Annotated in this window: 36 protein-coding genes and 1 tRNA gene; 10 read left to right on the top strand and 27 right to left on the bottom strand. The window is 69.3% G+C overall.

Features of this window, described 5'->3' with window-relative positions:
* Positions 1-584: carbonic anhydrase (locus YU1_RS0122370; RefSeq protein ID WP_029005980.1), on the bottom strand; the 584-nt coding region annotated here is incomplete at its 3' end.
* A 171-nt stretch (positions 585-755) separates the two neighbouring features.
* Between YU1_RS0122370 and YU1_RS30745 the strand changes: the two genes are divergently transcribed.
* Entirely contained in the window at positions 756-1,646 is an 891-nt protein-coding gene (locus tag YU1_RS30745) for a hypothetical protein (protein ID WP_035716374.1), read from the top strand.
* A gap of 40 nt (positions 1,647-1,686) precedes the next feature.
* Here the strand turns inward: YU1_RS30745 and YU1_RS0122380 are convergent, their stop codons facing one another.
* From YU1_RS0122380 to YU1_RS32190, 3 genes are all read right to left on the bottom strand, one after another.
* Complete coding sequence (locus YU1_RS0122380; RefSeq protein WP_156922372.1) at positions 1,687-2,577, bottom strand: dienelactone hydrolase family protein; 891 nt, start codon at positions 2,575-2,577, stop codon at positions 1,687-1,689.
* 205 nt (positions 2,578-2,782) lie between these two features.
* A complete protein-coding gene (locus tag YU1_RS0122385; RefSeq protein WP_245263417.1) occupies positions 2,783-5,344 on the bottom strand; it encodes an HWE histidine kinase domain-containing protein in 2,562 nt (853 codons plus the stop codon).
* The gene (locus YU1_RS32190) at positions 5,304-5,900 is read right to left on the bottom strand and encodes a biliverdin-producing heme oxygenase (RefSeq protein WP_051357199.1); all 597 of its coding nucleotides are present in this window, start codon (positions 5,898-5,900) and stop codon (positions 5,304-5,306) included. The genes YU1_RS0122385 and YU1_RS32190 overlap by 41 nt, the downstream gene beginning before the upstream one ends.
* A 146-nt stretch (positions 5,901-6,046) precedes the next feature.
* Here YU1_RS32190 and YU1_RS0122395 point away from each other — a divergent pair, with 146 nt between their 5' ends.
* On the top strand, positions 6,047-7,744 hold the full coding sequence (locus tag YU1_RS0122395) for an NAD+ synthase (RefSeq protein ID WP_029005983.1): 1,698 nt from the start codon (positions 6,047-6,049) through the stop codon (positions 7,742-7,744).
* Positions 7,745-7,798: 54 nt separating this feature from the next.
* Here the strand turns inward: YU1_RS0122395 and YU1_RS0122400 are convergent, their stop codons facing one another.
* Both YU1_RS0122400 and YU1_RS0122405 read right to left on the bottom strand, forming a co-directional pair.
* On the bottom strand, positions 7,799-8,740 hold the full coding sequence (locus tag YU1_RS0122400) for a LysR family transcriptional regulator (protein ID WP_029005984.1): 942 nt from the start codon (positions 8,738-8,740) through the stop codon (positions 7,799-7,801).
* Positions 8,741-8,873: 133 nt separating this feature from the next.
* On the bottom strand, positions 8,874-10,604 hold the full coding sequence (locus tag YU1_RS0122405; protein ID WP_029005985.1) for a tetratricopeptide repeat protein: 1,731 nt from the start codon (positions 10,602-10,604) through the stop codon (positions 8,874-8,876).
* Positions 10,605-10,758: 154 nt separating this feature from the next.
* Between YU1_RS0122405 and YU1_RS0122410 the strand changes: the two genes are divergently transcribed.
* The gene (locus YU1_RS0122410) at positions 10,759-11,625 is read left to right on the top strand and encodes a 4-(cytidine 5'-diphospho)-2-C-methyl-D-erythritol kinase (protein ID WP_029005986.1); all 867 of its coding nucleotides are present in this window, start codon (positions 10,759-10,761) and stop codon (positions 11,623-11,625) included.
* A gap of 10 nt (positions 11,626-11,635) precedes the next feature.
* Positions 11,636-11,956 carry a YnfA family protein gene (locus YU1_RS0122415; protein WP_029005987.1) on the top strand — a complete coding sequence of 107 codons (321 nt, stop codon included), beginning with the start codon at positions 11,636-11,638 and terminating at the stop codon, positions 11,954-11,956.
* A gap of 19 nt (positions 11,957-11,975) precedes the next feature.
* Here the strand turns inward: YU1_RS0122415 and YU1_RS0122420 are convergent, their stop codons facing one another.
* A complete protein-coding gene (locus YU1_RS0122420; RefSeq protein ID WP_029005988.1) occupies positions 11,976-12,983 on the bottom strand; it encodes a polyprenyl synthetase family protein in 1,008 nt (335 codons plus the stop codon).
* 136 nt (positions 12,984-13,119) lie between these two features.
* On the opposite strand from YU1_RS0122420, the gene YU1_RS0122425 reads away from it, so the two are divergent.
* Genes YU1_RS0122425 through YU1_RS0122435 form a run of 3 tightly spaced genes read left to right on the top strand, consistent with a single transcriptional unit; the run spans position 13,120 to position 15,077 of the window.
* Positions 13,120-13,347, top strand: a complete 228-nt coding sequence (locus YU1_RS0122425) for a putative signal transducing protein (RefSeq protein WP_029005989.1) — start codon at positions 13,120-13,122, stop codon at positions 13,345-13,347.
* Between the two features lie 7 nt (positions 13,348-13,354).
* The gene (locus YU1_RS0122430; protein WP_245263418.1) at positions 13,355-14,119 is read left to right on the top strand and encodes a tRNA1(Val) (adenine(37)-N6)-methyltransferase; all 765 of its coding nucleotides are present in this window, start codon (positions 13,355-13,357) and stop codon (positions 14,117-14,119) included.
* A 49-nt stretch (positions 14,120-14,168) separates the two neighbouring features.
* Positions 14,169-15,077: a S49 family peptidase gene (locus YU1_RS0122435; RefSeq protein WP_029005991.1), complete on the top strand. Its 909-nt coding sequence runs from the start codon at positions 14,169-14,171 to the stop codon at positions 15,075-15,077.
* Between the two features lie 379 nt (positions 15,078-15,456).
* Here YU1_RS0122435 and YU1_RS0122445 read toward each other — a convergent pair whose 3' ends face one another.
* A complete protein-coding gene (locus YU1_RS0122445; protein WP_084540055.1) occupies positions 15,457-16,422 on the bottom strand; it encodes a DMT family transporter in 966 nt (321 codons plus the stop codon).
* Between the two features lie 201 nt (positions 16,423-16,623).
* Positions 16,624-17,670: a GTP 3',8-cyclase MoaA gene (gene moaA / locus YU1_RS0122450; protein ID WP_035716386.1), complete on the bottom strand. Its 1,047-nt coding sequence runs from the start codon at positions 17,668-17,670 to the stop codon at positions 16,624-16,626.
* Between the two features lie 179 nt (positions 17,671-17,849).
* Here moaA and YU1_RS0122455 point away from each other — a divergent pair, with 179 nt between their 5' ends.
* The gene (locus tag YU1_RS0122455; RefSeq protein WP_029005995.1) at positions 17,850-18,227 is read left to right on the top strand and encodes a gamma-butyrobetaine hydroxylase family protein; all 378 of its coding nucleotides are present in this window, start codon (positions 17,850-17,852) and stop codon (positions 18,225-18,227) included.
* A gap of 16 nt (positions 18,228-18,243) precedes the next feature.
* Here the strand turns inward: YU1_RS0122455 and YU1_RS0122460 are convergent, their stop codons facing one another.
* The 6 genes from YU1_RS0122460 to YU1_RS0122485 all read right to left on the bottom strand — a co-directional run bounded on the left by YU1_RS0122460 (position 18,244) and on the right by YU1_RS0122485 (position 25,865).
* Positions 18,244-19,941 carry a formate--tetrahydrofolate ligase gene (locus tag YU1_RS0122460; RefSeq protein ID WP_029005996.1) on the bottom strand — a complete coding sequence of 566 codons (1,698 nt, stop codon included), beginning with the start codon at positions 19,939-19,941 and terminating at the stop codon, positions 18,244-18,246.
* A gap of 134 nt (positions 19,942-20,075) precedes the next feature.
* The gene (locus tag YU1_RS0122465) at positions 20,076-22,016 is read right to left on the bottom strand and encodes a glycoside hydrolase family 99-like domain-containing protein (RefSeq protein ID WP_029005997.1); all 1,941 of its coding nucleotides are present in this window, start codon (positions 22,014-22,016) and stop codon (positions 20,076-20,078) included.
* A 72-nt stretch (positions 22,017-22,088) separates the two neighbouring features.
* Complete coding sequence (locus YU1_RS0122470) at positions 22,089-22,556, bottom strand: hypothetical protein (protein WP_029005998.1); 468 nt, start codon at positions 22,554-22,556, stop codon at positions 22,089-22,091.
* Positions 22,557-22,691: 135 nt separating this feature from the next.
* Positions 22,692-23,936, bottom strand: coding sequence for an MFS transporter (locus YU1_RS0122475; protein ID WP_029005999.1), 1,245 nt, complete (start codon positions 23,934-23,936; stop codon positions 22,692-22,694).
* A 295-nt stretch (positions 23,937-24,231) separates the two neighbouring features.
* Entirely contained in the window at positions 24,232-24,786 is a 555-nt protein-coding gene (locus YU1_RS30755) for a Spy/CpxP family protein refolding chaperone (protein ID WP_051357201.1), read from the bottom strand.
* A 152-nt stretch (positions 24,787-24,938) separates the two neighbouring features.
* The gene (locus YU1_RS0122485; RefSeq protein WP_029006000.1) at positions 24,939-25,865 is read right to left on the bottom strand and encodes a metallophosphoesterase family protein; all 927 of its coding nucleotides are present in this window, start codon (positions 25,863-25,865) and stop codon (positions 24,939-24,941) included.
* A 301-nt stretch (positions 25,866-26,166) separates the two neighbouring features.
* Here YU1_RS0122485 and YU1_RS0122490 point away from each other — a divergent pair, with 301 nt between their 5' ends.
* Positions 26,167-27,489, top strand: a complete 1,323-nt coding sequence (locus YU1_RS0122490; RefSeq protein WP_245263419.1) for a glycoside hydrolase family 2 TIM barrel-domain containing protein — start codon at positions 26,167-26,169, stop codon at positions 27,487-27,489.
* Between the two features lie 97 nt (positions 27,490-27,586).
* Positions 27,587-28,090, top strand: a complete 504-nt coding sequence (fae, locus tag YU1_RS0122495) for a formaldehyde-activating enzyme (RefSeq protein ID WP_029006002.1) — start codon at positions 27,587-27,589, stop codon at positions 28,088-28,090.
* Between the two features lie 15 nt (positions 28,091-28,105).
* Here fae and YU1_RS30760 read toward each other — a convergent pair whose 3' ends face one another.
* The 12 genes from YU1_RS30760 to YU1_RS0122560 all read right to left on the bottom strand — a co-directional run.
* On the bottom strand, positions 28,106-29,218 hold the full coding sequence (locus YU1_RS30760; protein WP_051357203.1) for a helix-turn-helix transcriptional regulator: 1,113 nt from the start codon (positions 29,216-29,218) through the stop codon (positions 28,106-28,108).
* 172 nt (positions 29,219-29,390) lie between these two features.
* Positions 29,391-33,569: a DNA-directed RNA polymerase subunit beta' gene (gene rpoC / locus YU1_RS0122505; protein WP_029006003.1), complete on the bottom strand. Its 4,179-nt coding sequence runs from the start codon at positions 33,567-33,569 to the stop codon at positions 29,391-29,393.
* A 121-nt stretch (positions 33,570-33,690) separates the two neighbouring features.
* Entirely contained in the window at positions 33,691-37,821 is a 4,131-nt protein-coding gene (gene rpoB / locus YU1_RS0122510) for a DNA-directed RNA polymerase subunit beta (RefSeq protein WP_029006004.1), read from the bottom strand.
* A gap of 248 nt (positions 37,822-38,069) precedes the next feature.
* Complete coding sequence (rplL, locus tag YU1_RS0122515; protein WP_029006005.1) at positions 38,070-38,444, bottom strand: 50S ribosomal protein L7/L12; 375 nt, start codon at positions 38,442-38,444, stop codon at positions 38,070-38,072.
* Positions 38,445-38,495: 51 nt separating this feature from the next.
* Positions 38,496-39,014, bottom strand: coding sequence for a 50S ribosomal protein L10 (gene rplJ / locus YU1_RS0122520; protein WP_029006006.1), 519 nt, complete (start codon positions 39,012-39,014; stop codon positions 38,496-38,498).
* Positions 39,015-39,612: 598 nt separating this feature from the next.
* A complete protein-coding gene (gene rplA / locus YU1_RS0122525; protein WP_029006007.1) occupies positions 39,613-40,311 on the bottom strand; it encodes a 50S ribosomal protein L1 in 699 nt (232 codons plus the stop codon).
* A gap of 5 nt (positions 40,312-40,316) precedes the next feature.
* Positions 40,317-40,766, bottom strand: a complete 450-nt coding sequence (gene rplK, locus YU1_RS0122530) for a 50S ribosomal protein L11 (protein WP_029006008.1) — start codon at positions 40,764-40,766, stop codon at positions 40,317-40,319.
* A gap of 263 nt (positions 40,767-41,029) precedes the next feature.
* On the bottom strand, positions 41,030-41,560 hold the full coding sequence (nusG, locus tag YU1_RS0122540; protein ID WP_029006009.1) for a transcription termination/antitermination protein NusG: 531 nt from the start codon (positions 41,558-41,560) through the stop codon (positions 41,030-41,032).
* Positions 41,561-41,568: 8 nt separating this feature from the next.
* A complete protein-coding gene (gene secE, locus YU1_RS0122545) occupies positions 41,569-41,766 on the bottom strand; it encodes a preprotein translocase subunit SecE (protein ID WP_029006010.1) in 198 nt (65 codons plus the stop codon).
* A gap of 337 nt (positions 41,767-42,103) precedes the next feature.
* Positions 42,104-42,180, bottom strand: a tRNA-Trp gene (locus tag YU1_RS0122550).
* Between the two features lie 159 nt (positions 42,181-42,339).
* Complete coding sequence (locus YU1_RS0122555; RefSeq protein WP_245263420.1) at positions 42,340-42,645, bottom strand: hypothetical protein; 306 nt, start codon at positions 42,643-42,645, stop codon at positions 42,340-42,342.
* Between the two features lie 83 nt (positions 42,646-42,728).
* Positions 42,729-43,217: EF-Tu C-terminal domain-related protein (locus YU1_RS0122560; protein WP_029006012.1), on the bottom strand; the 489-nt coding region annotated here is incomplete at its 5' end.

Raw genomic sequence — 43,217 nt, forward strand, 5'->3', positions numbered from 1 at the left:
TCCTTCGGCTTCTTGGCGATCGCCGCCTCGATGCCCGGCTTCAGGGCATTCACCAGCCCCGGCAGATGGCCGGGCAGGGAGATGTTCTCCTGCACCACCTTGATGGTGGCGCCGATCGCGCCGCAATTGGAATGGCCGAGCACCATGATCAGCGGCACGCCCAGGAACTGGACGCCGTATTCCAGGCTGGCCAGCCCGTCCTCGTTGACGAAATTGCCCGCCACCCGGCAGACGAACAGCTCGCCCGGCCCCTGGTCAAAGACCAGCTCCGGGGCGACGCGGGAATCCGCGCAGCTGACGATGGCGGCGAAGGGATACTGCGCCTTGGCGCGGCCGGCGCGGCCGGCGGAGAAATCATGCTGCCGCGGCTTGTTGGCGGCATCGCGCCCGTTGCCGGCGGTCAGCCGCTTCAACGCCTCATCGGGGCTGATGGCGTTGGGGCGGGCGGGAGNCTCGGCGAAGGCCTGGCCCGGCAGGGCGAGGCCGCCCAGCAGGCCGGCCGTGGCAAGGCCCGCNGCTGCNAGGCCCGAGCCCAGCAGGCGGCGGCGCGAGAGGCCAGTTTTCGGCGTGCACAGCTCACACATGGAGGTTCTCCCCGTTCGTCGGTTCGCCTGGAAAAGGCCCACCTCACGTCCGCGACCAAATCTGCGGGACACGCCTGTATGGCCAGGATCAAGACGTTCCGAAACGCCTGTTTCGAATTTGGTCAAAATTTGTCAGAGTCGCGCCGTTCCAGTATAGCCGGCGCAGATTACATGACCGACCCGAATACCGAACTCAATTCTTTTCTGGAGACCGCCGAACGCCTGCGGTCCCGGCCGGAGTTTCAGGATGCCTTGCGCAAATATGCAGTCGGCATGGTACGGCTTTATCGCGCCAGTCCTATCCTCAACAAGCTGGTCAACGAGCAGGGCCGGTTTCTGATCTCCAGCCTGGCGCTTCAACTTCACCTTCACCGTGATCCGGCCGATCCGTTCGACGGCCTCACCCTCAGCCGGCTGCGGGAGGTCTGCTCGGCCCATGGGGTCGCCAGTCCCGGCCGGGTCATGGCGTTTCTCGCGCTGATGCGGATGGCGGGGTTCGTCGAGCCGAGCGCCGCGGCGGGGGACCGGCGGACCAAGGTGCTGGTTCCCACCGCCCGGATGATGGACCATGTGCGCCTGTTCACGGTCATTCACCTGAAGGCCATCGACACACTGTTCCCCGGTACGGACACCGTGTCGCATCTGGACCGCGACCCCGGCTTCCTCGACGCCTTCCACCGCGCGGCGGGGGGCTATTTCCTGCGCGGCGTCCGCCTGCCGGACGGCTTCCCGGAGATCGCCGTCTTCACCGAGGCGGACGCCGGCTACATGGTCCTGCTGACCCTCTTCCTGCAATTGCCGACGCAGGACCGCCGGGCGGTGCCGAGCATGGTCGACCTGCCGCTGGCGGCGGCGGCGAAGCGCTTCGGCGTCTCGCGCAGCCACATGGCCAACCTGTTCCGGGCGGCGCAGGCGAAGGGCTTCCTCGATGCGCAGGGCAGCGGCGGGCGCGGGCTGCATATCCAGCCGGCGCTGATCTCATTGGTGGAGCGCTGGTTCGCCGCCAACATGGCGCTGATGGCACAGTCGGCGGCGGAGGCCGCCCTGCCCACCGCCGCCTGAGGACGGCGGGGCCCGCCCCCGCTCGGGGGCGGGCGGGGCGTCAGACGCCGTACTGCTTGAACCAGGCGAGCATGCGCTTCCAGCCGTCCTCCGCCGCCTCCTTGCGGTAGCTCGGCCGGTAGTCCGCATGGAAGGCGTGCGGGGTGTCGGGATAGAGCACGATCTCCACCGTCTTGCCCGCCGCCTTGGCGGCGTCGCGCTGCTTCTCCACGTCGGCCACCGGGATGCCGGTGTCGGCCGCGCCATAGAGGCCGAGCACCGGCGCCTTGAGGTCGCCCACCAGATCGGCGGCGGTCTTGGGCTGGATGTCGGTGCGCTGGCCACCCAGCGGGCCGTACCAGGCGACCGCCGCCTTCACCTTGGGATTGTGCGCCGCATAGAGCCAGGTGGCCCGCCCGCCGCGGCAGAAGCCGGTGACGGCGAGGCGGCTCTCGTCGCCCTTGGAGCTCTTCACCGCCCAGGCCACCGCTGCGTCCAGGTCGGACAGCAGCTCGGCGTCGGGCTTCTTGGAGATGACCTGGCTGACGATCTGCTGCACGTCGGTCATCTTGGTCAGGTCGCCCTGGCGGGCGTAGAGCTCGGGTGCCACCGCGCAATAGCCCTGCTTGGCGAGGCGGCGGCAGATGTCCTTGATGTATTCGTGGACGCCGAAGATCTCCTCGATGACCACCACCAGCGGGAACGGCCCGTTGCCCTCCGGCATGGCGCGGTAGCCGGGCATGTTGCCGTCGGCGGTGGGGATCTGCACGTCCCCGGCGACGAGGCCGGCGGGGTCGGTGTGGATCGCCTGGGCCATCACCGTGGTGGTGGCGAGGGTGAAGCCGGTGATCAGCGACGTCATCACGAAACCCCGGCGCGAGAAGGGTTCACGCACCAGCCCGTCGAGCCCTTCCAGGGCGGGAGCGGGCGGCGTGGCGAGGGGAGAAGTCATGGAAAACCTCCAGCGGGCGGAAGGCGAAGGGAGCGCCCTGTCCGGCGTCGGGAGGAGCACCCGGCCCCTCATGGACCGACGCGCCCGAACCCCGGCGGAAGAGCGCGCGAGAGTGACACGCTCCCCCGCCGCGGGCGAGGGGCGGGGCCGCCGGTTCACCCCACATTCCCGTGAGGCAGTCGGCGAAGTCGGCAAGGACGCCGCCTCATGCCGTCGCGTCCTGCCGGCTGAGGGCACGCGCTTCCAGGATCGCCAGCGCCAGGACCTCCGCGTCATAGGGCTTGCGGGCCATGGGCACGTCGGCGAGCTCGGCGGGAATCATGGTCAGGTCCGCATAGCCGGAGGCGAACACGAAGGGGATGCCCCGCCGGCGCAGGTCGCGCGCCACCGGCACCGACGTGCCGCCGCCGAGGTTGACGTCGAGCACCGCCACATCGGGCTGAAAGTGCGCCAGCCGGCGCAGGCCGTCGGCGGCCGAGCCCGAGGTCTCCACCACCGCCGCCCCCTGGGCCAGCAGCATGGTCTCCACCTCCATGGCGATGAGCAACTGGTCCTCCACCAGCAGGACGCGCAGCCCCTCCAGCAGGACCATGCCGCCCGGCCCGGCCGGATCGGCTTCGACGGCCCGCTCCACCGGCGCGCCGGAGAGCCAGGACACATGCCGGCCGGGCACGAGGAAGCGCGCGTTCAGCCCGCTCAGCAGATAGCTCACGGTGCTTTCGCCGTTGAGGTCATAGGGCACGCTCCGGTCGACCATGACCGATCCGAAGCCGCGCCGCTCCGGCGGCAGCACCGGCGGCCCGCCGCTCTCCACCCACAGGATCTCGCAGCCGCCGGCCGCCGCCGTCCACCGCACTTCCAGCCTCCCCTCCCCGGCCGAGAGCGCGCCATATTTGGCGGCATTGGTCGCGAGTTCGTGGAATACCAGCGCCATCACCGAGAAGGCCCGCGCATCCAGCAGCACCGGCGGCCCGTCGAGAACCACCGTCGAGGCCTCGCGATACGGCGACAGCTCCGCCGCCAGCAGGTCGCCCATGCTGCCGCCGCCGTCGCCCCGCACCACCTGGTCATGGGCATGGGCCAGCGCCCTGATGCGCCCGGCCAGGGTGTGGACATAGGCGTCGATGCCGGTCCCCGGCGCCACCGGATGGGAGACCAGCGACTTGATGAGGGCGAGGATGTTCTTGACGCGGTGGTTGAGTTCCTCGTTCAGCAGCCGCTGCCGCACCTCCGCCTTCGCCCGCTCGTCCGCCAGCAGCTCATTGTGCCGCAGCACGATCTCCACCAGGGCCGTGCGGGCGGCTTCCGCGATCTCGCGGTCGGCGACCGTCCAGGGCTGGGCCTGAAGCTCCACGGTCTCTTTCCAGATGGCGAAGCTCTTGCGCGGGGTCAGGCGGTCGCCGTGGATGCCGGTCTGGTACTGCTTGTCCGGATTGCCGGCCCATTCCAGCGTCTGCACCACCTCCTTGCGGAAGAAGAACAGATAGTCCCGCTGGCGCTGCGACAGCGAGACGGCCAGGACGCCGGAGGCTTCCGCGCCGTAGCCCGCCGCCGCCGGCAGGGCCTGGCTGAGGGCGTGCGTCGCCCACACCCGGCCATCGCTGACCGTGCTGATGAAACGCGCCAGCGCCGGCACCGCCGCCGCTGGCGGGGTGGCGCCGTGCCCGGTCCAGGCGCCTTCGATCCACAGCCCGATGCCGTCGCACGGCATCAAGGCGCTGAACTCCTGCAACGTGCCGCGCAGCAGTCCGGCGAGGTCGGCATAGCGCGTGGCGTGGCGCAGCAGGCGGTCGAGCGTGGCGCGCGCACGGGTCGCGATCTCCAGCTTGGCCCTCTGGTTCACCGCCTCCAGGTGCAGGGAAAAGAACTCGCCGAAGATCTCCGCGCCGATGCGCTCGGCCATGGACAGGACGCGCGGCGCATAATGGTGGCAGGCGATCAGCCCCCACAATTGCCCGCCCACGATGATGGACAGCGACATGGAGGCGCTGACGCCCATGTTGCGCAGATATTCGCAATGGATGGGCGAGACGCTGCGCAGATGGGCGAACGACAGGTCCAGCGGCTCGCCCGAGGCATCGAGCGCGGGCTGGATCGGCGTGAAGCGGCCGGAAGTGTCCGAGACGGTGCGGATGATGTTCTTGAGGTAAAGCTCGCGCGCCTGCCTCGGAATGTCGGAGGCCGGAAAATACTGCCCGAGGAAGCTCTCCAGGTCCGGCGTCTTGGCTTCGCTCACCACCTTGCCGGAGCCGTCATGCTCGAAGCGGTAGATCATCACCCGGTGATAGCCGAGCAGCGCCTGCACCAGCCGCGAGGCGCGGCGGAGCAGCGCGCTCTCGTCCTGGAGGCGGCTGACCTGGCTGATCAGCGCCCGGCCCAGTTCCACCGGCGACACCGGCTTGCCGGACGGCGCCGGCTCGAACTCGATGATCGCCGAGCCCTTGTAGCTGTGGACCGCCACGTCGAAGCGCCGCTCGCCCACCTCGACGCCCAGCAGCAGCGCCGGCCGCGCGGGGTCGGAGACCGTGGTCAAAGCGTTGCGGATGTCATGGGCGAGCCGCGCGCCGACCAGCCCGTCCAGCCGGGCGCCGTTGATCTGGGCCGACCCGAGCCGCAGCAGGTCGGGGGTATTGGCGGAATGGCGCCGGACGACGGCGGCGTCCGGGGTGCAGGCGATCAGACAGCCATGGGGCTGGATACTGCCTGGAATATGGATGGGCTCGCGATCACAGTTCGTCAGGTCCACGGTTTGAGTATTCGGCATCATCCTGTCTCGCGAGGGCCCGCTCCGCTGCGCCGAAGACGGCATTGGCCGCGACCACGGCCTCGTCCATGTTCAGGTCGTCGGCCGCATCGAGCACGCCGACGAACTGCTTCCAAGTCTCGGGCGAGGAGATTTGTTCCGCGAGATGGCGCGCGCCGTGCGCTGCGCCAAGGCCGAGCTGGCCGGCCTGCTTGTGCAGCAGGCGCGCGCCCAGCGTCGATCCCTCCAGCACGTAGAACACGCCGAACAGGGCGGACGGGCTGAGCGAGAGGCTCGCGGTCTCCTCCCAGACGGGCACATGGTCGCCGAGATCGGCGCGGTCCTGCACCACCAGTTCCGCCAGGGGAATCGGCCGCACCGGGGACAAGGCGGGCGGGATGGCCACGGCCGCGAGCTGCCGTTCGAGCGGGGTGCGGAACGCCTGGAGGCCGCGCAGGTAGCGCGTGTAGGCCGGCAGGGAATTCAGCGGGCCCACCGCCGCTTCCAGGGCGAGATGCTGCTCCATGGTGCCCGCGCGCAGCACAAAGCGATGCGACTGATGACCCGAATGAAAGCCCATGACCGCAATGTCCCTTCCGACCAATGCGGCCGATCATAGGAAGCGCATTCTGTAAGGTAAACCGGGCGCGCGGGGGCATTCACCGGAGCATTGCCCCCGGCGGGCCGCGCCGTTACACCTCACGGGGTCACCAGATGCCGAGTGCCATGACCTCCTCCTCCGCTCCCCAGACCAGCCCCGCGACGCCCGTCGATACGCTGCGGATCGCCGTCGCGCAGTTGAACCCCACCGTCGGCGACGTGGCGGGCAATGCGGACAAGGTCCGCGCCGCGCGCGACGAGGCCGCCGGGCAAGGCGCGGACCTGGTGGTGTTCTCCGAACTGTTCCTCTCCGGCTATCCGCCGGAGGACTTGGTGCTGAAGCCCGCCTTCCAGGCCGCCTGCCGGGCGGCGCTGGAGGCACTGGCGGCCGAGAGCGCCGCCGGCCCGGCGCTACTGGTGGGCGCGCCCTGGGTGGAGGACGGGCACCTGCACAACGGCGTCTTCCTGCTGGAGGGCGGGCGCATCGCCGCGCGCCGCTTCAAGGTGGACCTGCCCAATTACGGCGTGTTCGACGAGAAGCGCGTGTTCCTGCCCGGCCCGCTGCCCGGCCCCATCCCATTCAAGGGCGTGCGCCTCGGCGTGCCGGTGTGCGAGGACATCTGGGGGCCGGACGTGGTGGAATGCCTCGCCGAGACCGGCGCGGAACTGCTGATCGTCCCCAACGGCTCGCCCTATCGCCGCTCGGTCTATGACGAGCGCATGAACATCGGCGTCGCGCGCGTGGTGGAGAGCGGCCTGCCGCTGCTCTATGTCAACCAGGTGGGCGGGCAGGACGAGTTGGTGTTCGACGGCGCCTCCTTCGCGCTCAATGCCGACCGCAGCCTCGCCATGCAGTTCCCCGGCTTCGCCGAGCGGGTGCGCACCACGGAATGGGTGCGGTTCGAGAATGGCTGGAAATGCCTGGAGGCGCCCTTCGCCGACCGCCTGGAGGGCGACCGGGCGGACTATGCGGCCTGCGTGCTGGGCCTCAAGGACTATGTGAACAAGAACCGCTTCCCCGGCGTGGTGCTCGGCCTGTCCGGCGGCATCGACAGCGCGCTGTGCGCGGCCATGGCGGTGGATGCGCTGGGGGCGGATCGCGTCCACTGCATCATGCTGCCCTATCGCTACACCTCGCCGGACAGCATCGCGGACGCCGCCGACGTGGCCGAGCGGCTGGGCGTGCGCTACGACACCTTGCCCATCGGCCCCGCCGTGGAGGCGCTGGAGGGCGTGCTGGCGCCGCTGTTCGCCGGCCGCAACCGCGACGTGACGGAGGAGAATCTCCAGTCCCGCGTGCGCGGCACGCTGCTCATGTCGGTGTCCAACAAGTTCGGCGCCATGGTGGTGACCACCGGCAACAAGTCGGAGATGTCCACCGGCTACGCCACGCTCTATGGCGACATGAACGGCGGCTACAATCCCATCAAGGACCTCTACAAGACCGAGGTGTTCCGCCTCTCGCGGCTGCGCAACGGCTGGAAGCCGACGGGCGCGCTCGGCCCCGACGGGATCGCCATTCCCGACCGGCTGATCGACAAGCCGCCTACCGCCGAATTGCGCGAGAACCAGACCGACCAGGATTCGCTGCCGCCCTATGAGATGCTCGACGCCATCCTGGCGCGGCTGGTGGAGGCGGAGACCTCCGTCGCCCAACTGGTGGACGAGGGCTTCGACGCGGCCACGGTGAAGCGGGTGGAGCGCATGCTCAACCTGGCCGAATACAAGCGCCGGCAGGCGGCCCCCGGCGTGAAGGTGACGACGCGCAACTTCGGCCGCGACCGGCGCTATCCCATCACCAACGGCTTCCGCGACCAGGGCTGAGACCAGGGCTAACGCCTGGGCTGAGACCTGGGCTGACCTGTCCGGCCGGCGGAATCAGGCGACCGAGACCGCCGCCTCGTCCGGCCAGGCCGCGCGGGCAGGATCGGTGGCCTTGCCCTCGATCACCGCCCGCCGCTTCACCAGCTCGCGGCCCACGTGGTCCATGAAGCTGCGCACCCGCGCGGTCTGCTTGATGTCGGGATGGGTGAGCAGCCAGAGGCTCGCCTCCATCTCCGCCTGCGGCCCGGCGAGGCGCGTGAGGCCCGGCGTGGCGGCGCCGATGAAGCAGGGCAGCACCGCCAGCCCGATGCCCGCGGCCGCGGCCTCGGCGAGGCCGAGCATGGTGTTGACCCGGTAGACGATGCGCTCCTCGCCCACCCGCTCGCGCAGCCACTTGGCCGCGCGGATGCCGGCGATGGGCTCGGCGAAGCCGACCCAGGCGTGGCGGCGCATGTCGACGAGGTCGAACGGGCGGCCGCCCAGCGCGTCCAGCCGGCCGTAGACGCCCCAGGCGATGGAGGCGATGCGGCGACCGACCAGCGTGTCGCCCGGCCGCTCGCTGGCGCGGATCGCCACGTCGGCGTCGCGCTTGGAGAGGCTGAGCGACTGGTTGGACACCATCACCTCCAGGCGGATCTCCGGGCAGGCCTCGCGGAAGCGCGCGAACACCGGCGTCAGCAGGTGCAGCAGCAGGGTGTCGTTGGTGGTGACGCGCAATTCGCCGGAGGGGCGCAGGTCCTGGCCGGTGATCCGCCGCTCCATGGCGGCGATGTCCTCGCCCATGCGCTCGGCGAGCCGCACCACCTCCTCGCCGGTGGCGGTGGGCACGTAGCCGCTGCGCGCGCGCTCGAACAGGCGCGCCCCGAGCGCGTGCTCCAGCGTGCCGAGGCGCCGGAAGACGGTGGAATGGTTGACCGCCAGCGCCTCTGCGGCGCCGGCGAGGGATCGCGTTTCGGCGATGGCCTTGACCAGCCGGAGATCGTCCCAGGCAATCATCTCATCGGGCCGCCTTGCAACCGAGGGTGGCTGATGACAATGGTATCGCGCTAAGTCACCAAATCCAGCCCGAACCCTTCCGATACGGAAGAAATACGGGCCTGGATGAGGGCCGAGCCGCGAGCGCGGGCGCTCAGCCCTTCTGCTCCTCGGCCTTCTTCACCGGCGCCGGATCGTCTTCGAGCCCGCTCTGGAGCTTCTTCTCGATCTTCGGCAGGTCTTCCGGCTCGGGCTTCATGTCGCGGGCATGGGCCCACTGGAAGGTCGCCTCCAGCTTGCGCCCCACCTTCCAATAGGCATCGCCCAGGTGGTCGTTGATCACCGGGTCCTGCGGCTTCAGCTCGACCGCGCGCTCCAGCTCGGTGACCGCGTCGTCATAGCGGCCGAGGCGGTAATAGGCCCAGCCGAGGCTGTCGACGATGTAGCCGTCGTCGGGCCGCAGCGACACGGCCTTGCGGATCATGTCCATGGCCGGATCGAGGTTCTTGCCCTGGTCGACCCAGGAATAGCCCAGGTAGTTCAGCACGTGCGGCTGGTCGGGATAGAGCTTGAGCGCCATCTTCAGGTCGGCCTCGGCGGCCGGCCAGTCCTTGTTCCGCTCGTTGCAGATGCCGCGGAAATAGAACAGCGTCCAATTGCTGCGGCCGGGCTCCTTGATCTGCGAGATCACCTTGCCGTAGGTCGCGGCGCACTCGCCATAGAGCTTGTGGGTCCGGTAGAGGCCCGCCAGCGCCACCAGCGCGTCGGTATCCTTGGGGTCGGCGGTGACCAGCGCGGTGAGATGCTTGCGCGCCTCGTCGAACTTGCCGACCGTGTCGAGGTTGATGGCCATCTGCACTTCGGCATTGCGCTTCAGCGGCGAGCTGGACGGCACCTTCTCGTAGACGGTGATGGCCTTCTCCGGCTGCTTCATCTGCTCGTAGAGGTCGGCCAGCGTCAGGCCGGCGAGCGGATGGTCCGGCTCCAGCCACAAAGAGAGCTGGAGATAGACCAGCGCGAGGTCTTCCCCGCCCTGCCGACCCAGCGCCGCGCCCAGCCCGTAGAGCACCTCGGCGGCGCCTTCCTGCGGCGTGCGGATGAGCGGCGGCAGGGTCTTGCCGGCCTCCAGCTCGGCCACGGCGGCGGTCACCAGCGGATGGCGCGGCAGCAGCTTGTCGAAGCCGGCATAGGTGGCGAGCGCGGCGTCCTTGTCCATGTTGCGCGACTGCCAGCGGGCATAGGCGTCCACCGCCCGCAGCGTGGCCGGGTCCATCTTGGCGGCCTTCTCCAGCCGCTTGCCCGCGTCCTTCTTGACGCCGGCGGCGTCCAGGATCAGGCCCGCGTTCAGGTCCTTGAACGCCGCGTACCAGTCCGGCCCCTGCAGCCGGTCGATCATCTCGACACCGGACTTCGGATTGCCCGAGCCGAGCATGGTCCAGGCCGCCAGCAGCGTGGCGGTGAGGTCGCCGATGGGGCCGCGCACCGAGAGCGACAGGTTGGTCCGGGCGGTCTGGTACTGGCTGCGCTTGATGGCCCGCGTGGCGAGCGCGAGGCGCGCGATGCGGTGCGAGCGGTCCACCTTCACCAGCCGCTCGGCCAGCGGCATGGCCTCTTCCACCTCGCCGGCCACCAGCATGGCGAAGAAGGCCCGCTCCACCAGCTCGTCGTTGCGCGGGTCGGCCTTCATCAGGGCGCGCAGATAGGTCACCGCCGCGTCGGTATCACGCTCCGACCCCGCAAGCCGCGCCGACAGGAAGCTGCCGGCCACGGAAGGGTCGTTGATCAGGGGGCTGTCCTCTCGGGCGAAGGCGGGTGCCGTCGTGGCCAGAGCTGCACAGAAAGAGAAGGCAATGGCCAGAGGCGATGAGAAGCAGAGAATCTTCACCGTGAGGGAATCCTGGAAAGGAGCGCACCAGTCAGCCAAACCGCGCGCGATGGCGGGAGGATGGCCGCTTTCCCCCCGCCCCGCAAGCAAGGCCACGCCGAAGGCCCCGCCGGCCCGCTTGCCGCCCGCCGTCCGCCGGGCCATAAGCGAAGCCATGCAAAGGCTTGTGGCGCGCGCACCGGCAAAGGTCAATCTGACATTGCGCATCCTCCGGCGCCGTCCGGACGGGTTTCACGATCTCGCGAGTGTGGTGGCGTTCGCCGGCGCGGCGGACCTCGTCGCGCTTGATCCCGCGCGCCCGCTGGGCCTCTCCGTCGCCGGCCCCACCGCCGCCGCGGCCGGGCCGGAGGCGGACAATCTCATCCTCAAGGCGGCCAGCGCCCTCCTGCGCCATGTGCCCGATGCGCGCACCGGACATTTCACGCTGACCAAGCGCCTGCCTGTGGCGGCGGGCATCGGCGGCGGCTCGTCCGACGCCGCCGCCGCCCTGCGGCTCCTGGCGCAGCTCAACGGCCTGCGCCTCGACGATCCCCGCCTCCAGGCGGCGGCGCGCGAGGTCGGCGCCGACGTGCCGGTGTGCCTTGCCCCGCAGGCACGGCTGATGGAAGGCATCGGCGAGCGCCTGTCCGCGCCGCTCGGCCTGCCGCCGCTCGCCGCCGTGCTGGTGAACTGCCGCGTGCCCGTGCCGACGGCGGACGTGTTCCGCGCCCTCGGCCTCGGGGCCGGGGACGAGCTGCCCGGCCCGCCCCACGGCGCCCCGCCCGCCGGGCCCGCGGCGCTGCTGCGCCATCTGGCCGAGCAGGGCAACGATCTGGAAGCGCCCGCCGAGCGGGTGGCGCCGGAGATTTCCGAGGTGAAGGCGCTGCTGTGCGCGGAACCCGGCGTGCGGCTGGTGCGCATGTCCGGCTCGGGCGCCACCGTGTTCGCGCTCACCGACGACTGCCGCGCCGCCGCCGCCGTGGCCCGCCGGGTGGCGGCAGCCCGGCCGGGCTGGTGGGTGCGCCCCACCGTGCTGCGGTGAGGCGCGCGGCATGACGCTCCCGGTCTTCCTGTTCGCCGCTCTAGCCGAGATCGCCGGCTGCTTCGCCTTCTGGCATGTGGTGCGCCTGTCCGGCAGCCCGCTCTGGCTCGCGCCGGGCCTCGCCAGCCTGATCGCCTTCGCCCTTGCGCTGACGCAGGTGGAGGCGGCCGCCGCCGGGCGCGTGTTCGCCGCCTATGGCGGCATCTACATCCTCGCCTCGCTGGGCTGGATGTGGGCGATGGAAGGCGTGCGCCCGGACCGCTGGGACGCGGCCGGCGCCGCGCTGTGCCTCGCCGGCGCCTGCGTCATCCTGCTGGCGCCGCGCGGCTGACGTCCCGCCCGGCGCGGCCTCAGTAGCCGCGCGAGATGGCGAAATCCACGGCCTCGATCAGGGCGTCCTTCACCGCGCTCGGCGCGAACAGGGCCAGCGCGTCGCGGGCCATGGCGCCGTAATGCTGGGCGCGCTCCAGCGTGTCGGCCAGCGCCCGGTGCTTGATGAGCAAAGCGATGGCCCGCTCCAGCTCGTCCTCGCCGGTCTCGTTCTGCTCCAGCGCCCGCTTCCAGAACGCCCGCTCCTGGGCATCGCCCCGGCGGAAGGCCAGCAGCACGGGCAGCGTGATCTTGCCCTCGCGGAAATCGTCGCCGATGTTCTTACCGAGCTTGGCCTGGCTGCCGCCATAGTCCAGCACGTCGTCGACGAGCTGGAAGGCGATGCCGAGATTCATGCCGAAGGAGCGGCAGGCGGCCTGCTCGGCCTTGGGCCGGGCATTCAGCACCGCGCCGACCTCGCAGGCGGCGGCGAACAATTCCGCCGTCTTGCCGCGGATCACCGCGAGATAGTCGTCCTCGGAGGTCTCGGTATTCTTGGCGGCGGCGAGCTGCATCACCTCGCCCTCGGCGATGGTGCAGGCGGCGGTGGAGAGGATGTCCAGGCATTCCAGGACGCCCACCTCCACCATCATCTTGAACGCCTGGCCGAGCAGGAAGTCGCCCACCAGCACGCTGGCCTCGTTGCCCCACAGCTTGCGGGCGGCGAGCTTGCCGCGGCGCATGTCGCTCTCGTCCACCACGTCGTCATGCAGCAGCGTGGCGGTGTGCATGAACTCCACGGACGCGGCGAGCTTGATCTGCCCGTCGCCCTGATAGTCGGCGAGCGCCGCGCAGGCGAGCGTCAGCATGGGCCGCAGGCGCTTGCCCCCCGAGGAGATCAGGTGGTTGGCCACCTCGGGAATCATCGCCACGTCCGATCCGGTCCGGGACAGGATCAAGGCGTTCACGCGCTCCATGTCCCCCTTCACGAGCCGGACGAGGGTCTCGATGGAGGGGTCCTTGGGCTCGAACGGAAGAACGACGGCCAATGATTGCTCCCGCTTGTCATTCAGCGGGGCGCACCATAGGGATGCTCACGGGGTCCGTGCAAGCGCCGAGGTGCCGCTGGGTTTCTCCCCGGCCGATGAAAGTCCCGCGCGGCGGCGCGAGCGGACGGGAGACCACATGCGCGAGGTTGTGCGGACCAACGACATCGTCCTCATTTCCGCCTTGGAGGCCCTGCTCACGGCGGCGGAGATCGGCCATCTGGTGGCCGACAGCCATATCAGCGCGCTGGAGGGCTCCATCGGGGTCATTCCCCGGCGGATCCTGGTGGTCGATGACGACGTGACGCGGGCCCGACGGCTGCTCAGCGAGGCGGGATATGCCCATGTGCTGCGCCAGGACGACTGAGGCGGCCGTGCCGCCCCCGGGCGATACCACCTGCGACGCCATCCTCGGCGGACGGCTCGCCCTGCACCAGCCGCGCAAGGGCCACCGGGTGGGGCACGACGCCTTGCTGCTGGCGGCGTTCGCGCCCGAGGGGGCGCGCCATCTGGTGGATCTCGGCGCCGGCGTCGGTGCCGCCGGCCTGGCGGTCCTGGCCCGCCAGCCGCAGGCGCACGCCCATCTCGTCGAGCTCGATCCTCCGACCGCCGCGCTCGCCCGCCTGAACGTGCGGGAGAACGGCCTTGCCTCGCGCTGCGCGGTGGTGGAGGGCGACGTGCTCGCCCTCGCCCGGCCCGGCGGCCCGGCGGCGCCCGCGCCCGGCGCGGCGGACCTCGTCATCGCCAACCCGCCGTTCAACGCCCGCGCCACGCACCAGACCTCGCCCGATGCCCGCCGCGCCGCCGCCCATATGGCGGACGCCGACACGCTGGCGGGCTGGATGCTCGCCGCCTACCGCTGCCTCGGGCCGGGCGGGCATCTGGTCCTGATCCTGCGGCCGGACGCGCTCGCTCCGCTGCTGGGCGGGCTCGCGGGCCGCTTCGGCGCCGCCGAGCTGCTGCCCGTCCATCCCGCGCCGGACGCTCCCGCCGTGCGCCTGCTGGCGCGCGCCATCAAGGGCCGCCGCACCGCGCCGGCGCTCCTGCCCGGCCTCGTCCTCGCCGACGCCGCCGGGCACCCCAGCCCCGCCGCCGACGCCATCCTGCGCGACGGCGCCCCGCTGCCGGCACAGCGATGAGCGGACGGCGGTCCTTCCCTGAGCGGGAGGGAGACACTACCTTTCCTCCATGCCTGACGATTTTATCCAGACTGCCACGCGCCGCCTGAAAGGGCTTCTCCTCCGGAGCTGGCGGCGGGACCTGACCATCGTGCCGGTGGTGCGCCTCAGCGGCGCCATCGGCATGAACTCGCCACTGCGGCAGAGCCTGACACTGGCCGCCACGGCGCGGACGCTGGAGCGGGCCTTCGCCGTGAAGCGCGCGCCGGCGGTGGCCCTGGTCATCAATTCCCCCGGCGGCTCGCCGGTGCAGTCCCACCTCATCTTCAAGCGCATCCGGGCGCTGGCGGAAGAGAAGAACAAGCACGTCTTCGCCTTCGTGGAGGATGTGGCGGCCTCCGGCGGCTACATGCTGGCCTGCGCGGCGGACGAGATCTATGCCGACCCCTCCTCCATCGTCGGCTCCATCGGCGTGGTCTCGGCGGGCTTCGGCTTCCCCGACCTGCTGTCGCGCATCGGCGTGGAGCGCCGCGTCCATACCGCCGGCACCCGCAAGGCCATGCTCGACCCGTTCCAGCCCGAGCGGGCGGAGGACGTGGAACGCCTGCTGGCCATCCAGAAGGAGGTGCACGGCACCTTCGCCGATCTGGTGCGCGGGCGGCGCGGCGCCACCCTGACCGCGCCGGAGGACGAGCTGTTCACCGGGGAATTCTGGGTCGGCCCGCAGGCGCTCTCCCTCGGCCTGATCGACGGCATCGGCGACCTGCGCGGCACGCTGCGGGCGCGCTATGGCGAGGGCGTGCTCACCCCCTTGATCTCGCCGCCCGGCAACTGGTTTACCCGCCGGACCGGCGGCGTCGAATCCGCGCTCGGCGGGCTGGGGCGGGACGGGCTCGGCGCGCAGTTCGGCGCCGGGATCGCCCAGGGGCTCAGCGATGTCGCCGAGGAACGCACGCTCTGGGCGCGCTACGGGCTGTGAGCCCGGCCGCCCGGCGGGGTGCGATCGCCGGCGGCGTCGCAAACCCGCCGCACCTGCGCTAAAGTCCACCTGACGGGACGGTGCCCGGATGATCCGGCGCCGGCCTGCGACCCGAGGAGAAAGACCGTGCCTCCCTTCCTGCTGGTCGCGCTCGGCGCCATCGGAGCCGCGGCGCTCACCAAGTTCATCGCCACGGAAAACCGCCGCGTGAACGACATCCTCAACAAGGACCGCCCGCCCGAGGGNGGCGAGCCGGAACCGACACAGCTGGAGCGCGACCCGGCCACCGGCGCCTATCGCCCGCGCGCGGACGCGGCGGAAAAGGCGCCGGAGCACGTCGCCCCTTAAGCGTTTTCAAGCGCAGCGGGTTCCGAACGGATCAGTCGTTCGGCGGGGCACGGGTGACGGCGCCGGCCAGCGGCGCGCCGCCCTGGAAGGCGGGCGTGGCCGCCGCGGCCGCGCGCGCGGCACGGCGGGCGGCATGGCCGCGCCGGGCCTCGTTCTGGATCGAATAGAGCCCCGCCCCCACCACCAGGATGGTGCCGACGATGGCCCAGGCGTCCGGCAGGTCGCCGAAGATGACGATGCCGGAGAACAGCGCGCCGGGCACCAGCACGTAGCGCAGCGGCGAGATGGCGGCGATGGGCGCGTTGCGGAAGGCGTAGATGAGCAGCAGGTTGCCCACCGCGAAGGCGGCGGCGGCGCCCAGCACCAAAGCGGCCATCTTGGCGTTCGGCACCATCCATGGCTCCCAGGCCGCGAACGACAGGCCGACCAGGCCCAGCATGATGGAGCTGGCCAGCGCCACCACCGAGCCGGGCACGGCGGCATTGATGCTGCGCGTGCCGATATCCCGCAGCGAGCCGCAGAAGGCCGAGATCAGCGGCAGCACGGCCATGACGTTGAAGGCGGACGGCTCCGGCCGGGTGACCACCACCGCGCCGGCGAAGCCGACCACGATGGCGCACCAGCGCTTGCTGCCCACCTTCTCGCCCAGCAGCGGCACCGACAGCGCCGTGGTGATGAGCGGAGCGGCCATGTAGATGGTGGTGGAGGTGGCGATGGGCAGCACCGCCAGGCCGATCACGTAGGAAAAGGTAGTCGCCGCATCGAGGCCGGAGCGCACGAAGATGCGCCGGTCCAGCGCCCCGCGCAGGAACATCAGCTCGCCCTGCCAGGCGATCAGCGCCACCAGGAAGGCCATGGCGAAGACCGAGCGCAGCGCCAGCACCTCGCCGATGGGAAAGTCGACGACGGCGATCTTCAGCAGCGTGTCATTGGTGATGAAGCAGGCCATGGCGATGACCATCGCCACCAGGCCGCGCATGGACGATGCGGGGTTCATCCTGCGATACCCCGGATGGGCTCAGGTCCGAGCCGATACTCCAACGCGCACACGACAGCCTCGTCTTCGGGCAATTTCCTCGAAGGAGAGGTCTAACCGATTTGAGCTTGCCAGGCCGTTGCGTAAATCGCCGGGCAGAAACACAAGCCCGGCGCCCAAGGCATGGCCCCGCCGCTTCCCTGCCGTAATCCCAAACGGAACCTAACCGCCGGTGGTACTCATGTGACGATGGACCGCCGGCTGCCGGGTGGTGCGGTCGATCACGAAGTCATGCCCCTTCGGCTTGCGGAAGATGGCCGCGTCGATGGCCGCCTGGAGCACGGCGTCATCGGCGCTGGCGCGCAGCGGGCTGCGCAGGTCCGCCGCATCCTCCTGGCCGAGGCACATGTAGAGCGTGCCGGTGCAGGTGACGCGCACCCGGTTGCAGCCCTCGCAGAAATTGTGGGTGAGCGGGGTGATGAGGCCGAGCCGGCCGCCGGTCTCCTTCACCGCCAGATAGCGCGCCGGGCCGCCGGTGCGGTAGTCGATGTCGGTCAGGGTGAAACGCTCGGCGAGATCCGCGCGCACCTTGGAGAGCGGCAGATACTGGTCCACCCGCTCGGCTCCCACCTCGCCCAAAGGCATCACCTCGATGAGCGAGAGGTCGTGCCCCTCCCCATGCGCCCATTCCATGATGTGGGCGATCTCGTGCTCGTTCACGTCCTTCAGCGCGACGGCGTTGATCTTCACGTGGATGCCCGCCTTCTGCGCCGCCTTCACGCCCTCCAGCACCTTGGCGAGGTCGCCCCAGCGGGTGATGGCGCGGAACTTGTCGGGGTCCAGCGTGTCGATGGAGACGTTGATGCGCCTGACGCCGCAGGCCGCTAGATCCGCCGCGTAGCGGGCGAGCTGCGAGCCGTTGGTGGTGAGGGTGAGCTCCTCCAGCCGCCCGGTCTCCAGGTGGCGGGACAGCGAGCGGAACAGCGTCATCACGTCCCGGCGCACCAGCGGCTCGCCGCCGGTGAGGCGCAGCTTGCGCACGCCGCGGGCGACGAAGGCCGAGCACAGGCGGTCCAACTCCTCCAGCGTCAGCAGCTCGGGCTTGGGCAGGAAGGTCATGTGTTCGGACATGCAGTAGACGCAGCGGAAGTCGCAGCGGTCGGTCACCGAGACGCGCAGATAGCTCACCGCCCGCCCGAACGTGTCCACCAGCGGCCCGAGGGCCGTGCCGGCACCGCCGCCGCTGCGGTCGCTGAGATCGCGGGTCACAAACGCCACGCCTGCCTCCTGAACCTGTCCTGCCTCCCGCGCCCGCCGATCTGGTGCCGGCCGGGCACGTCTCCTTATATCGTATGCAACGTACAGATTGGTAGGCCGGCTTGAGATCGCCCCGCGATCAGCGATAAGGACCCTACAGGCCGCATCCGGCCGGCCCGGGAGACGAGACGATGACCAGCCAGCCCCTTCCCGAGGCCGCCACCTGGCCCAGCGAACTGCGCCTGTCGCCTGACAGGACGGCGCTGATCGTCACCTTCGAGGACGGCGCGCGCTTCACCCTCGCCGCCGAATACCTGCGGGTGGAGAGCCCTTCCGCCGAAGTGCAGGGCCATGCGCCGCACGAGAAAGTGACGGTGCCGGGCAAGCGGCGGGTGACCATCACCGAGCTCCACCCGGTCGGCGCCTATGCCATCCGCCCGGTGTTCGACGACGGCCATTCCACCGGCATCTATGCCTGGCCGGTGCTGCGCGCCATGGGCGAGGAGCAGGAGGCGCGCTTCGGCGCCTATCTCCAGGCGCTGGCCGACAAGGGCCTCTCGCGCGACTGAGCGGGAGCCGCCGGCCTCAGGAAAGGCCGCCGATCACCCCGTCCGCATCGACGAAGATGTGCTCCGCCGCCGGCACTGAGGGCAGGCCCGGCATGGTCATGACATCGCCGGTCAGCGCCACCACGAAGCCGGCGCCGGCGGACAGCCGCACCTCGCGCACCGGCAGCACATGGCCGCTCGGCGCATTGCGCAGCTTGGGGTCGGCGGAGAAGCTGTACTGCGTCTTGGCCATGCACACCGGCAGGGTACCGAAGCCCTCGGCCTCCAGCTCGGCGAGGCGGCGCGCGGCCTCGGGCGTGAACACCACCTCGCCGGCGCGGTAGATCTCGCGGGCGATGGTCTCGATCTTGGCGGACAGCCGCAGGTCGTCGGCATAGAGCGGATGGAAGCCCACCGGCCGCTCGGCCAGCGCCTTCACCTCCAGCGCCAGTTCCTCGGCGCCCTCGCCGCCGTCGGCCCAGTGGCTGCACACGTGCACGTTGACGCCCAGGTCGGTGAGGACGCCGCGCACCGCCTCCACCTCGGCCGGGGTGTCGGACAGGAAGCGGTTCAGCGCCACCACCACCGGCACGCCGAACTTCTGCATGTTCTCCACGTGCCGGCGCAGGTTGGCCGCGCCCGCCATCACCGCCCCGGCATCCTCGCGCACCAGATCCTTGAGGCCCACGCCGCCGTGCATCTTCAGCGCCCGGACGGTGGCCACCACCACCGCCACGGACGGCGCCAACTCGGCCTGGCGGCACTTGATGTCGAGGAACTTCTCGGCCCCGAGGTCGGCGCCGAAGCCTGCCTCGGTGACCACGTAGTCGGCCAGGCGCAGCGCGCTGCGGGTGGCGATCACCGAGTTGCAGCCATGGGCGATGTTGGCGAACGGGCCGCCGTGCACGAAGGCCGGCGTGTGCTCCATGGTCTGCACGAGGTTCGGCTGGAAGGCGTCGCGCAGCAGCGCCACCATGGAGCCGATGCCCTTCAGCGCCTCGGCGCGCACATTGGCCTTGGCCCGCGTCTGCGCCACCACCATGCGGGACAGCCGCTCTTCCAGCTCCTCCAGCGTGCGCGACAGGCAGAAGATGGCCATCACCTCGCTGGCCACCGTGATGTCGAAGCCGTCCTCGCGCGGAAAGCCGTTCGCCGGCCCGCCGAGGCCCACCACGATGGAGCGCAGGGCGCGGTCGTTGAGGTCCACCACCCGCTTCCAGGCGATGCGGCGGGTGTCGATGTCGAGGGCATTGCCCCAGTAGATGTGGTTGTCGATCAGCGCGGCGAGCAGGTTGTGGGCGGCGCCGATGGCGTGCAGGTCGCCGGTGAAGTGCAGGTTGATGTCCTGCATGGGCACGATCTGCGCCTTGCCGCCGCCGGTGGCGCCGCCCTTGGCGCCGAAGCAGGGGCCGAGGGAGGGCTCGCGCAGGCACACCGCCGTCTTGGCGCCGATGCGGTTCAGCGCGTCGCCGAGGCCGATGGTGGTGGTGGTCTTGCCCTCGCCGGCGGGCGTCGGGCTGATGGCGGTGACGAGGATCAGCTTGCCGGCGGGCCGGTCCTCGATGCCGCGGATGAAATCCAGCGAGAGCTTGGCCTTGTGCGGCCCATAGCGATAGAGGGCGTCGGAGGGGATGCCGAGCCGCGCGCCCACCGCCTCGATGGGCTCCGGCGTCACGCCGGCGGCGATGGCCGCATCGCTCATGGGGTCGATATGGCGGGCCGTCGTCCTGTCCATGCGGGGAGTTCCTCAAGCGGCGGAAACGTCAGGAACGGGCTTGAAGCCGCGTCTCTCGATAAAGCCGCCGTGCGGCGGTGGATTGCCCCATGCTCTAGCGTGCCGGCGCGCCGCCAAGCAAGCCGTCCGGGCCATCATTCCCCGTCGTGCGGGGCGAATACATAGCCGGCGGTCAAGGGATGGGCGGCCGGCGTCACCGCCCCGCCCGCGCCGACCGCGCCGATGCCCTGGCCGGCGGCGGCCGCCAGCACGCCGAAGAAGCGCTCGAAGGCATGGGCCAGCGTGCCGTCGGTCAGCCCCATGTCCGGCTCGAACCAGTCCAGCACCTGCGGCGCCCCCGCCAGCGGCGCGAACAGCGACAGGCGGGCGGCGAACATGGTGCCGGCCACATAGGAGAACTGCGCCGGCACCGGCAGGTCCATCTCGCGGCAGAGGCGGCCGATCCAGGCCCCGTTGCCGGCGCTGCCGGCATAGGCCCCGCCGTCGAGCACATGGCCCTCGGCGCCGATCATGCCCATGCCGGGATGGGCAGCGAAGGCCGCCGCGAGGCCGCCGGCGCGGTCGAGCCCCAGCAGCGGGCCGGACAATTGCGCCAGCCAGTCACCGCCGCGCCGCCCCTGGTGCGGGCTGCGCTTGGTGTGCAGCTTGAGCACATGTTCGAAGCCCGCCGCCTGAAGCTCCGGCAGCAGGCGCAGGAAGGGCAGCACGTCGCGCCCCCGGTTCTCCACCACCCGCAGGTTCGCCCCCGGCGCCGCCTGCGCCAGCACGTCCCGCACCTCCGCCTCCCGCTCCGGCGGGGTGGTGACATAGAGGCCGGCGGGATCGACGCCATCGATGAGGCCCGGCAAAAGCTCGGGATAGAAGCCGTGCACCACCCGCGCCACCGTGCCGGCCCGCACCGGGGCAGGCGCCGCGGGCGGCGGCGCAGGCGGGTCCTCCGTCCGCTGGACATAAGGCGCGCGCACGCTCAGCGCCGCCCGCAGCAGCGCGTGGCCGAAACGCCCGTCGGGCTCCAGGTGGGCCCCGCGCAGCCAGTCGTTCCAGGCGTTCAGGAACACCAGCCGGGTCCCTTCCACCGGATGCGCGTCGGTCCACGCCGCCGCCTCCGCCAGCCAGCGGGCGAAGGCGTCGGCCGGATCGGCGGACACCAGGATCATGGCCTTTGTCCCGCGCTCCGGCGTGTCGTCATAGCCGGGGCTGACGCCGGGAAAGAGCGGAACGTGCGACGCCCGCACCTGCGCCATGGCGGCGGCGGCCACCTGCCCCTGCTCGTCCACCCGGCCGGAGAACGTCGGGCTGACGAATTCGATGCGCCGCGGCGTCCCCACCGGCGGCAGCCGAGCCGGCGGAATCTGCACCGCCGCGTCGAAGCCGGGGGTGAGCCGCTCCTGTCCGGTAAAGCCCTGCACCAGGAACAGGTCGCTGCCGAGCCGGCTGCGCGCCTGGGCCCGCCAGACATCCACGGTGGCGCCGGCCTCCGGGGTGGTGACGCCAACCAGCGGGCGGCCGTCCACCTTGAGGACGCGCTGGTCGGCCAGGGCTTCGAGAACGGCCGGCGAGACCGCCGGCAGGGGACCGGCGAACGCCAGGCAGAAGCCGATGTCCAGGTCCGGCGTGGTGAGGAAGCGGCGGAGCGCGGCGGGAAACTCGGCGCGCAGCTCGTCCGAGGCGACCCGGAACGCGAAGGCCTCGATGCCATGGGCGCGGGCGAGCGCCACCTGGCGGCGCAGCGTGTCCTCGGACGCGGGGTCATAGGCGCCAAGCTCGCCCGGCGGACACGGCTGGAGATGGCGGACGAACTGCGGCCGCGCGGCCGCCGTCGCCTCCCAGAGGCCGGGGCCGGTGGTTGGCGCCTCCCGGTAGAGGGCGACCCATTGCACGGCGGCGGGGGGCGCCGGGGCAAGGTCCGGCAGGGCGGCCCGCCAGGCGGGATCGCGCGCGCCCTCGGCGCGCCGCTTCACCTCGCGGGCGGCGGCGGCCGCGCGCTTGCGCGAGATGGGGCCGGGGAAAAGCGCGAAGCTCCAGTCGCGCAAGGCATAGCGCAGGCCACGAAGAAGCCGCCGCAGGCCGCTCATCCCCACCGCGCGGCGCGCGGGTGTCCCGTGCGTTTCACTGGCAGCCCCCCAGCCGCTTGGCTCCGGCCGATATTATTCGGCGGAGCTCTCCATGGTGACGGCGGTCGAAGCTTCGGGCTTCGGCTTGCGGCGCGAGGCGATGCGGGGCCGCTCGGCGCCCTCCCGCACAAACTCGCACCACATGTTCTCGACCCCCGCGAGCGTGCCGCGGAAGGTGGTGGCGCTGGTCTTCACCACGGTGAAGCACGGCTCGAACGTCATGCCTTCCATGAAGCCGCAGACATTCTCGCCCCGCACGCGCAGCGTGTTGGGCGGCAGGCGCACATAGCGCGCGATGCCTTGCGAGCGCATGGTCAGGGTGCCCGCAACGGAGCCGTCGGGAAACACCCGGCCAGCCCCGGTGGTGCCTTCGAAGCAGGTGAACGCGAAGCTGCGGCCGACCACGAAGGCCTTGGCCTGCTCCGGGGAAAGGTTCTGTGCCGAAGCCGAGCCCACACCTGCGAGGGCAAAGATGGCGGCGGCGAGGAGGATGCTGCGCATGGCTCTGGTTTTAAATCGCCGATGGTTAACAGAACGATGCACCGCGCCCCCTGGAGGCTGTCAAGACGATCATCTGTCCCACCGGCCCGGCATGGGCCGTTTTTGGCCGCGCCTGTGTTCGGAAAGTCGCGCTTATCAGATCGGAACGGGTACCGGGCGGTGGACCGGCCGTTCCTTGATCGGCAGGTTGATCGCCGCCGAGGCAAAGGACAGCGCCACCGAGAGCCACCAGACGATGTTGTAGGAGCCGGTGGCCTCGTAGAGCGTGCCGCCGAGCCACACGCCGAGGAAGCCGCCCACCTGATGGGAGAAGAAGGCGAAGCCATAGAGCATGGCCATGTAGCGGGTGCCGAACATCAGCATCACCAGCCCGGAGGTCGGCGGCACCGTGGACAGCCACAACAGGCCGATGGCCACGCCGAATAGCATGCAGGACAAAGGCGTGACCGGCACCAGGATGAACACCGCGATGGCCACGCCCCGGCCGAAATAGATCAGCGCCAGCAGCCATTTGCGCGAGAAGCGAGTGCTCAGGGCGCCGGCGGCGAGGGAGCCGGCCATGTTGGCGAGGCCGATCAGGGCCAGCGTGGTGGCGCCCACCGCCGGGCTGATGCCCTTGTCCACCAGATAGGCGGGCATGTGGACGGTCACGAAGGCGAGCTGAAAGCCGCAGGTGAAGAAGCCCAGCACCAGCATGATGTAGCTGGGGTGGCGCATGGCCTCCGACAGCGCGCCGGAGATGCTCTGCCCCGGCAGGTCGGTGGCGCGGTGGCCTTCCCCGCTGCCGCGCGTGGCGAGGGCGAAGGACAGCGGCATCACCAGCAGCATGGTGACGCCGAACACGATCAGCGTCTGCTGCCAGCCCACGCTGCCGATGAGGCCGGTGGCCAGCGGCGGGAACAGGAACTGGCCGAACGACCCCGCCGCCGTGCCCGCGCCGAAGCCGAGCGAGCGCCAGCGGTCCGGCAGCAGCTTGCCGAACGCGGCCAGCACCAGGTTGAATGAGCAGGCGGAGAGGCCGAAGCCCACCAGCAGGCCCGCGCTGAGGTGCAGCAGCCCCGGCGTGCTGGCATAGGCCATGAGCACGAGGCCCGCCGCATAGACGATGGCGCCGCCGCACAGCACCCGCACCGTGCCGAAGCGGTCGGCGATGGCGCCGGCGAACGGCGAGCCCAGGCCCCAGGCCAGGTTCTGGATGGCGATGGCGAGGCCGAACACGTCGCGGCCCCAGCCGTACTGGTTGGACATGGGCAGCAGGAAGAAGCCCGAAGCCGAGCGCGGCCCGAAGGTCAGCATGGCGATGAGGCAGCCGGCGGCGATCACCAGTCCGGCCGGAACGGCAACCTTGGCGGACGTGGATTTGGAAGGCGTGGCGCTCATCGTCGGATCCGTCTGCTAGAGCCCGCGCCGCCCGGCCCGCGTCGCGGGGCCGGAGGGAGGCTCTTCATTCATGCCGGAGGCGGATGGCCGCCCGCGCTTTCCGGCGCGGGCGAATCCGGCTCACGCGCCGTCAAGCGGCAGCTCTCGAATCCGTTATAGCCCAGGAGGGGCTTGTGAATAATCAATATTCATCAAGCCAAACATAAGGTCCGCTCATAGCAGAACGGCCGCCCGCGGGCGGCCGTTCCAAGGCAGATGAACCGCGCCCCGGCCGCAGCCGGAGCGCGGGTCGGGATCAGCCGCGCTGCGGGCCGCGCTCGCCGCGGGGGCCGCCGTGATGGCCGCCGGGACCGCCGGGCCCACCGGGACCGCCGGGCATGTCCTGGCGCAGCAGGATCTCCAGGCGGTGCTTCTGGCCGTCGTCGAGGGTCTTGTAGAGCGGCTCGGCGGCGTCCGCGATCTTCTTGAGATCGGTCGCGCGCTGGGTCATGGCATCGGCGCGCAGGCGCATGCGGGCGATGGGGTCGGGCTTCTGGCCGCTCTGGCGCTCGGTCCGCCACGCCGCCATGCGCGCCTGGCGATCCTTCGCCACGTCCCGCAAGGTGGTTTCGACGTTCGGCCAGAGCTTGTCCTGGTCCGGCGTGAGCTTGAGGCCGGTCTTCAGGGCGGCGATGCGCGCGTCGGTCAGCGCGGCCTGGTCGGCCGGGCTCGGGCGCCAGCGCTCGCTCTGCTCGGCCCCCTGCGGGCCGGGGCCGCCGGCGGCCGGGGTCGCGCCGGTGTTGGCGGCGAAGCTGGCGGCGGAGCCGGCGATGAGAGCAGCAGTAGCGGCGGCGATAATGGTCTTTTTCATCAGTCATCCTCCTTCAAGGACAATGCGAAGGTGACTGATCAACCGCCTATGCTCAACTTAAACTTCTGTAATGCAGAGACATGTAATAATTATACATATTAATACACGTTCATATACATTACAATTCGGAAAGGTCAGCATGAGACCTGGACTTATGCCGGGACGGCGCTGGGCGCCCCCAGCAGCACCTGGACGTCGCGCGGCCCGACGGCCGTTTCGCCCCTGGCATAGCCCCGGCTTTCCATCTCGCACGCCCAGGCGCCCGGCGCGCCGGAGATGCGGTAGAGATTGTAGCGGCCGGCGCCCCGGCCATCCTCCGGCCCCGCCGAGGCGGAGGGCACGCCCACCACCGGGATGGTGCCGTCCGGCCCGGGAATGCGCGACAGCGAGGCGCGGTGGTCATGGCCGTGCAGCACCAGCTCGGCCCCCTCCTCCGCCAGCACCGCGCGCACCGCCGCCGCATCCCGGAGGTCGCGGTGCGAATGGCGCTCGCCGACGGGCGGATGGTGGATCAGCACCACCCGGAACAGGCCTTCCGCCTTCACCTGCCGCAGGATCGCCCGCAGCCGGTCGAGCTGCGCCCGGCCCGCCTTGCCGCTGGCCAGGAAGACGGCGGTGGGAATGGCCGTGGACACGCCGATGATGGCGACCGGCCCCCGCCGCCGCACGAAGGGGAAGGAGTCCACATCAAGCGGCGTGTCCGGATGCGTGTCGTCGCCCGCCAGGAACGGCGCCCAGCGCTCCAGATGATATTGGAGCGCCGAGCGCACATAGGCGTCGTGATTGCCGGGAATGACCGTCACCCGGTCCGGCGGGCCGAGCGAGGCGAGGAAGGTGGCGCCGGTGTCGAACTCCGCCGGCAGGCTGACATTCACCAGGTCGCCCGTCACCGCGATGTGATCGGGCGCCTGGGCGGCGAGATCCGCCATCAGCGGCGCCAATGTGGACGCCCCGAAATTGCGCCGCCGCGCGCCGATCCAGTTCATCATCCCGAAGAAGCGCTTGCCGAGCAGTTCCGACAGCCGCGCTTCCGGAATGGGGCCGAGGTGCGGGTCCGACAGGTGGGCGAGCACGAACATGCCGAGGCAACCCTTTTCCGCGTGGGATATGCAGCCCCCTCCTTAGAGGTCCGGCTCCGCCTTTGGAAGCCGCGCCGCACAGGATCCCTCCCCGCCCCCGGCGCGGCCGGCCACCACGACGAGACGCGGCGGGACCGGCGCGGGTTCCCGGCCCCCGCGCTCCCTGGCGCACCAAGGGGGCGCCACATTGCCGGCTTGACCCGCCGCTATCCCCGGCGTCATGGATCATCCAGTCATGCGCGCCGGACCGGGCCTCCGCCGGAGGCCGGTCCCGGCGCTCGATCCTCAGGAGCCTGACGCTTTGCCACTGACCGCAGCCGCCGCCCTCGCCCCCGCTTTTTCCACCCGGCAGGTCTCGTGGTCGCGGTGGCGCGTGCCGTTGCGGGCGATCGCCGCGGCGCTGGCGATGGGCGCCGCCGGGGCCGGGCTCGCCGCCCCCGCCGCGGCGACGGGCGTGTCGGTGCGCGGCACGGACATCCTGGTGGACGGCAAGCCCTTCGCGGTCAACGGCGCCTCCGGGCGCGACCGGCTGGCCGAGCTGAAGGGGATCGGCGCCAAGGTGATCCGCACCTATGGCGAGGAGCCGGGCGAGATCCTGGACGCCGCCCAGCGGGCGGGCCTGAAGGTCATCGTCGGCTTCTGGATGGAGCATCCCCGGCGCGGCTTCGACTATGGCAACCCGGGCGCGGTGCAGGTTCAGCTGGACGCCTTGCAGAAGATGGTGGAGCGCTATCGCACCCACCCGGCGCTGCTGATGTGGGGGATCGGCAACGAGGTGGAGACCGAGCTCTCCCCGGCCCAGTCGGAGGCGGTGTGGTCCGGCATCGAGCAGGCCGCCCGGCTGACGAAGTCGCTGGACCCGGACCATCCGGTGATGGCCGTGCTGGCGGACGCCGGCCAGGAGAAGGTGGCCGCCCTCAAGCGGGCGGCGCCATCCGTCGACGTGCTCGGCCTCAACGCCTATGGCGACAGCCTGCTCACCATCGTGCCGCGCGCCCGCGCCCAGGGTTGGACCGGCCCCATCGTCATCACCGAGATGGGCGCCATCGGCCAGTGGACGGCGGCCCATACGCCCTGGGGCGCGGCCATCGAGCCCACCAGCACCGAGAAGGCCGACAAGATGCAGCGCTACCTCGCGGCGCTGAAGGCGCAGAAGGTAGGCGCGCTGCCGTTCCTGTGGGGCCAGAAGCAGGAGGTGACGCCCACCTGGCACAGCCTGTTCCTGCCCACCGGCGAATATACCGAGACCGTGCAGGTGATGGCGGACGCCTTCGGCGGCACGCTGCCGGACGCGACCAACCATGCCCCGCGCATCATGACGCTGCGCCTGAACGGCCCGCTCAGCGTCGAGGCCAAGACCGGCACCGGCGCCACGCTGGCCGCCACCGACCCGGACGGGGACGCCCTCAAGGTGGAATGGAAGGTGATGGCCGAAACGGCAGTGCGCGGCGTGGGCGGCGATGCCGAGCCCGTCCCCGCCACCTTCCGTGACGCGATCCACGACGCCACCGCGACGAGCGTCAAGGTCTACGGGCTGGAGCCCGGGCGCTACCGCATCTTCGTGACGGTGCGGGACGGACGGGGCGCCGCCGCCACCGGCAACCTGCCGTTCGAGGTGCGCTAGGCGCGGCCGACGCCAGCCGGCTCTTAATTTGTCGCCAGAATCCCGCTAGACCACGCTACCGGCCGCCGGCGCGGCCGGTAGCGTGCGGAGCGGACGAATGCCGAAGATCCAGAAGATGATGGCCGGCGAGGCCATGGTGGGCGACGGCAACGAGGTCGCCCATATCGACCTCATCATCGGCCCGCGCGGCTCGGCGGCCGAGACCGCCTTCGTCACCGCCCTGACCAACAACAAGGACGGCTTCACCACCCTGCTGGCGGTGCTGGAGCCCAACGTGCTGGCCAAGCCGAACACCGTCCTGTTCAACAAGGTCATCATCAAGGGCGCGCGTCAGGCGGTGCAGATGTTCGGCCCGGCCCAGTATGCCGTGGCCCGGGCGGTGGTGGATTCGGTCGCCGAAGGCATCATTCCCGCCGCCGAAGCCGACGACCTGTTCGTGGCCGTCGGCGTGTTCATCCATTGGCAGGCCGCCGACGACGCCAAGATCCAGGCCTTCAACTATGCCGCCACCAAGCTCGCCCTGGCGCGGGCGGTGGCGGGCGAGCCCACGGTGGCCCAGGTGCTGGAAAAGGCGGCGAGCCTTCCGCCCTTCACCCTGTGACGGCGGCCCTGCCGCTCACCACTGGCCTGGCCGGCAGCCGAAGCCGGGCGTGAGCGCGGACAGCAGGCCGACGAGTTCCGCCTGCCGGGTCAGGCCGAGCTTGGCCAGCGCCGCCTTGAGCTGCGAGCGCACGGTCTCGCGCGACACGCCGAGGCTTTCGGCCGTGCCCTCCACCGTGGCGCCGCTGGCGATGCGGTGCGCCACCCGCGCCTCGGCCGGCGTCAGCTCGAACAGCGACACCAGCAGTTCCGGCGGCAGCACCGGCCGCGCGATCACCGGGGTGACCAGCACCAGCGCCACGCAGGCGGCGAATACCTCCCGCGCGGCGCCGCGCACCGGCAGGACATGGAGCACGTGCGCCTCCCCGCCCTCGCGGGACGGCACCGGGATGACGCCGCCGAACCCGCCCCCCGCCTCGATGTGGGCCAGCGCGTGCGACAGCGCCTTCTGCGCGGTGGCGTTGGCCAGCACGATGGCCGGGGCGCATTCGCGGAACAGGTCCGGCACCAGGGCCTCGAACAGGGCATTGGTGCTCTCCACCCGGCCGCGCGTGCGCACCAGCGCGGCGGGCATGCCGATGATCTGCAGGGTGCTGCCCGCCGCATGCGCCCGCTGCTGGGTGAGATGGGCCGAGATCATCGAGGCGCGGGCGAGATGGGGATGCAGCAGGTTGAGATCGCGCATGTGGAGTTGCTCGATCGGCCCGCGGTCGTGCCGGCGCTCCACGTTGAGAAACACCGTGCGCTCGTGCGGCAGGCGCATGATGGTCGATGCCCCCCAGCCGAAGCCGCGCGGGTGCAGCCATTCCGCATAGACCGGCTCGCGGGCCAGTTCCTCCGGCCGGAACAGGTCGAGATCGCCCAGGAAGCCGCTGCGCCCGCTCGCCTCCAGGCGATCGTTGAAGCCGTCGCGCTCCAGCCAGCCGTCGGAGATGAAGCGGTCCACGGCCTCGGAGAAGTCCGGCGATGCGATCCAACGGGCGGAGGGCCCGGGCGTGAACAGGCAGGCACCCGCCGCATCGACGCTGGACGCGATCGACCGCAGCACGCCCGGCCATAGCTCTGGGATGGCCGCCGCCTCATAGATCCGTCCCACCAGGGTGACGGCTTCCTCACGCAGCATCACCATTGGCTTCCCCACCAAGCGGGGCACGGACTGCGCGCGACGCCCCTCCTGTTTTCGTACCCTGCTTTTCGCCATTCGGCCAGCAGGGTCAGGCACATCGGCCGTCCCCGAACGAAAACGGGCCGCCCCGAGGGGCGGCCCGCAATCGTCAGTCTTCAGCGTGCGAGGGCCAGCCTCACTCGGCGGCGTCGACCGGGCCTTCCACCATGGACTGCTCGCTCTCGCCACGGGTGGCGAGGATCAGGTCGTCGCGGGTGTTCGCCACCACGCGCAGCTTGCTCATCTGCGCGCCGGTGCCGGCCGGGATCAGGCGGCCGACGATGACGTTCTCCTTGAGGCCGTCCAGCGGATCGATCTTGCCGTTGACCGCCGCCTCGGTGAGGACGCGGGTGGTCTCCTGGAAGGAAGCCGCGGAGAAGAACGACCGCGTCTGCAGGCTCGCCTTGGTGATGCCGAGGAGCACCGGATGGCCGGTGGCGGGCTTGCGGCCCTCTTCCTTGGCCCGCTCGTTGGCTTCCGCCAGCTCGATGCGGTCCACCTGCTCGTTGTCGAGGAACTCGGTCTCGCCGGCGTCGTCGATCTCGACCTTCTGGAGCATGTTGCGGACAATCACTTCGATGTGCTTGTCGTTGATGTTCACGCCCTGAAGCCGGTAGACCTCCTGGATTTCGTTGACGAGGAAGGCCGCAAGCTCTTCCACGCCCTTGATCGCCAGGATGTCGTGCGGGGCCGGGTTGCCGTCCACCAGGAAGTCGCCCTTCTCCACCACGTCGCCGTCCTGGAGATGGATGTGCTTGCCCTTCGGGATCAGGTACTCGACCGCGTCGCCGCCGTCCGTCGGCTCGATGGTGAGCCGGCGCTTGTTCTTGTAGTCGCGGCCGAAGCGGATGGTGCCGCTGATCTCGGCGATGATCGCCGCATCCTTCGGACGCCGCGCCTCGAACAGCTCCGCCACGCGCGGCAGACCGCCCGTGATGTCGCGGGTCTTGGCGCTTTCCATCGGCACGCGGGCCACGACGTCACCCGCCTTGATCACCTGGCCGGGATCCACCGAGATGATGGCCTCCACGGGCAGGGAGTAGCGGGCGTCGCCGCCGCGCGGCAGCTTCGACACCTTGCCGTCCTTGCCCTTCAGCACGATGGCCGGGCGCAGGTCGGCACCGCGGACCACGCGGGCATCGGTGACGACGCGCTTGGCGATGCCGGTCGCCTCGTCCACCGCCTCGCTCATGGACTGGCCTTCGACCAGGTCCTCGAAGCCGACGGTGCCCTCGACCTCGGTCAGGATCGGCCGGGTGTAGGGGTCCCATTCCGCGATGCGCTGGCCGCGCTTGACGGTGTCGCCCTCGTCCACCTTCAGGCGGGAGCCGTACTGGACACGGTGCACGGCACGCTCGGTGCCGTCCGGGTCCGTGACCACCACCGCGAGGTTGCGCGCCATGACCACGAGGTCGCCCTCGGAGTTGCGGGCCACGTTGCGGTTGCGGATGCGGACCACGCCTTCGAAGTTGGTCTCCACGAAGGACGAGTCCGCCAGCTGCGCCGCCCCGCCGATATGGAAGGTGCGCATGGTGAGCTGGGTACCCGGCTCGCCGATGGACTGCGCCGCGATGACGCCGACCGCCTCGCCCATGTTGACGGGCGTGCCGCGGGCGAGATCGCGCCCGTAGCAGGTGCCGCACACGCCGTTGCGGGTCTCGCAGGTCAGCACCGACCGGATCTTGATCTCCTGGATGCCGGACTTGTTGATCCGCTCGATGTGGTGCTCCTCGATGAGGCCACCCTTCGGCACGATCACCTCGCCGGAGACGACATCGGTGATGTCCTCCGCCGTGGTGCGGCCGAGCACGCGGGACGCCAGCGAGGCGACCACCTGGCCGCTGTCGATGATGGCGCGCATGTGGATGCCATTGTCCGAGCCGCAATCGCGCTCGGTGATGATGGAATCCTGCGCCACGTCGACGAGACGACGGGTGAGATAGCCCGAGTTGGCGGTCTTCAGCGCGGTATCGGCGAGGCCCTTACGCGCACCGTGGGTGGAGTTGAAGTACTCCATCACGGTCAGGCCTTCCTTGAAGTTCGAGATGATCGGGGTCTCGATGATCTCGCCGGACGGCTTCGCCATGAGGCCGCGCATGCCGGCCAGCTGCTTCATCTGGGCCGGCGACCCACGCGCTCCGGAGTGGGACATCATGTAGATCGAGTTGATCTGCGCGTCCCGCCCGGTCTTCGGGTCCTTCTTCACGGACGAGATTTCCTTCATCATCTCGTCGGCGATGCGGTCGGTGCACTTGCCCCAGGCGTCGACCACCTTGTTGTACTTCTCGCCCTGCGTGATCAGGCCGTCATTGTACTGCTGCTCGTATTCCTTGGTGAGGGAGCGCGTCTCCTCCACCAGCTGCCACTTCTTCGCCGGGACGACCATGTCGTCCTTGCCGAAGGAAATGCCGGCGCGGAATGCGTTGTAGAAGCCCAGCGACATGATCCGGTCGCAGAAGATCACGCTCTCCTTCTGCCCACAGTGGCGATACACCGTGTCGATCATGTTGGAGATCTCCTTCTTCGTCATCAGCTTGTTGACGACGTCGTAGGGGACCTTGTGGTGCTTCGGCAGCAGCTCGCCGATCTTCATGCGGCCGGGCGTGGTCTCATAGATCTTCGAGACCTTGTTGCCTTCCGCGTCCACGCCGATATAGCGGCCGCGGATCTTGGTGTGCAGCGTGATCGCCTTGGCGGCGATGGCGTGGTCGATCTCGCCCATGTCCGCGAACATCATGCCCTCGCCGGGCTCTTTCTCGCGCATGATGGACAGGTAGTAGAGACCGAGCACGATGTCCTGCGACGGCACGATGATCGGCTGGCCGTTGGCCGGATGCAGCACGTTGTTCGTGGACATCATCAGCACGCGCGCTTCCAGCTGGGCTTCCAGCGAGAGCGGGACGTGCACGGCCATCTGGTCGCCGTCGAAATCGGCATTGAAGGCGGCGCAGACCAGCGGGTGCAGCTGGATCGCCTTGCCCTCGATGAGAACCGGCTCGAACGCCTGGATGCCGAGGCGATGCAGCGTCGGGGCGCGGTTCAGCATCACCGGGTGTTCGCGGATCACCTCGTCGAGGATATCCCAAACCTCCGGACGCTCCTTCTCCACCAGCTTCTTGGCCTGCTTGACGGTGGCCGAATGGCCCTTGGCGTCGAGGCGGGCGTAGATGAAGGGCTTGAACAGCTCCAGCGCCATCTTCTTCGGCAGGCCGCACTGGTGCAGCTTCAGCTCCGGACCCACCACGATGACCGAGCGGCCGGAATAGTCCACGCGCTTGCCGAGCAGGTTCTGGCGGAACCGGCCCTGCTTGCCCTTCAGCATGTCGGCGAGCGACTTCAGCGGGCGCTTGTTGGCACCCGTGATGACGCGGCCGCGGCGGCCGTTGTCGAACAGCGCATCCACCGCTTCCTGAAGCATGCGCTTCTCGTTGCGGATGATGATGTCCGGCGCGCGCAGTTCGATGAGGCGCTTCAGGCGGTTGTTGCGGTTGATGACGCGGCGGTAGAGGTCGTTCAGGTCGGAGGTCGCGAACCGGCCGCCGTCCAGCGGGACGAGCGGGCGCAGGTCCGGCGGGATGACCGGAACGTGGGTGAGGATCATCCACTCCGGCTTGTTGCCGGAGGCCTGGAACGCCTCGACGATCTTCAGCCGCTTGGCGAGCTTCTTGGGCTTCAGCTCGGTGGTGGCGTTGGCGATCTCGACGCGGATGTCGGCGGCGAGCTTCTCCAGGTCCATGGAGCGCAGCAGCTCACGGATGGCCTCCGCGCCGATCATGGCGGTGAAGCTGTCGTCGCCATACTCGTCCTGGGCGCGCAGATAGTCGTCTTCCGACAGCAGCTGCCGGTACTTGAGCGGGGTGAGGCCCGGCTCGATGACGACGAAATACTCGAAATACAGGATGCGCTCGAGATCCTTGAGCGTCATGTCGAGCAGCAGGCCGATGCGGCTCGGCAGCGACTTCAGGAACCAGATGTGCGCCACCGGGGCGGCGAGCTCGATATGGCCCATGCGCTCGCGCCGCACCCGCGAGAGCGTGACTTCCACGCCGCACTTCTCGCAGATGATGCCCTTGTACTTCATGCGCTTGTACTTGCCGCACAGGCACTCATAGTCCTTGATGGGACCGAAGATGCGCGCGCAGAACAGACCGTCGCGCTCGGGCTTGAACGTGCGGTAGTTGATCGTCTCCGGCTTCTTGATCTCGCCGTAGGACCACGACGAAATCTTCTCCGGGCTCGCGATCGAGATCTTGATCTGATCGAACGTGGGAGCCGGGGTCGCCGGATTGAAGAGATTCATCACCTCTTGATTCATGGCCGTCTCCTTCGGCGCGGCCGGCAAATCCCCCATGCCGCCTGGGGGCGCCGGCCGGAAAGTTCAGAACTTACCGGCAGGAGCGCGGGCGTCAGCGCCCGCGCATCCCGTAGTCGCAGCCTCACTCGGCCGCGGGAAGATTTTCGCGTGTTCCCGGATTGGTCTGGCGCCCGGTCTTGGAGTTCAGCAGCTCGACGTTGAGGCCGAGCGACCGCATCTCCTTCACCAGCACGTTGAAGCTCTCCGGGATGCCGCTCTCGAAGGTGTCTTCGCCGCGCACGATGGACTCGTAGACCTTGGTCCGGCCCGCCACGTCGTCCGACTTCACGGTCAGCATTTCCTGCAGCGTGTAGGCGGCGCCATAGGCTTCCAGCGCCCACACCTCCATCTCGCCGAAGCGCTGGCCGCCGAACTGCGCCTTGCCGCCCAGCGGCTGCTGGGTGACCAGCGAGTAGGGGCCGATCGACCGGGCGTGGATCTTGTCGTCCACCAGATGGTGCAGCTTCAGCATGTAGATGTAGCCCACCGTGACCTTACGGTCGAAGGGCTCACCCGTGCGGCCGTCGAACAGGGTGGACTGGCCGGAGCGGTCGAGACCCGCCTTCTCCAGCTGCACCTCGATGTCGGCCTCATGCGCGCCGTCGAACACCGGCGTCGCCATCGGCACGCCCTTGCGCAGGTTCTCGCCGAGCTCGATCAGCTGGCCCTCGTCCAGGGGCAGGATGTCGTCCGGCCCGTAGATGGTTTCCAGCGCACCGCGCAGGACCTGCTGGTCCTTGGAGCCGTAATAGGCGTCCACCGCCGCCGCCACCTGCCGGCCGAGGCCGGCGCAGGCCCAGCCCAGATGCGTCTCCAGGATCTGACCGACGTTCATGCGGCTCGGCACGCCGAGCGGGTTCAGCACGATGTCCACGTTGGTGCCGTCCTCAAGGAACGGCATGTCTTCCACCGGGACGATGCGCGAGACCACACCCTTGTTGCCGTGCCGGCCGGCCATCTTGTCGCCCGGCTGGATCTTGCGCTTCACCGCGACGAAGACCTTGACCATCTTCATCACGCCCGGAGGCAGTTCGTCGCCGCGCTGCAGCTTCTCGACCTTGTCCAGGAAGCGCTGCTCAAGGCGCTTCTTGGACTCGTCATACTGCGCCCGGATGGCCTCGATCTCGCTCATCAGCGCATCGTCGGCCACGGCGAACAGCCACCACTGCGACCGCGGGAACTCGGTCAGCAGCGCCCTGGTGATCGGGCTGTCCTTCTTGAACCCCTTCGGGCCGGCGATCGCCACCTTGCCGTCCAGCAGCTCGGTGAGGCGGCCGTACACGTTGCGGTCCAGGATCGCCTGCTCGTCGTCGCGGTCCTTGGCGAGACGCTCGATCTCCTCGCGCTCGATAGCGAGCGCGCGCTCGTCCTTGTCGACGCCGTGGCGGTTGAACACACGCACTTCCACGATCGTCCCGGTGGTGCCGGGGGGCAACCGCAGGGAGGTGTCGCGGACGTCGGCGGCCTTCTCGCCGAAGATGGCGCGCAGCAGCTTCTCTTCCGGCGTCATCGGGCTCTCGCCCTTGGGCGTGATCTTGCCCACCAGGATGTCGCCGGCGCGCACTTCCGCGCCGATGTAGACGATGCCCGCCTCGTCGAGATTCTTCAGCGCCTCTTCCGAGACGTTGGGAATGTCGCGGGTGATTTCCTCAGGGCCCAGCTTGGTGTCGCGGGCCATGGCCTCGAATTCCTCGATATGGATCGAGGTGAAGACGTCCTCCTTCACGATGGTCTCGGAAAGCAGGATGGAGTCTTCGTAATTGTAGCCGTTCCACGGCATGAACGCGACGAGCACGTTGCGGCCGAGGGCCAGCTCGCCCAGCTCCGTGGACGGGCCGTCGGCGATGATGTCGCCCTTGTTCACCAGGTCGCCCACGCGCACCAGCGGACGCTGGTTGATGCAGGTGGACTGGTTGGAACGCTGGAACTTCATCAGCCGGTAGATGTCGACGCCCGACTTGGACGGATCGGCCTCTTCCGTGGCGCGGATGACGATACGGGTGGCGTCCACCTGATCAATCACGCCGGTGCGGCGGGCGGCGATGGCGGCGCCCGAGTCACGGGCGACCACCGCTTCCATGCCGGTGCCGACCAGCGGCGCCTGGGAGCGGACCAGCGGCACCGCCTGGCGCTGCATGTTCGAGCCCATGAGCGCGCGGTTGGCGTCGTCGTTCTCAAGGAACGGGATGAGCGCCGCGGCCACCGAGACGAGCTGCTTCGGCGACACGTCCATGAAGTCCACGCGGTCGGGCGTGACCATCAGCACGTCGCCGGCGTGGCGGCAGATGATCAGGTCCTCTTCGAACCGGCCATCCTTGTCGAGCGGGATGTTGGCCTGCGCGACGTAATACTTCCCCTCCTCCATGGCGGAGAGATAGACCACCTCGTCCGACACATGGCCGTCCACCACGCGGCGGTACGGGGCCTCGATGAAGCCGTACTTGTTGACGCGGGCGAAGGTCGCCAGCGAGTTGATGAGGCCGATGTTCGGGCCTTCCGGCGTCTCGATCGGGCAGATGCGGCCATAGTGGGTCGGGTGCACGTCGCGCACCTCGAAGCCCGCCCGCTCGCGCGTCAGACCGCCCGGGCCAAGCGCCGAGAGGCGGCGCTTGTGGGTGATCTCGGAGAGCGGGTTGGTCTGGTCCATGAACTGCGAGAGCTGGGACGAGCCGAAGAACTCGCGCACCGCCGCCGCCACCGGCTTGGCGTTGATCAGGTCCTGCGGCATCACGGTATCGATGTCGACGGACGACATGCGCTCCTTGATGGCGCGCTCCATGCGCAGCAGGCCGACGCGGTACTGGTTCTCCATCAGCTCGCCGACCGAGCGCACGCGGCGGTTGCCGAGATGGTCGATGTCGTCGATCTCGCCCTTGCCGTCGCGCAGCTCCACCAGCGTCTTGATGACCGCCAGGATGTCCTCGCGGCGCAGCACGCGCACGGTGTCCTCGGCGTCGAGGTCGAGGCGCATGTTCATCTTCACCCGGCCGACCGCGGACAGGTCGTAGCGCTCGGGATCGAAGAACAGCGAGTGGAACATCGCCTGCGCGCTGTCGATGGTCGGCGGCTCGCCGGGGCGCATCACGCGGTAGATGTCGAACAGCGCTTCCTCGCGGCTCGAATTCTTGTCGGCCACCAGGGTGTTGCGGATATAGGCGCCGGTGTTGATGTGGTCGATGTCGAGGATCGGGATCTCGTTGAACCCGGCCTCCTCGAGCACCTTCAGCACCTTGTCGGTGATCTCCTCGCCGGCTTCGGCGAACACTTCGCCGGTGGCGGCGTTCACCAGATCCTCGGCGATATACTGGCCGACCATCTCGTCGTCGGAGATCTTGAGGGCCTTCAGGCCCTTCTCCACCAGTTGGCGGGCGGCGCGCACGGTCAGCTTCTTGCCGGCCTCGATCACCACTTCGCCGGTGTCGGCGTCGATGAGATCGGTGACCGCCTTGTAGCCCTTCATCCGCTTGGGATCGAACGGCATGCGCCAGCCGCCCTTGGCGCGGACGTACTGGATCTTCTCGAAGAAGGTATCGAGGATCTCTTCCGCGTCGAGGCCGAGGGCGAACAGCAGCGACGTCACCGGGATCTTGCGGCGACGGTCGATGCGCGCGAACACGATGTCCTTGGCGTCGAACTCGATGTCGAGCCAGGAGCCGCGATAGGGAATGATGCGGGCGGCGAACAGGAGCTTGCCCGAGGAATGGGTCTTGCCCTTGTCGTGATCGAAGAACACGCCCGGCGAACGGTGCATCTGCGAGACGATGACGCGCTCGGTGCCGTTGACGATGAAGGTGCCGTTCATCGTCATCAGCGGGATGTCGCCGGTGTAGACGTCCTGCTCCTTGATGTCCTTCACGGACTTCGCGCCGGTGTCGGGATCGACATCGAACACGATCAGGCGCAGCGTGACCTTCAGCGGAGCGGCAAAGGTGATGCCGCGCTGGCGGCACTCGTCCACGTCATACTTCGGCGGCTCGAACTCGTAGCGCACGAACTCCAGCATGGCGGCGCCGGAAAAGTCGGAAATCGGGAACACCGACTTGAACACCGCCTGGAGACCGTCGTCCGCGCGTCCGCCCTTCGGCTCGTCGACCTGGAGGAACTGGTCATAGGACGCCTTCTGAACCTCGATGAGGTTCGGCATCTCGGCCACTTCCTTGATCTTTCCGAAGAATTTGCGGATCCGCTTGCGACCGGTGAACGTTTGCGCCATCTCGATCCTCGTCCGTCCTGGTCTTTTGCCCGGCCGGCCTTGGCGGAAGACACGCCACGCCGCCGAAAGACCGCCGTCACCATCACGCCGGAGAAGTTGGGGGCCGAAAGCCGGCCATTCTTCTCCACACCGCCACGGCTCGCCGGGTCGTCGCGCCTGCGGCGACCGGGGGAACCGCTTCTATTATTCCGCGTCCGGGACGCGGAAGGCGGCCCCGGGAAACCCGGGACCACCCAAACGTCACAAGCTCACTTGAGCTCGACCTTGGCGCCAGCCTTCTCGAGCTGGGCCTTGAGCTTCTCGGCCTCGTCCTTGGCCACGCCTTCCTTGACGGGCTTCGGAGCGCCTTCCACCAGGTCCTTGGCTTCCTTGAGGCCGAGGCCGGTGATGGCGCGGACTTCCTTGATGACTTCGATCTTCTTGTCGCCGGCGGCGGCGAGAACGACCGTGAACTCGGCCTGCTCTTCAGCAGCCGGGGCCGCGGCGCCGGCAGGCGCAGCCGCAACCGCGACGGCGGCAGCGGCGGAAACGCCCCACTTCTCTTCGAGGAGCTTGGCCAGCTCGGCAGCCTCGAGGACGGTCAGGGAGGACAGCTCGTCGACGAGCTTGGTCAGGTCAGCCATTGTATGTTCCTAAGATAGGTTCGAAATTCAGGTTTGCGAGATCCAACCGCCTCACGCGGCTTCGTCCTTTGCGGCATAGGCCCCAAACACGCGGGCGAGCTTCGCCGCCGGCGCGGTGGAGAGCTGGGCCAGCTTGGTCGCCGGGGCCTGCACGAGGCCGACGAGCTTGGCACGCAGTTCATCCAGGGACGGCATGGTGGCCAGGGCCTTCACACCGTCTGCATTCAGGGCCGTCTTGCCCATCGCTCCGCCAAGGATGACGAACTTCTCGTTCGCCTTGGCAAATTCGACGGCAATCTTCGGCGCTGCCACCGGATCGCTTGAATAAGCGATGATCGTGGGTCCCTTCAGCAGGGGCGCCACGTGGGCAACGTCGGAGCCTTCAAGAGCGATCTTGGCGAGGCGGTTCTTCGCCACCTTCACGGTCGCACCGTTCTGCTTCATCTGCCGACGGAGTTTCGACATCTGAGCAACGGTCAGGCCGGAATAGTGGGCCACCACGACGACGGAAGTGGTTTTAAACACTTCGGTGAGCGTCGTGACGAGCTGTTGTTTTTCCGCTCGATCCACTGCTGGCTCTCTTTAAGCCTGTGGCGGAACCAAAGCTGGCTCCGCCGGTTGCGCCTTGCCGCTCGTCACTTCCGAACATGTCGGTCGCGGACGCGCGACGCTCACATGCCCTGTCCCCTCGGATCCGGGTCACCGGCCACAAGGCGCTGGTTCGAACCGATCTTGTCGCGCCCCGCTCGCGCGGGCCGCTCGAAATCCGGTCTTCCCCGTCTATGCTGGCTCTCCAGAGGGCGCCTCCGAACGAAGCGCCTGGCGAGGATTAAGCCGCACACGAGGTGCGGCACCTGCAGTCTCGGACAGGACTTACGCCTGCTCGGATGCCGGTTCGGGAACCGGAAATCCAGACAGGCGTTGAGGCCGGGTGGGCGAACCCTCCCAGCCCCTCCGCCCGTTTCCAGGCGGAAGCTCACAAAAACAGTACAACCCGCACCACGTTTCCATGGTTCGGTGAACGGGCTATATAAGCCCGCAAAGAACGCATGTCACGCTCTTTTTTAACCCTTGCTCCGGCGGCCGTCGGCCCGAAGGCCGGATCGGGCCGGAAACAAAAAGGCCGGGCCTGACGCCCGGCCTTTCGCTGTCTGCGCGGGATGCGGGATCAGGCGACCACGACGGAGGACGGCTCCACCTTGATGCCCGGGCCCATGGTGGACGACACCGCCACGCGCTGCACATAGGTGCCCTTCGCGCCGGCGGGCTTGGCCTTCACCACCGCGTCCACGAAGGCGCGGATGTTCTCGGCCAGCTTGTCGGCCTCGAACGAGGCCTTGCCGATGCCGCCGTGGATGATGCCGGCCTTCTCGACGCGGAACTCCACCGCGCCGCCCTTGGCGGCGGCGACGGCGGCCTTCACGTCCATGGTCACGGTGCCGACCTTCGGGTTCGGCATCAGGCCGCGCGGGCCGAGCACCTTGCCGAGACGGCCGACCAGCGGCATCAGGTCCGGGGTGGCGATGCAGCGATCGAACTCGATCGTGCCGCCCTGGACGATCTCCAGCAGGTCCTCGGCACCGACGATGTCGGCGCCCGCCGCCTTGGCCTCGTCGGCCTTGGCGCCGCGGGCGAACACCGCCACGCGCACGGTCCGGCCGGAGCCGTTGGGCAGCTGGCACACGCCGCGGACCATCTGGTCCGCATGGCGGGGATCGACGCCGAGGTTGATCGCGACCTCGATGGTCTCGTCGAACTTGGCGGTGGTGCGGGCCTTGAGCAGCGTCAGAGCTTCATCCAGCGGATAGAGCTTGAGGCGGTCGATGCCTTCGTTGGCGGCGCGAACGCGCTTTCCGGTATGAGCCATCCCCGTCACCCCTGAACCTGCAGGCCCATGGACCGGGCCGAACCTTCGAGCATGAGAACCGCGGCCTCGACGGTATCGCAGTTCAGGTCCTTCATCTTCTTCTCGGCGATCTCCGCGAGCTGGGCGCGCGTGACCTTGCCGACGGTCGCACCCTTGCCGGGGGTCTTCGAGCCGGAGCCGGGCTTCTTCTTCGTCTCGAGGCCGGCGGCCTTCTTGAGGAAGTAGGAGACCGGCGGGGTCTTCAGCTCGAAGGTGAAGGAGCGATCCTGATAGGCCGTGATGACCACGGGAATCGGCATGCCCTTCTCAAGCTGCGCGGTCTGCGCATTGAAGGCCTTGCAGAATTCCATGATGTTCAGGCCGCGCTGACCGAGCGCGGGGCCGATCGGGGGCGCCGGGTTGGCGCTGCCGGCGGGCACCTGCAACTTGACGTAACCGGTAATTTTCTTCGCCATTTCAATACTCCCGTCATGGGTCCGGCCCGCCGCGAGGCGGATGCCTGGACCGGGATTGCGTGGTGCGGATCGCAGGAGCGTTTGGCGAGACGCTCCGTCACCTCCCACGCTGGCCGGAAACCCGAAGGCCCGGCCGCAGCGACGGCCCTCTCAGGCCGTCATCTCCACGGGCCGGAAGACCGGACCCGCGAAGGGCGCACCGCATACAGCATCGCGCCGCCCGGGACAAGCCCGGCGGCGCGCGCCCTGCGAAACGGTTGGGGTCAGACCTTCTCGACCTGGCCGAATTCCAGCTCCACCGGGGTGGCGCGGCCGAAGATGGACACCGCCACCTTAAGGCGCGAGCGGGCCTCGTCCACCTCTTCCACGATGCCGTTGAAGCTGGCGAACGGGCCGTCGGAGACCTTCACGGTCTCGCCCACCTCGTAGGTGATGGACGGCTTCGGCCGCTCAATGCCTTCCTGCACCTGCTGCAGGATGCGCATGGCTTCGTTCTCGGAGATCGGCATCGGCTTGTTGTCGGCGCCGAGGAAGCCGGTGACCTTGGGGGTGTTCTTGATGAGATGGAACGCCTCGTCGGTGAGGTCCATCTTCACCAGCACGTAGCCGGGGAAGAACTTGCGCTCGGCGTCCACCTTCCGGCCGCGGCGCACTTCCACCACCTTCTCGGTGGGCACCAGAATCTGCTCGAACAGGTCCGCCAGATTGCGCTGATCCGCCTGCTCGCGAATCGACTCCGCCACCTTCTTCTCGAAGTTGGAATAGGCGTGGACAATGTACCAACGCTTGGCCATGACGCCCCTCAGTGCCCGATATTCAGGAGTTGGCTGACGCCAAAGCGCAGGATCTGGTCCACGATCAGGAAGAAGACCGACGCCAGCAGCACCATGACGAACACCATGGCGGTCGTGATCAGCGTCTCGCGCCGCGTCGGCCAGGTCACCTTCGCCGTCTCGGTGCGGACCTGCTGGAAGAACTCCACGGGACTGTTCTTTGCCATGTCGCTTCGACCGCTCGCCCGGCCCTGGAGCCCGCGCCGCAGCCACCTTTCTGATCTTGCGGCGACCACCGGGCACGTGCCCCGCCAGCCTGCCGCCTGAACCTCACCCTCCGCCCGGCCGCGATGCGGGCCCGAAGCGGAACTTGTGCCGGGCCATACCGGCGGATGCGCGACCCGTCCAAACGCCAGGGTCGTCGCCGAATGCCTTCGACGTCTCGAAGGCCTGATGTCTATTTAGGCCGAACCCGCCTTCGGTCCAGGCCCACCCGACAGGCGATCAGCCGTCCTGACGCGGGTGCCACCCAATGTCCTGCGCGTGGCAGGAATATCCTGCGCATGGCAGGAGTGGAGGGACTCGAACCCCCAACCCCCGGTTTTGGAGACCGGTGCTCTAACCAGTTGAGCTACACTCCTAAAGGCCGCCGCGCTTATGGGTAAGCGACCCCGCGCCGGGAAACGATCCAGCGCAACGGGCTCGTGTGTCTAGTCAGACGGAGGGCATCTGTAAAGGGGGGCGCCCCTCCCCGCGCCGCCCTGTCCCCAAGGTGCGAGAGCGGCCGGGACGCGAGAAGCTCAACGGCCCGCCGGCGTCCCGCGCCCGGCGGCGGGCGGCGGGGTCGTCGCGCAGTCCCGATTGAGGCCGGTCCCGGGGGCATTCTCGAAGGTGCAGCGCCTGTCCGGCGGGTCGCCGCAGACCTGGCTCAGTTGCTTGAAGCCGACGCAGGTGCCATCGGGGCCGCGATAACCCGGGCCGCCCTTGCAGCCGCAGCCGGTGCAAGACGGCCGCTCCGGGCAGCGCGCCTCCACCGCCCCGCTCGAAAGCAGAGGAAGCAGGACGGCGGACAGGAGAATCAGCAGCCCGGTCTGGCCGCGCGCCACGCGCATCTTCCCCCACGAAAAAGGGGTGGCATCTTACGACGCCACCCCGATGACTGCCAGAGATCAGGCCAGACGGCCCCGGATCACTCGATGATCGAGGCGACGACGCCGGCGCCGACGGTGCGGCCGCCTTCACGGATGGCGAAGCGCAGCTTCTCCTCCATGGCGATCGGCACGATCAGATGCACGTCCACCGAGATGTTGTCGCCCGGCATCACCATTTCGGTGCCTTCGGGCAGCGTCACCACGCCAGTCACGTCCGTGGTGCGGAAGTAGAACTGAGGACGGTAGTTGGTGAAGAACGGCGTATGACGGCCGCCTTCTTCCTTGGTCAGGATGTAGGCTTCGGCCTTGAACTTGGTGTGCGGCTTCACCGAACCCGGCTTGCACACAACCTGGCCACGCTCCACGTCCTCGCGCTTCGTGCCGCGCAGCAGCACGCCGACGTTGTCGCCCGCCTGCCCCTGGTCCAGCAGCTTGCGGAACATCTCGATGCCGGTCACGGTCGTCTTCACCGTCGGGCGGATGCCCACGATCTCGACTTCCTCGCCGACCTTCACGATGCCGCGCTC

The organism is Azorhizobium doebereinerae UFLA1-100, assembly GCF_000473085.1.
GTDB lineage: Bacteria > Pseudomonadota > Alphaproteobacteria > Rhizobiales > Xanthobacteraceae > Azorhizobium > Azorhizobium doebereinerae.

Coding starts and splice junctions, on each gene's coding strand:
- YU1_RS0122460 (WP_029005996.1), bottom strand. CDS start 19,941: ATGGACAGGACGACGGCCCGCCATATCGACCCCATGAGCGATGCGGCC.
- fae (WP_029006002.1), top strand. CDS start 27,587: ATGCCGAAGATCCAGAAGATGATGGCCGGCGAGGCCATGGTGGGCGAC.
- YU1_RS30745 (WP_035716374.1), top strand. CDS start 756: ATGACCGACCCGAATACCGAACTCAATTCTTTTCTGGAGACCGCCGAA.
- YU1_RS0122380 (WP_156922372.1), bottom strand. CDS start 2,577: ATGACTTCTCCCCTCGCCACGCCGCCCGCTCCCGCCCTGGAAGGGCTC.
- YU1_RS0122485 (WP_029006000.1), bottom strand. CDS start 25,865: ATGTTCGTGCTCGCCCACCTGTCGGACCCGCACCTCGGCCCCATTCCG.
- YU1_RS30755 (WP_051357201.1), bottom strand. CDS start 24,786: ATGAAAAAGACCATTATCGCCGCCGCTACTGCTGCTCTCATCGCCGGC.
- rplK (WP_029006008.1), bottom strand. CDS start 40,766: ATGGCGAAGAAAATTACCGGTTACGTCAAGTTGCAGGTGCCCGCCGGC.
- YU1_RS0122465 (WP_029005997.1), bottom strand. CDS start 22,016: ATGAGCGGCCTGCGGCGGCTTCTTCGTGGCCTGCGCTATGCCTTGCGC.
- YU1_RS0122425 (WP_029005989.1), top strand. CDS start 13,120: ATGCGCGAGGTTGTGCGGACCAACGACATCGTCCTCATTTCCGCCTTG.
- YU1_RS0122470 (WP_029005998.1), bottom strand. CDS start 22,556: ATGCGCAGCATCCTCCTCGCCGCCGCCATCTTTGCCCTCGCAGGTGTG.
- rplA (WP_029006007.1), bottom strand. CDS start 40,311: ATGGCTCATACCGGAAAGCGCGTTCGCGCCGCCAACGAAGGCATCGAC.
- nusG (WP_029006009.1), bottom strand. CDS start 41,560: ATGGCCAAGCGTTGGTACATTGTCCACGCCTATTCCAACTTCGAGAAG.
- YU1_RS0122455 (WP_029005995.1), top strand. CDS start 17,850: ATGACCAGCCAGCCCCTTCCCGAGGCCGCCACCTGGCCCAGCGAACTG.
- YU1_RS30760 (WP_051357203.1), bottom strand. CDS start 29,218: ATGGTGATGCTGCGTGAGGAAGCCGTCACCCTGGTGGGACGGATCTAT.
- YU1_RS0122445 (WP_084540055.1), bottom strand. CDS start 16,422: ATGAACCCCGCATCGTCCATGCGCGGCCTGGTGGCGATGGTCATCGCC.
- YU1_RS0122410 (WP_029005986.1), top strand. CDS start 10,759: ATGCAAAGGCTTGTGGCGCGCGCACCGGCAAAGGTCAATCTGACATTG.
- secE (WP_029006010.1), bottom strand. CDS start 41,766: ATGGCAAAGAACAGTCCCGTGGAGTTCTTCCAGCAGGTCCGCACCGAG.
- YU1_RS0122435 (WP_029005991.1), top strand. CDS start 14,169: ATGCCTGACGATTTTATCCAGACTGCCACGCGCCGCCTGAAAGGGCTT.
- rpoC (WP_029006003.1), bottom strand. CDS start 33,569: ATGAATCAAGAGGTGATGAATCTCTTCAATCCGGCGACCCCGGCTCCC.
- YU1_RS0122385 (WP_245263417.1), bottom strand. CDS start 5,344: ATGATGCCGAATACTCAAACCGTGGACCTGACGAACTGTGATCGCGAG.
- YU1_RS0122400 (WP_029005984.1), bottom strand. CDS start 8,740: ATGATTGCCTGGGACGATCTCCGGCTGGTCAAGGCCATCGCCGAAACG.
- rpoB (WP_029006004.1), bottom strand. CDS start 37,821: ATGGCGCAAACGTTCACCGGTCGCAAGCGGATCCGCAAATTCTTCGGA.
- YU1_RS32190 (WP_051357199.1), bottom strand. CDS start 5,900: ATGGGCTTTCATTCGGGTCATCAGTCGCATCGCTTTGTGCTGCGCGCG.
- YU1_RS0122415 (WP_029005987.1), top strand. CDS start 11,636: ATGACGCTCCCGGTCTTCCTGTTCGCCGCTCTAGCCGAGATCGCCGGC.
- YU1_RS0122475 (WP_029005999.1), bottom strand. CDS start 23,936: ATGAGCGCCACGCCTTCCAAATCCACGTCCGCCAAGGTTGCCGTTCCG.
- rplL (WP_029006005.1), bottom strand. CDS start 38,444: ATGGCTGACCTGACCAAGCTCGTCGACGAGCTGTCCTCCCTGACCGTC.
- YU1_RS0122395 (WP_029005983.1), top strand. CDS start 6,047: ATGACCTCCTCCTCCGCTCCCCAGACCAGCCCCGCGACGCCCGTCGAT.